We start from the raw sequence: 55,654 nt of genomic DNA on the forward strand, positions 1-55,654 counted from the left end.
CGCATCTCTTGGGCCATCTCGTCAGTGCGCCGTTCCAAAGCCTCGGTGCGCCGTTCAATGGCTCGGGTGCGCTCGTCAAAGCGATCCAGCGCCTCGCGGAAAAACTGCGCCAGCATCGCCTGCCCTTCCCGCAGCTCTTGGATCAAAACCTGCTGGTTTTGCTGGGCAGCTTGCAACTCCTGGACGGCCCGAATCAGCCACTGCTCTTGCTCAGGTGTCATGCTTACTGAAGCACTACGGAATAAGGAAATCCTACCACCCTAAATCTCCTCCTGGGAGAAGGATCCGGGGATGGTTACACTAGCAACGCAGAGCGCTTGAGCCCAAGTTACCGCCGTTCCAAAAAGTCGCGGCGCAGATCCCGAATCTCCTGCCGCATCTCCCGCATCTCTTGGGCCATCTCGTCAGTGCGCCGTTCCAAAGCCTCGGTGCGCCGTTCAATGGCTCGGGTGCGCTCGTCAAAGCGATCCAGCGCCTCCCGGAAAAACTGTGCCAGCATCGCCTGCCCTTCCCGCAGCTCTTGGATCAAAACCTGCTGGTTCTGCTGGGCAGCTTGCAACTCCTGGACGGCCCGAATCAGCCACTGCTCTTGCTCAGGTGTCATGGTTACCAAGGCGCTACAGAACAAGGAAATCCTACCACCCTAAATCTCCTCCTGGGAGAAGGATCCGGGGATGGTTACACTAGCAACGCAGAGCGCTTGGGCCCAAGCTACCGCCGTTCCAAAAAATCGCGGCGCAGATCCCGAATCTCTTGCCGGATCTCTCTCATCTCCTCCGCCATCTGGTCGGTGCGCCGTTCCAGTGCTTCTGTGCGCCGTTCAATAGCCCGAGTACGCTCGTCAAACCGATCCATTGACTCGCGAAAGAACTGCGCCAGCATCGCCTGTCCCTCCCGCAGCTCTTGAATCAAAACCTGCTGGTTTTGCTGGACAAGACGCAGCTCCTGCTGGGCAGCTTGCAATTCTTTTTGGGAGGCTTGCAGCTCTCTTTGGGAGGCTTGCAACTCTTGGATGGCTTGAATCAGCCACTGTTCTTGCTCGGGCGTCATGGTTACTGAAACACTACAGAATAAGGAAATCCTACCACCACTAACTCTTCTCTCCTCCTGAGAGAGGGATCGGGGGCAAGGGATCCAAATCCAAAACCTCAATGGAGAGTAGGGAACTCGAATCCCTGACCTCTGCGGTGCGATCGCAGCGCTCTACCAACTGAGCTAACTCCCCGTAGCTTTACCAGAATAACCCGAATCCGCAGCCAAGATCTCCCCCGCCTGCAACTCCAGCTTGGGAAAGACCTTTGAGGATACCGGATCGGATCCCTTCAGCTCCAGCACATCGTACCAGCCTTCATGAAGCAGCAGCAGGCTCACCTTCTCCTCCAAGGGATCCACAACCCAATACTCGCCGATCCCCAAAACGCAATACTCTGCTTGCTTGGCCCGGTAGTCTGCTGCCCGGCTCAACTCACTCACCACCTCCACCACCAGCAGCAGCGGCGGATCCTCTAGGCGGATCAGCGCCTCCCGGGATCCCATCTCCTGCCACTGCTCCAGAGGCAGCACCACCACATCCGGGATCCGCACCGTATCCCACCGGTGGCTGCCCCGCGGCGACTGGATCCCTGGGCTCCCCTGTATCGCTGTCCAGGGCAACTGCTGCCGTGCAATCTCTGCCTCGAAAACTCGGCTGAGAAAGTTTTGAATCTGCACATGCCGTCCGGTTGGAAGAGCCATGGGCACCAACTCCCCTGCCACCAGCTCATAGCGGGTATCACTGCCATCCGAATAAGCAAGGTATTCCGCCAAACTCAGGCGAGCTCTTGATGGTGCAGAAACGGATCCCATTGCCAAAGCCATAAACCGTCTCGGCCAAAAGTCTCTTTGCTGCCATACTAGCCTTGTCATCTCGCACAACCCCTCTCTTCCTCTGGGAGCAGGGCTGTGAGCGCTCGGTCTGTTGGCAGTCAACGCCGTTCCAGAAAATCGCGGCGCAGATCCCGAATCTCCTGCCGCATCTCCCGCATCTCTCGGGCCATCTCGTCAGTGCGCCGTTCCAGCGCCTCGGTGCGCCGTTCCACAGCTTCCGTGCGCCGTTCAATAGCCCGGGTGCGCTCATCAAACCGATCCATTGACTCGCGAAAAAACTGTGCCAACATCGCCTGCTCTTCCCGCAGCTCTTGAATCAAAACCTGCTGGTTTTGTTGGACAAGGCGCAGCTCCTGCTGAGCGGCCTGCAATTCTCTTTGGGAGGCTTGCAATTCTCTTTGGGAGGCTTGCAATTCTCTCTGGGAGGCTTGTAGCTCCTGGATGGCTTGAATCAGCCACTGCTCTTGCTCAGGGGTCATGGTTGCTGAAGCACTACAGAATAAGGAAATCCTACCACTGCCAATTCTCCTCTCCCTCTGGGTGAGGGCCTCAGCAGCGCGGAGCGCTCGAACACCCCCTTGGGCCACCCAAAACAAAAACCCCTCTCTCTTTGGAAGAGGGGCTGGGGTTGAGGACGGAAATTCAAGCTCGATCAGTAAAGGGCTTCTTCTTGGTGGGTGATGATGGTGCAGTCGGAAGTAGGGTAAGCCACACAGGTCAGCACATAGCCCTGCTCGATCTGATCATCATCCAGGAAGGACTGATCGCTTTGATCCACCGTGCCGCTCACCAGCTTGCCGGCACAGGTCGAACAGGCACCGGCGCGGCAGGAATAGGGCAGCTCGATCCCTTGCTCTTCTGCCACGTCCAAAATGTATTCGTCATCCGGCACATCGATGGTGACGTTTAAGCCTTGCTCCTCGTTGATCAGAGTGACCTTGTAGGTAGCCATCCTGGTTGGGTCTCCAGAAAAAACATCCACTCCTCATCCTGCCACCCTTCTGCCCCGGATCAAGCATCCTTTTGTGAGGAAATAGGCAAATCTTCCGGTTTTTTCCAGGTGGATCCGCAAAAGCCATGCCGGGCAAGGATTGTAAACTACCCGGCTCCGACCGCTAAGCGGTACGGAGCGGGCTTTCAGTAGCCCTGAGCCTGCTCTGCTCTACCAGAGAACAAAACAAGCCCGGACCTCTAGGCTGGTTTACGACAGCCCCCAAGAGCGCAATCACATTCGCACCATTCAAATCCGCATCCCCTTCCCATCCACAGTGCCCACACTTGAACGACTTGCCACTGCGGTAGGATTGCGCAGGATCGGGATGGATATGCAAACACTTGTGGCAGGTCTGCGACGTGTAGGCAGGCGGCACAAGAATCAGAGCAACCCCCGCACGCAGAGCCTTGTACTCCAGAAACTGACGTAGTTGGTAGAACGCCCAACTGTTGGTCCTACGCCGCTCGGCTTTGCTGCGTGGCTGTTGATTGACCCTTTCCCGGATCCCTGTCAGGTCTTCCAGAGCAATAGCGCTGTTGGTAGCTTTTGCCCTAGAGACAATAGCTTTGGAGATGCGATGATTGACCCACGTTTGAAAGCGCCTCTCCTTGCCAGACAGCCGTTGCAACAGTTGACGGCATCTGCGCCGCGAACTGCGGGTGCCCTTACTGGCTTTACGTTGGAGTACCGCCCTCAATCGGGAGTAGTGGTCTCGGACTCTGTTCAACTGCTGTCCATTCCAATTGTCCCCCTCTGACGTATGGGCAATATCCGTCCTGCCCAAGTCCACCCCGATCACCTTGTCGGTATCTTGTTGCTTGGGTGGTTTTTTCTCTACGCAAATCTGGATGTAGTAGGAGCCGTCCTTCCGCTGGACTAGGGTGGCCGATTTGGGGTTAGAACCAGCCAGCATCCCACGCTGGTAGTTGCCAATGGCTAGCTCAAAGCGTTCTCTCCCTTCCACCGTGGTCAGCGACACTGTCCAGTCTTTCTCGCGAAATGAGAAGATACGTGCATCGTAGGTAACGAACCTACGCTTGAACTCTTTAACCGGACGGTTGTGCTGTCTCGCCACTTCGCGAGCGCCTGCCACCCGTCTGCAGACCTGTTGGGCCAAGTTGCTGGACAAGCCGAACCGGGCTCGAATCTCGTAGTAGCAAAGGGATTGCAGTTTGACCGCGTTGACAATCTTCTCCGGCGTGTTCTGGTTGACCCAGTTCAAGGCTTGGCCAAAAGCCTCCAAAGTCGCGTCCAATTTGGCGGCTTGCGACTGGGACACCTTGAGCTTGCAGGAGACGGTCAGGACTTGGGTCATGGTTCTATCATAACTTCCGCATTCCTCCCGGCACTGACCCTACGGGTACAGTGCGGGGCTCCTGCGATTTCTAGCTGACTGCTCTTCCGGTGGCTCCACCTGCTTTGCTCCCAGAAGCCGCCACCCGACTCCTTCCCGGGACCCTGCCCGGTGTCTGTGACCCACGTCACCTTTGATCTTGTACAGAAAAAATCGGCAGTACTTGCCAAAGCGGGCTAATGGGCTTGTATGATAAGCAGAGTAAACAGACGAGCCGCTTATCCAAGCGCGTGTGCGTCTTTCCTCGATTGGCTCTTTCCCACGGCCTGGCTTGCCCTGGGCGAGTTGATCGGGTAAGTTAAGGGAAGTGTTCAGCCGAACCCCACTTTTTTGGTTAAGAGGAGAACAATGAACGGAACAATGCACAAGTGGCTCCTGAAGTCACTCGGGTCTCTGTCTCTGGCTTCCACAGTGGTGCTGCTACCTTTGTTGCTCACCGGCTGCGGCGAAAGCAGCACTGGCACTGTTACACCCGTGCCGCCCCCGCCCCCACCACCCCCACCGGCTCCCCCGACTCCGCCGCCACCACCTCCCACTCCTGCTCCCACTCCCACCACTGCTGGCCCCATCAGCGCTCTGCCCACCCAACTGGCCGCTCTCACTCCGGGGGGACAAGTCTTCTCCAACCCCACTGTCATTCCCGTTGGCTTTGGCATTCGTCGCGCTAACGCAGCCGAGAACATCCCAGTGGGGGTTTACACTGACTACCGCGCTGTGCTTTCCTTCGCCATTCCCGACGACATTCCCAGCAACGCCATTGTGCAGGGGGCGCAGTTGACGCTGGTGCAGTTGCCCTCCAACGACTCGGCCACCATTCCTGGTTTTGGCGACCGGGGGCTGGGCTTCTTCTTCCTGGATCCGACACCGCACAACCTGCCGTCCAACAACGTGGTGTTCCAAGAAGTGACCTTGGGTGCGCCCGACAACGTGGTGTCCAGCGACTTCTTTGCGCCGGCTTCCAGCCCCACCTTTGTTGCCCTGAGCATCAACGGCAACGTGCTGGGTGGAGATGTCTCTGCTGGGCCGCGCACAGCGGATGTGGGGCCTGGGGTGCAGCGGGCGGTGTCAGGCTCCGGCTTCTACCAGGTGCGGCTGCAGTGTGCCAAGGAGGTGTGGAATAACCAGGCCACGGCAGTATTCCCCACCTTAACTGCTTCCTTTATCACCACAACTTCTGCAAGTGCTTCTGGAGCACCTGCATTTAACGCGGTTGCTCCTGTGGCAGTAGGGTTCACTGGGGCCGTTACGCTTACTTTTGACCAGCAGAATACTACTGCTAGTGCAAGCACCTATCAAGTTAACACCAGCTTCCCAGCCACGCTCACGATTACCCTCCTGGCCACCAACCCAGTTACGGTAAGCTTCAGTGCTGCAGGAAGCACCTTTACTGCTTTCCTACCCACTAATCAGACTACCATTACGCAGAGTATCCTAGAGATACGTGGCCTTGGAATTAGTACTTCCTTCACATTTGCCGGTCCGACGGTTAGTGCTACAGGTAACCAAAACCTGACCCAAGTCACCTTTAGTGCCTCTGACAGTCAGCTCACTGGCCCGGTCAACCTGACCCTGGTTATCCCCAACCAGACCTTCTCCTACTCGGCCACCTTCACTGTCAGCTTTACCTCCAGCGACACGGTGGCAGGCACGCCGGCCAATGCGGCGGGTCTGGAGATCAGCCAAGGGGCAGGTGGTACTTGCCGCGCCGAGTTCGACAAAGAGCCGGCCACGGGTACGGGTGCTGGCCCTATCACCACGGCTCGCGGGCCACGGCTGGACATCACCTTCACTGTCCCGCGCTAATTGGCGCTCTGCTGCCTCAGCAGCTGGCGGGCCTGTGCAGGCGGGCCCGCTTTTTTCTCACGCAACCCAGATTAGGTATAGAATCAGGAGTCGTGAAACCCAGGGATCCAGGCCAAGTGACACCCGATGCCCTTGTAGCCACCTTGGAAGCGGCAACCCGCCACCATCAGGCAGGGGAGCTGCAGCAGGCGGAAGGGGCCTATCGGCAGGTGCTGGCTCTCCAGCCGGAGCAGCCTGATGTTCTACACTTTCTGGGCATTCTCTGCTACCAAACGGGCCGGCTGCAGGAAGCGGCAGCTCACCTGGCCAAAGCCACTCAGCTGCGGCCAGAGCAGGCAGCCTTTCACAGCAACTTGGGGGCGGTGTACCAGGCGCTGGGCAAGCTGGAAGCAGCTATCGAATGCTACAGCCAAGCGGTGGCGCTGCAGCCGGATCACCTGCAGGCCCTCTTCAACCTGGGCCTCTGCCACTTCCAGCTGGGCCAGTACGACCAGGCTGAGCTGTATTACCGGCGGGCCCTGGCCCTGCAGCCCCAAGATCCTCAGATTTTGACAGATTTGGCCCACATTGAGCGGCAAAAAGGGCGGCTGGCAACGGCCATTGAGCATCTGGAGCAAGCCCTGGCAGCCGAGCTTACCCCCGAACGGGCGCAGCAGTTGGCGGATCTCTGCCGCGAGGCCGGGCAGTTGGAGCGCTCCGCTGAGCTCTATCGGCAGCTCCTGGAGCAGGATCCGCAGCAAGCGGCCTTGCACAATGGCCTGGGCTTGACCTTGGCAGAGCAAGGGAACTGGGAGGAAGCTATTGCTGCTTTCCGCCAGGCGCTGGAGCTGGATGGGCACTTGGTGGAAGCTCACATCAACCTGGGCACCGCCCTGCTGGAGCAGGGACAGCCGGAGGCGGCCATTGAAGCCTATCGGGCGGCTTTGGCGCTGCAGCCGGATCGCCCGCGGGTTTACTTCAACCTGGCCACAGCCTATCGCAAGCTGAAGCAGCCGCAACGGGCGTTGGACTACTACCATGTGGCCATTGGCCTGCAGCCTGAATATGCCGAAGCTTACCGGGGCTTGGCGGGTTTTTTGTCGGATCGCGGGTTGCGCAAGGTGTTCCCTTGCGGCATGGCCGATAGCATGGCCCACCTCAGCCGCGCTCTGGGTGTGCGGCCCAACCTGGCCGAGGCCTACTTCGAGGCCGGGTGTCTGCTGCTGGATCAACTAAGGTTTAAGGAGGCCATCCCCCTGCTGGAGAAGGCGCTGGAGTACAAGCCTGACTTTGCCCTGGCCTACAACAACCTGGGCCTGGCCTATCGGCACTTGAACGAGCCGGAAAAAGAAGAGATCCAATATCGGCAGGCGCTGGTGCACGACCCGGAGTTGGGGGAGGCCTACTGCAACTTGGGGCTGTTGTTGCAAAGTCAGCATCGCAACGAAGAGGCCCTGCCGGTTTTGCAGGAAGCGGCCCGCCTCAAGCCGGACTTCCTGGATGTTCACCGGGCCCTGGGATCCGTTTACAAAGAGCTGAACCGCCTAACCGAGGCGCTGGAATCTTTTCAGCGCGCCCTGGAGATCAACCCCGAGGATCCTTCCACCTATGCAGGGTTGGCAGGCACCTTCCTCCAGCAATGCCGCCACGAGGAGGCCATCAAAGCCTACCGCAAGTCGGCCAAGCTGGCTCCGGGGGTGATCGCTTTCCACGGCAACATCCTCATGGGCCTGCACTACGCCCCCGATTTCGATCCCGAAGAGACCCTGCGGGAGCACAAGAAGTGGGGGGATGCCACCCAAGCCTCGGTGGCCCATCTGCGGCGGCCCTACCACCGGGATCGGGATCTGAAGCGGCCTCTGCGCATCGGCTACATCTCCGGAGATTTTAAGCTGCACTCCGTGAGCATGTTTTTTGAGCATGTCTATAACCACCACGACCACGAGCGCTTCCAGATCTACTGCTATTCCAACGGGCCGTATTCGGACATCGTGACGGAGCGGATGAAGGAAAAGGCTGACGGCTGGCGAGATATCCACAAGATCCGCTCCGATGTGGAGGTGGCCGACCTCATCCACGAGGACAAGATCGACATTTTGGTGGATCTGGCCGGCCATACGGCCTACAACCGCTTGGGCGTGCTGGCCCTCAAACCTGCCCCCCTCCAGGCCACCTATCTGGGCTACCCCAACACCACTGGCCTGACCTTGGTGGACTACCGCATCACCGATGCCTACGCCGACCCGCCGGGCATGACGGAAAGGTACCACACAGAAAAGTTGATGCGCCTGCCTAAAAGCTTTCTCTGCTACAACCCTATAGATATCTTTCCGCCGGTTTCCGAGCTACCGGCTCTGTCTGCCGGCTACATTACCTTTGGCTGCTGCAACAACCCCACCAAAATTACCCCCAACGTGGTGGCCGTGTGGGCGGAGATCCTCAAGCGGCTGCCCAACGCCCGCATCCTGCTCAAAAACATGCGCTACACCGACCGCAGCGTCTGCGAGATCTTCTGGGGGCACTTCGAGCGGCACGGGGTGGATCGGCAGCGGGTGCACCTGGTGGGAGATCGCCGCAGCATTCCAGAGCACCTCCAGATCTACAGCGAGATTGACATTGGCCTGGATCCTTTCCCCTACAACGGCACCACCACCACCTGTGAAACCCTCTGGGGCGGTGCGCCGGTGGTGGTCTTGGCAGGCAATGCCCATGTCTGCCGCGTGGGAGTCTCCATCCTCACCAACGTGGGGCTGCCGGAGCTGGTGGCCCAAACGCCGGAAGAATACGTGGAAATTGCCGTGAACTTGGCCAGTGATCTGGAGCGGCTGCGCCATTTGCGCCACAGCCTGCGAGGCATGATGGAGAAATCGCCCCTGCGGGATCCACAAAGCCATGCCCGCGCCCTGGAGCGGGCCTATCGGCAGATGTGGAAAAACCTGGTGGTCAGCGGTCAGTAGGTTCCTCGGATTCCGAAGGAGCCACCTGCTCGAAAATGTCCCACAGCTTGGCGGCCACTGTTGCCCAGCTCAGCTCCTTGGCCTGTTCCAACCCCTTGGCAATGAGGGGAGAGCGTACCGGGTAGCTTTGAATGCGCTGCAAGGCGTCAACCAGCTCTTGAAGAGAGCCTTGGCAGAGCAGGGCTGTCGGGTTTTGCAAGGGATCCTTATCTTTTTTCTCTCCAGAGGCAGTTGCCGACTCCGAGCCGGAGGCATTTGGCTGCTCATCCCGGTAATGCACCACAGGACAGCCGCAGGCCATCGCCTCAAGGGGGCTGCTGGGCCGAAAGGTGGAGTGGAAAACCAGCGCCAGAGCCGAGGAATAGGCGCAGGCCAACTCTGGATTGCTCAGGCTGAGGTAGCGAATGCCTTGTTTTTGGGGCAGTTGCGCTTTGACAGGATCCACCTCCAGAGGACTGGGAAAGGCAAAGACCAGCTCGGTGCGGGAGAGCCTTTGGCCCTGCAGGATCTCCCAAGCTTGGCTGACAGCCTGGATGCCACGGTAATCAGCCAGCTGTTCGGGCAAGACGGCCAAGAAAAAAGGGCGAGTCAACTGAAACTTGCGGCGAAACTCGGCCATGGCATCGGGAGCAGCCGGCTTGGCCCAGCCTTCAATGGCCGGGTAGACTAGCGACATCTGCTCGGGAGGGATCCCGGGGTAGTGGGTTCGGAAGCCAGCAAGCACTTCATCGGAGAAGAAGACGTAGTGGGAAGCAGCCAGGATGGCATTTTTCTTCTCGATGTATTCCGAGTGAAATTGGCTGCCGGCCTCTGCTTCTAGGTCGTAGATGAAGGCGATGGAAGGGGTGGAGATGGGGGTGGTGTAGCCGGTGGAGAGAAACAGCCTGGCCTTGAGCTGGTCGCAGGCGCTCTGCAGGCCGGCGCGATCTTCATCCGCTTCCGCAAAGGCAAAGCGAGGGATCTCGGAAAAAAAAGTTCCCGGTGGCAACCAAGTTTGCCCGCGGGTGAGCACCACAAACTTCGTTGCCTTCTTGGCCTTGACCCATTCTTCAATGAGGCTCAGCCACAGGTAGGACTGATCCAAAAGTGGAGAGCGAGAAAACCCTTCCGACTGCCAGATAACCCCGTCGATGACGATCATCCCCCACCTCGTCTGAGCAATTTAAGAGACATTGAGAGCGGCAAACATTTTGGCCAGGTAGAAGTCTTTGTAGCGGGTTTGGGCAATTTGGTCATGGACGCCCAGGATGAAAGCCACCAGATCATAGGACAGGTAAATCTCATGCAAAACTACCGCCATTGCCAGCCGCTGCCGCGGGGAGAGCCGATCCAGGTGCATAAAGTTTTTGACGTAAACATAGTCGCACCACAGCACTTGGGTGTAAGGGCGATAGGTTCTGGCTGAAAAGGGCTTGAGGCAGGCACCGAAGTTGCTGGTCATGCCATGCAGAAGAAAGCCCTCTTCTCTAAGGGCAATATCCACATCGCTAAAAAGAGGCTGGTTTTTGTAGAGGGGTATGTACTCGACTTCTGTTTGGATAACAGTAACACTCTGTAGAGTTTTTCTAGCGCCCCGGATAACATCCAGCTCGGCTCCCTGAACATCCATCTTCAGAAAGTCCACTTCGCCCAGCTCTGGAATATCATCCAGGCGGGTGGTCTGGACTTCCTCAACCCGAGTTACCTGACAAACTTCCGCCAAGTTCTCAAAATGCTGGGCCAGCTCCTGATCGGGCTCGTAAAGAGAGGAGGTGTAGCCGGTATTGGTGAAATAGAACTTGCGGCGGGATCCATCCCCAATGAAATAGGGAAAGTATTGCCGCTTCACTTTGTCGGCGCGAGGAGCCTCGGCTAGGGCTCTGGCGTTGAGCTTTTCACACTCTTCCTTCTGGGGCTCAAATCCTATCACTTGGGCATGCCCTTCCTGAACCAGCTTGTCGAAGTTATCGCCGACGAGAAACATTGCTCCCACGTCCACAATTCGGATAAAAGGCATGTCTTTGTCGAGGATCTCGCTAATCGGGAAAGGCATTACTCTACTCCACAGAAACGGCTAGATTAGACCGGCTTTGCTGACAAGAGAAAAGCGACGGGGATGCACAGCAACCAAGTTTAACGCAGTTGGCAGTTGCACAGAAGCCTGAATGGTACTGAGATCTTGGATCATCGGGTTGTAAACATAAATGAGATAGCCTAATTCGGCGAGAAGCTTCGCCGACTCCAAACCTGAAAACTGGTCGACATTTCGGTTTTCAAACAGGATTACCGGGCTGCAGGTCTCGATAAGTTTTCTCCCCCCCTTCAAAACGGGAACTTCTGCCCCTTCCGCATCGACTTTGAGCAAATCAATGTCGGGGCTGCCCTCTGAGATCCACAGCTCGTCTAAGGTAATTTGCTGCACCGGCTTGGTTTCTTCTACAACCGACATGGGATCCGTGACGATGCGGTTGAAAACGCTGGCCCCTTCGCAAACCAAATAAACTTCCCGAGCCTCTTCGCCAACTGCAGCTTCCACGACCTGTACAGAGGGATCGAGTTGGTTTTGAGCAACAGTTGCCCGCAAGCACTGCAAACACCCCGGCGTGGGCTCGATGGCATAGACTTTTCCAGACTCGCCCACACAGCGGGCAAAGAGAAAGGTGTAAACCCCAACGTTGGCCCCCACGTCAATGGCGTTCATGCCCGGCTTGAGGATTTGCCGACACAGCTCGATTTCACTTTCAAACCAGCGATCTTGAGCCAGGAGGACGAAGGTCACAATGCTTTTAAGATCTGGCTCTAGCCTTAGCTTGTACCCCTCATACTGAGTCCAAATTTCCATACTGGCCACCGCCTCCGAGGCTGGATCTCCGTTAGGAGGCGTTTCTAACTCTTGCTCTGCTGAATCCGACTCCGCCTTGGAGGGATCCTGCCGCGGAATGTAGCGATCTAGAACCAGTTGCAGCACTTGCAGGGCCCTGTCCTTCTGCCCAGGGAAATGGTCGGCTATTTTCTGCAGCAAAAAAGGCCCTTCCGGCTGCGCTTGGGCCGCCGCATTCATGGCAACCACCATCTGGGCCTCTAAGTCCTCTGGGTCAATGGCTGCAGCCAGCCGCCAGTAGGGCAATGGCTCCGGTCGGTAAACGACTCCGCTGTTGTGGGCTAGCCAACGGGCTAGAGTGTGGAGGTAGCGCTCGCGGGGGCCAAGGCGGGAAGCAGAAGCGGCCTTAGAAGAGCGGCGGGCCTTTTTGCTAGCAGAAGCCAGACGAGGGGGATCCCAAGCGAGCTTGGGCTGGGATCCGGTTAGGCCCAAGCTGGGATCTTCTAGGTAACGCTGGGTCAACAGCCGGGAGAGCAGCTCTTTTCCCTCTTGGAGGGCCGTGTAGCCGCTTCCCAAGGCCAAAAGGGCATGGAGGCGATTAAACTGACAGGGGAGATGATTGGGATCGAGATCCAAACCCTGCCGCCAGGCCGCCAGAGCCATGGCCCAAGCCGCACGTCGCTCCCGCGAGGTTTTGGCTTGCTGGGCCTTCAGGCAATGAGAGATTCCCAGCTCGTTACATTCATCGGCAGTGGTGGGGATCCCCATGGCTTCGCTAACTAAGCTGCTGAATTATCCTACCACCTTGCCGGAGCTGCACTGGGTCTTCCCTGAACAGGCAGAAGAGAAGGCGGAAAAAGTTTGGTAACCTAGGAGAGCGATGCCGCTTGTGGTTGAGGGATGTTCATGGTACGCCGTTTCCCCGTCTGGATTGCTGCTGTCGCCTTGGCAGGAGGGATCGCCTGTACGCAGGCAGCTCCTGTGCAAACTCCTGACCAGGTGGTGAAAACGTTTATCGCAGCCACCGAGAAGGGGGACTGGGGCACGGCAGACAGCTACCTGACGGAGCGCTTCAGCAATGCCCTCCGGCCGGGATCCCTGCCTTCGATTTGGGGCATGGTGGGGGAGAACGTGCAGGTGCGCAACCAAGAGGTGACCGGGAAGACGGCCTATGTCTGGGTGGAGGGCACCGACTCGCTGGAGGATGCGGCCCAGCGCCTGGGGCTGGATCCCTTGACGTTGCGCAAGTATTTGACCCAGCCGGATCTGGCGGATCCCACCTATCAGCAGTTGGCCCCGCAGTTGGTGGGGATGCGCCTGGAGGGGGACACGGTGACCTCCCGCGTCAAGATCACCCTCTACCAGCAAGACCGCGGCTGGCGGATCGAGGTGTGGCAGCCGGATAAGCCACCTGCTGCTTCGGGATCCCAGTCGGAAAACCCAGAAGAGACAGAAGCAGCGGATCCCGGTGAAAATTCTGCATCTCCAACCGAGAACCCCTAGGACTGTTACCTGCAGGGAGATTGGGGAGGGTGTGGATGTGAGAGCGTGGTTTTTCCTGGTGCTGGCTTTGCTGCCTCTGGGGGGCTGTTGGCAGGCCAAAACGGCTGAAGAAACGCTGCGGGAGTTTGTCCAGGCGGCCAATGCTCGGGATTTTGCCACGGCAGAAGCCTTGCTCACCCCGCGGCTGCTGAAAGGGATCCCTCCGGGGGCCTTGGATCAATCGTGGCCCTCAGCGGAGGAGTTTACCCTCACCCCCATTCAAGCGGTGGGCAATACGGCCATTTTCCGGGTGGAGGCAATCCTGAAGCCAGAAGCGGTGGTGCCGACTTTGCGTTTCCAGTTCACTGCCGAGGAGCTGCAACGATTTTTAACAGAGCCGGATCGGGAGGATCCCCGGTTTCGCCCTTTTCGCTCTCAGTTGGGCTTCTACGAGCCTTTGCCGGAGGGTCGGCTGCGCGCAGTTATGGAGGTTACCCTCTATCGCCAGGCTCAAGGGTGGCGGGTGGAGTTGGCTCGGCTGCAGCCTTTAAATACAGAGGTTCTCTACGAGCCAATCAAGTTAGCGGAAGAAGCACAGCCTTTCCAACTAACTGGGACGGTGCGGCTGCTCAACCGCAAGGAGGGCTGGATTGGGGTCAACTTGGAAAAAGTCAGCCCCAGCTTGGAGCGCTACGCGGGCACGTGGGTCTCGGTGGTTCCTGCTGAGGATGTTCAAGTGACCCGCCTTGGCCGTTCTGCCAGTTGGCTGGATCTGCGCCCAGGCGATGCGGTGGAAATGGAAGGCACTGTTCGGTTCGCCGTCAACGTCGATGCGGAAGGGCGGATCCCAGCGGCCATTCGGGCCGAGCAAATCAGGGTACTCAAAGCAGACTCAGAGGGATCCGGATCCCAGCCTTAGGTGGGACAGCGTGTGTGGCCATTGCAATTCCAACTGGGACACTGCACCCATACCTCAACCGTTTCTCCCAGAATGAGATAAGGGGGCGTCATAAATTGGGAAGGACAGCTCCTGGGGGAGCAACTCCTGTTAACGCAGAGGAGAGTCCAACAGCACCACCAGCCGCTCTTCAAGGAACTTGAGATTGGCCACCACTTGGTTAAAGGCCTCTTCGGGGGTCCAATCCATGAGATCTAGCGCCTTGGCCGCCAGGGCCTGTACAGGAACAGGCTCTTCTCCAAAAACATCGATCAACCAGCGCACCGAGAAGGGATCGATGGTGATGTTGCCCTCGGAGCCGGGCCAGCCGTTGATGTTGACCGGGCCATTGTCGCGGATGGCATTCTCAAAGGCAGCCTTGGCGTTGAGCCTCAGCAGCAGGGGATGGGCGTGTACCGAGCCATTTCTCCATTCCTCGTTGCTGAAGGGTTGGGGAGAAGTGGCCCCGGTGGGGTGGCCACACCAGAAGTCGATCAGGCGGGTCAGGTTAGGAAAGATTAACTCGATAAAGTGCAGCAGCTCCTCTTGGTTGAGCTTTTTGATTTGGCGCAGAGCGTAGGGAACGGGCTTGGTGAGGACCCGCTCCAGCTTCCACTGCTGCCAATTGACCATGCTGATGAACTCCAGCCCGGCTTGGCGGAGCATCTCAAAGACCTGAGGTACGGTAAAGCCTTTGTCGCTGCGCAGCAGGAAGTTGGCCAGGATCCCATTGGTGGTTTTGATGGCATCCCCCTGCCAGTGGCTTTTGACGAAGCTGCCCTCGTGAAGGGCATCCATCAGCTCCCTGAGGATGGGAACGGCTTTGGCAGCCGGCTCATCCATCACCCCCAGCAGCTCCATGGCATCCTGCATGTTGAAAATAAACTGGCGCTGGTAAAGGCTGTGGACATTGGTGCGGATGATGCCGTCCGGTTTGAGCACCTGGCGCATGCCTTTCAGCCCTGCCACCGGATCGTCCAGTAGGTAGAGCACGTCATTGCAGGCGATGAAATCGAACTGCTCCCCCAAGGCTTGCAGGTCGGTGATGTCCATCACCTCGAAACGCGCCTCTTTGATCTGGTGAAACTCAAAGCGCTGCCGGGCCATTTTCAGGGATTCTGCCGAGATGTCCACCCCGACGAAGGTGGCACCCGGATTGGCCGTGGCCAGCACGAGGGTCTCCCAGCCGGAGCCACAGCCGGCGTTGAGCATCACTTTGCCCTCGGGTTTGACCACCTTGCGGTTGCGGCGATAGTAAGCGGTGGTGAGGCTGTTGGCAAACAGCGCGAAGTTATCCGTAACCGTCTGCTCAATCGGGACATTCGGGTAGGGAAATTCGTCAAACTGCGCCTGAACCAAGCGGGACGTCGATTGCTCCGGCATAGGGATCCCTGCCTCTGTAGGACTGATTAGGATTCTAAAGCGATTCCAGGGTTTAACCCAGGCGCTGCTCGGTTTCGGGATCGAACAGGTGGAAGCGATCCATATCGAAGATCACTTCCGCCCACTGGTTGACGCGCAGCTGGGTACGGGGATCCACGCGGGCAATAAACTCCTGCTCGGCCAGGATCCCTTCTCGGTCGCTGGTGCTGAGATAGAGGATTACTTCATGGCCCACCAGCTCCGTTACCGAGACCTTAGCCCGCACCGGGGCAGGTTGGATCCCTGGGGGTTGGTAGTGGGGATCGTGGATGTTTTCCGGGCGGATGCCGAAGATGACCGACTTGCCGACGTATTGCCAATAGGGCTCTGCCTGGTGGGGCGGGATGGCCACGCGGAAGGCGCCGGTATCCACCCAGAGAGTGCCCTCCTGCTCCCGCAGCTTGGCCTGGAAGAAATTCATGGCGGGGCTGCCGATGAACCCGGCCACAAACAGGTTGGCCGGGCGGGTGTAGAGGGTGTGGGGGGTATCCACCTGCTGCAGGCGGCCATCCTTCATGACGGCGATGCGGTTGCCCATGGTCATGGCCTCCACCTGGTCGTGGGTAACGTAGATAAAGGTGGTGCCCAGTTGCATGTGCAACTTGCTAATCTCGGCCCGCGCCTGTACCCGCAGCTTGGCATCCAAGTTGGAGAGGGGCTCATCCATCAAAAACACCGCCGGATTGCGCACAATGGCCCGCCCGACGGCAACCCGCTGCCGTTGCCCACCCGAAAGTTCCTTGGGCTTGCGGTTGAGCAGGTGTTCGATCCCAAGGCGCTTGGCCACCCCCCTAACCCGGCTTTCGATCTCCGCCCGTGGCAGGCCGCGCAGCTTGAGGCCAAAGGCCATGTTCTCGGCCACGGTCATGTGGGGGTAGAGGGCATAGGATTGGAAGACCATGGCGATATCCCGATCCTTGGGGGGGACATCGTTCACCCGTCGATCGCCAATGTAGATGGAGCCGGCGCTGACCTCTTCCAACCCGGCCAACATGCGCAGGGAGGTGGTTTTGCCGCAGCCGGAGGGGCCGACAAAGACGAGAAATTCCCCGTCTTCGACGGTGATGTTCAGGTCATGGACGGCGGTGGTGTCTCTGTAGCGCTTGGTAACGTGTTCGTAGGTAACGCTGGCCATGCTCTCAACCTTGGCTCCGTTGCGCACTCAAACCCTATCCAAAGCGGCGGGCAAAAGTCAAATCGAGTTGAGTTGAGTTCGGTAGGGAGAGCTGGGGATCCCTGCAGCGAACCCGATTTATTCCTGCTTGAAATGAGCGCAAGCTGAAAAACCAAAACGCAAAAAAGGACTAAAAAAGGGTAGGCGATGAGCCTACCCCTATGGGATCTTTTTTCCTCATGGAAAATTGCCTAACCTCAGAGCAGCTTCAGCTACGCCCATCAGGAGACAACGCTCACTTTGACCACTTGGGCTTTTTCAGAGTCTGCCTTGGGCAAGGTGAGGGTGAGGATCCCATCTTTGTATTCGGCTTTCACCTGATCGTGTTTGATCCGGTTCGGCAGTGGGATCACCCGTTGGAAGCGCCCATAACGGAATTCAGTCCGGGTTACCCCTTTGTCTTCAGAGCGCTTCTCAAATCGCCGTTCCCCGGTGATGGAGACCGCTTCGGCTGTCGCTTGGATATCCAAGTCGTTGGGGTTCAAGCCGGGCAGCTCCAGCTTCAGGGTAATGGTTTCGGGATCATCGTGCATCTCCACTGCCGGCATGAAGGCAAAGCCGTCGGCCTCGGTGGTGCGAGGGATCAACCGGTCGAACATCCGGTTCATTTCCCGTTGAATTTCGTCAATTTCCCGAAATGGATCCCAGCGGACAAGAGCCATAGAGCATCCTCCTCCTCTATTACTTTGCTTTTTTGACTTCCAGTTCGAGTTTGGAGCTTAGCTTTTGGGGCTCAACTTTAGAGGTGCAAGCAAAACCTCTATGCTTCTAGTGTAGTCAAATCCGTTCCGGGAAATGTAGGGTTTTCTGGAATGTTTCTTAGGTGTTTACCCTACAGGTTTATCCATCCAAAACCCTCTGGGACTCCGTATGTTTGGGGCGGCGATGGAGTTTTGTGGGTAACCACATACTGAGACCGGTGGCCACCATCACCAGCAGCCCCAGTCCGTTTAAGAAGGGGTAAACCGCTTGCAGGTCGAGGGGGCCCCACTGCCCTTTGTGGATTTGGATCAGCCAGTAGTAGTCGAAGTTTTCGTTAAGGCGGGCAATTTGATACAGGGATCCCGTCAGCACCGTTACCACCAACGGCAGGGCCAGGATGGGGGCAAGGGTGCGGTGGATGCGGCGGATCCTCTTTGGATTCAGGGCCATTGAGCTTTCTCCAGGGCAATGGGGCGATCCCTGCCATGCTATCAGGGCAGCTAGCCCCTATTCTCGCTCAAGAACGGCTCCTGGACAGCTCCTCCACGTGCTGCCGCGGGATGACCCGTCCTTCGTCCTCAAAGCCAGGGATCTCGTGGAAGTTGAGGTAGCGGTACAGCTCGCCGGCAAAGGGCTGGATCTTGGTGGAGACGATCTCTCGGTACTCCTCAGGGGTGGGGATCCGGCCCAAAAGGGCGCAGGCGGCGGCCAGCTCGGCGGATCCCAGATAAACCCGCGCGTCTTTGCCCATGCGGTTGTTGAAGTTGCGGGTGGAGGTGGACATGACGGTGGCCCCGTCTTCCACGCGGGCTTGGTTGCCCATACACAAGCTGCATCCCGGCATTTCCGTTCTGGCCCCGGCGGCAGCAAAGATGCCGTATACGCCTTCCGAGCGCAGTTGTGCCTCATCCATGCGGGTGGGCGGACAGATCCAGAATTGGCGCACCTTGGCCCGCCCTTGGCCTTCCAGGATTTTGGCGGCGGCGCGGTAGTGGCCGATGTTGGTCATGCAGGAGCCGATGAAAACTTCGTCAATCTTGATCGGCGTATCGGGGTTGCCGGCGGCGTGTTGGGCATGGACTTCGCTCAGGGTCATCACCTTGTCGGGATCGTTGGGGGCACAGACAATTGGCTCGGTGATGGTGCTGAGGTCGATTTCGATGACTTCGGCGTATTCAGCGTCGGCATCCGCCTCCAGGAGGGTGGGGCTGGCCAGCCAGGCTTCCATTTTGGCGATGCGCCGCAGCAAGGTTCTCGCATCCTGGTAGCCGCGGGCAATCATGTTTTTCAGCAGCACCACGTTGGAGCGCAGATATTCTGAGACCGTCTCGAGGCTCAGCTGGATGGTACAGCCGGCACAGTTGCGCTCTGCCGAGGCATCGGTAAACTCGAAGGCCTGCTCCACCTTCAGATGCGGCAGGCCCTCGATCTCCATGATGCGCCCGGCAAAGACGTTTTTCTTGCCTTTTTTCTCAACGGTGAGCAGCCCCCTCTGAATGGCCACGTAGGGGATGGCATGGACAATGTCCCGCAGGGTGATCCCCGGCTGCAGTTCCCCCTTAAAGCGCACCAGCACCGATTCCGGCATGTCCAAGGGCATCACCCCCATGGCGGCGGCAAAGGCCACCAGACCGGATCCCGCCGGGAAGGAGATCCCCAAGGGGAAGCGGGTGTGGGAGTCGCCCCCTGTGCCCACGGTGTCGGGCAGCAACATGCGATTCAGCCAGGAGTGGATAATGCCATCGCCGGGACGCAGGACAACGCCCCCGCGGGAAGCGAAAAAGTCGGGCAGCTCTTTGTGGATCTGGATGTCCACCGGCTTGGGATAGGCGGCGGTGTGGCAGAAGCTCTGCAGCACTAGGTCGGCGTTGAAGCCCAGACAGGCCAGCTCCTTCAGCTCATCGCGGGTCATGGGGCCGGTGGTGTCCTGGGATCCCACGGTGGTGATCAGGGGCTCGCAGCTTGTGCCCGGGCGCACGCCCGGCAGCCCACAGGCTTTGCCCACGATTTTTTGCGCCAGGGTATAGCCCTTGCCGGTGTCTGCCGGGGGAGTGGGGCGGATAAACAAGGTCGAGGGAGGCAAACCCAAGGCTTGGCGGGTTTTGTCGGTGAGGGCACGGCCAATCAACAGGGGAATACGTCCCCCCGCCCGCACTTCGTCGGGGAGGGTCACGGGCCGCAGGGAAAAGGTGGAGAGAACCTGGCCGGCCTCAGAGCGGATCACGCCTTCGTAGGGGCAAATGGTAACCACCATGCCGGTTTCCAGGCGGGAGACATCGCACTGGATGGGCAAGGCCCCGGCATCTTCGGCGGTGTTGAAGAAGATGGGCGCAATGGTGCCCCCCAGGATCACTCCCCCAGCCCGCTTGTTGGGCACATGGGGAATGTCGTGGCCGATGTGCCAGAGGAGTGAGTTGAGGGCGGATTTGCGGGAGGAGCCGGTGCCCACCACATCCCCCACAAAGGCAACGGGATGGCCGCGGCGCTTCAGCTCGGCAATGGTAACCAGGGATCCTGGAGCGCGGGACTCCAGCATGGCTTGGGCGTGGAGGGGGATATCCGGGCGGGTGGTGGCGTGGGCGGCGGGGGAAAGGTCATCGGTGTTGATCTCGCCGGCAACCTTGAACACTGTTACAGTGATTGCTGCGGCCAGGGGAGCTTTGGCGGTAAACCATTCGCCCTTGGCCCAGGACTCGATCACCTGTTGGGCATAGGCATTGCCGGACTGGCTCAGCTCCAGCACGTCGTGAAAGGCATCGAAAACCAGCAGGGTGTGGCTGAGGGCGCGGGCTGCTGCCGCTGCAATCTCACTCCGGGGATCCCGCAACAGATCCAGCAAAACCTGGACGTTGTAGCCCCCCAGCATGGTGCCCAAGAGCTCCACCGCCCGCAGGGGAGTGATCAACGGGGATTCAACCTCCTCCTTGGCCACAGCGGCCAAAAAGCCCGCTTTCACATAGGCGGCTTCATCGACCCCCGGCGGGACGCGCTCTGTTAAGAGGTGCAACAAAAAGGCTTCTTCGCCGGCAGGCGGGGCCTTCAGGAGCTCGCACACCTGGCTGGTCTGGGCAGCGTTTAAGGGCAGCGGCGGGATCCCTTGGGCCTCGCGGGCAGCGGCGTGTTGGCGGTATTCGGCCAGCATGGGGGTTTAGGCACTCGACGTGGGTATTTATTCTACCGCTAGCTCGGCAGAGGAAAGGTCCTCGAGAAGGGATCCCATTCGCTGGCGGTAACTCAGTTTGGCCTAGGATAGCTCCGCCAACAGCTCTTTTTGGTAAAGGCCAATACAAGCCTGGATCAAGTCGTCCAGCTCCCCATCCAAGATGGGCTGCAGAGGGAAATTCTGGTTGAGGCGGTGGTCGGTAACGCGGTTGTCCTTGTAGTTGTAGGTGCGAATTTTTTCCGAGCGGGATCCCGTTCCCACCTGCATGCGCCGAGCAGAGCTAATGGAGGCCTGTTGCTCCTGCAGCTTCATCTCGTAGAGTTTGGCCCGCAAAATCTGCATGGCCCGCTGGCGGTTCTGCAGCTGGGAACGCTCCTCGGTACAAAACACCCGGATCCCGGTGGGCTTGTGGAGAAGATCCACCGCCGTCTCCACCTTGTTCACGTTTTGGCCGCCTGCCCCCCCAGAACGTGCCGTTTTGATTTCGATGTCTTTCGGGTCGATGACCACCTCCACCTCGTCCACCTCTGGCATCACCGCCACCGTGGCCGTCGAGGTGTGGACACGGCCTTGCGCTTCGGTAACGGGCACCCGCTGCACCCGATGCACGCCGGCTTCAAACTTGAGCTTGCTGTACACCTGATCCCCTTGAATCTCCAGGATCGCCTCTTTGTAGCCCCCCAGCTCTCCTTCCGAGAGGCTCGCCAGACGCACCGACCAGCCCAGCTTTTCGGCGTAGCGGGTGTACATGCGGGCCAGATCCGCCGCCCACAGCGCCGCCTCCTCCCCACCGGTGCCGGCGCGAATCTCCAACATAATGTTCTTGTCGTCGTTGGGATCCCGGGGCAGCAGCAGCAGGGTGAGCTTTTCCTCCAGTTGTTCTTGGCGGGCCCGCAGTTGCTCAAGTTCCGCTCTTGCCATCGCCTCCAGCTCCGGGTCGGAGGCCGATTCCCGCAAAAGTTCTTCCGTCTGTTGCAGATCGCGATTCAGCTTTTGCCAGTCGTGAAAAGCCTGGACGGTGGCCTCCAAGGAGGAGCGGGCCTTGGCAATCCGCTGCAGCTCAGCGGGATCCGTGGCCACGTCCGGATCGGCCAAGCGCACCGTCAGCTCCTGAAAGGTGGCTTCGACATTCTTAAGCTGGTCGATCAGTTGAGCAGAAGCCATAGACTTGCGATACCCAGGAATCCAAGTATTGCCCACACCCAGATGGGGGAACCTCTACTTGGCCTTTTTGCCACCGCTCATGCCGTATTTGCGCATGAACTTCTCCACCCGGCCTTCGCTGTCGATGATCTTCTGGCTGCCGGTGAAAAAGGGATGGTTGCCCGACCAAACATCCACCTTGAGCTCCGGCTTGGTGGATCCCACCGTCATCACCACTTCGCCGTTGCAGATGACTTTGGCTTCTGGATACCACTGCGGGTGCAATCCTTTCTTGGGCATAACCCTTTCCTCCTCTGGGCCTGTTTCTATACCCTTGTCTATCAACATCTTCCTCTAAAAACAACGGCAGGGATCCCTAGCGCTTCGAGTACTGGGGAGCCTTGCGGGCCTTGCGCAGGCCGTATTTCTTCCGCTCCACGGCGCGCGGATCCCGTTTCAGATAACCCTCGACTTTCAAAGGGCCGCGATTGGCCGGATCCACCTCGCAGAGGGCGCGCGCCACCCCCAGCTTGATCGCATCCGCCTGGCCGTGAACGCCGCCGCCATGGGCTCGCACTAGGATATCGTAGGAGTTTTCCAGACCAAGGATCTCCAGCGGCCCCTTCACACTGGCCAGCAGGGCTTCTTGATACTGCAGATACTGGTCTCCCGGCCTGTCGTTGATGATGATTTTGCCCGTGCCGGGCACCAAACGCACGCGGGCAACGGCGGTTTTGCGGCGTCCCGTTCCCCAATAAACGGCTCGTTGGCTGCTCGCTTGAGTCATGCTTTGGCTCCTGGGATCGTGTTGAGGGGATAAACCTGGGGTTGCTGGGCCTCATGAGGGTGGTTTGGCCCGACATAAACTTTCAACTTGGTGAATTGCCGCCGGCCCAAACGGGTGTGGGGCAACATTCCCTTGACCGCTTTTTCCACCACCCGCTCCGGCAGGCGCGCCTGCAGTTGGGCAAAGGTTTCCACTTTCATGCCGCCAGGACGGCCGGAGTGGCGGCGGTAGAGCTTTTGGGTGCGCTTTTTGCCGGTGACCACCACTTTCTCAGCGTTGATCACAATTACATAGTCCCCCGTATCCAGGTGAGGGGTGAAGTCCGGTTTGTGCTTACCCCGCAAGAGGGTGGCCACAGCGGCGGCCAAGCGGCCCAGGCGCTGATTGGCAGCATCCACCAGATACCAGCGGGGCGCCAGAGTCTCGGGGTTGGGAAGGGGAGTTTTGTTCATGGCAGTCAAGGAAACATATCAGGACAAGCTTGGAGATCGCCCAGATCAACCGCAGGAATGGGCCAACGCAGCCGGCGACCGGAGGGCGGAGGGAGGCTCTGTGGGCAAGGCCCAAAAGGGCGGCGAGTGGGCGAACTGTTGACCGAAGGGATCCGCAGCATAGCCCACATCCGTCAGGCACAGCCCTTGCGGAGGAGCGCTGTAGCGGGTGCGCATCTGGCTCCAGTCGTTGTGTTGCCACAGGTGGACAAACTGTGCCGGGCTGAGCTGGCCCCGGCCCACCACCTCTAGGGATCCCACCAAGAGCCGCATCATCCGGTAGAGGAAGCCGCTGGCCTGCACCTCAATGCTGATCAAGTCCCCCAGCCGCTGGCAGAGCACCTCCTGCACCTGTACCCGCGAGTGGGGCCGATCCGATCCCCGCCGCCGGAAGGCTTCCAAGCTGTGCTCCCCCAGCAGGGAATTCAGGGCTTCCGCCATCGGCTCCACCTGCAGAGGCCAACGCACTTGCCAGCTAAAGAGGCGCCAGAACACATCCGGTCGCTCCCGGTTCAGGATCAGGTAGCGGTAGCGGCGCCAGCGAGCCGAAAAGCGGGCGTGCCAGGAGTCAGGCACTTGAGCAGAAGCCAGCACTACCACATCTTCCGGCAGACAGTCGTTCAGCACCCTCGACCACTCCGCCGCAGGGATGCCGGAGGTGGTGTCGAAGTGGGCCACCTGGCCTGCAGCATGAACCCCCGTATCGGTGCGACCGGCCCCATAGAGGGTTACCGGATGCCCCGCCCGCGACGCAATCGCCTCCTCCAGCACCCCTTGCACGGTACGGCGGGCTGCCTGGCGCTGCCAGCCATAGAACCTGCTGCCGAGGTACTGAATTCTCAGGGCAATGCGACGGTACGGCATGGATCCCTTCCTGCTACACCAGCTCGATAACCGCCATTTCTGCTCCATCGCCCCGCCGATGCACGGTGCGCAGGATGCGGGTGTAGCCACCGGCCCGATCCCGGTAGCGCTCAGGAGCCTGCTCGAACAGGGAGCGCACCAAATCCTTGTCGTAGATATAGGCCAGCGCCTGTCGCCGCGCCGCCAGGGATCCCTCTTTGGCCAGGGTAATCATCTTCTCAGTGGTGGCCCGAATGGCTTTGGCGCGGGCTTTGGTGGTGGTGATCCGCCCTTCCCGCAGGAGAGCCGTGGTCAGCGCCCGCATCAGGGCCTTGCGCTGGTCGGCGGGCTTGTTGAGGTGGGGGGTACGACGGCGGTGGCGCATGGTAACCTCTGCCTTTTGTCCTACAGTCTTCGGGGATCCTTGGGTTTTGACGCGGTCGTGCCGGCGGTGCCGATACTTTGGACGGAACCTGAACCCTACGCCTTGCCCTTTTCGCGGGTGCGGGGCAGCGTCAGACCAAAGCGGTTTTTCAAGGCCTGCACCACCTCTTCGGCAGATTTCTGGCCAAAGTTTTTGATCTCCAGCAGATCTTCCTCGGTGTAGACCAGCAGATCGGCCACCGTGTTGATCTGAGCTCGCTTCAGGCAGTTGTAGGCCCGCACCGATAGCTGCAGCTCCTCGATGGGGATCTGGTTTTTCTGGTTGTCCTCGGCTGGCTGGGGCGGCACAGGGGTATCGAAGCTGACCTCCTGCAGCGGCGAGAACAAGCCCACCAAAATGCGGGCGGCTTGGCTGAGGGCCTCTTGCGGGGTGAGGCTGCCGTTGGTCCAGACTTCCAATATTAGCCGATCTTTTTCCAAAGATTGGCCGACCCGGGCTGCTTCCACGGCGTAGTTCACCTTGCGCACCGGCATGAAGACAGAGTCGATCTGCAGAAAATCAATCGCCATCGCTTTGCTGTCGGAGTAATCGACGGCGCGGTAGCCATGTCCTCGGCCAATCATGAACTCCATTTCCAAAATTGCCCCTTCCGCCAGGGTGGCAATGTGGTGACGGGGGTTGATCACCTCCACGTCGCTGGGCAATTGCAGCTTCTCGGCGGTGACTTCCCCTGGCCCCTGAGCCACCAAACGGCCCACCTGAGTATCGGGAGCGGTGGAGCGCAGCACCAACTCCTTCATGTTCAGAAGGATCTCCATCACGTCTTCCCGCACCCCCGGCACCGTGGAAAACTCGTGGCTCACCCCGGCAATGCGTACAGCGGTCACCGCCGTCCCTTCTAGATTGGAGAGCAACACCCGCCGCAAAGCGTTGCCCACCGTGATCCCTTGGCCGCGCTCCAGTGGCCCCAGAGCAAATTTGCCGTAGTGAACGCCGTTATCATCCCGATGAGATTCAACACACTCGGTCTGGTAAGCAACAGCGCTTGAGCTCGCTTTGCTGCCGAGAGAGTGGAGGAGGGTTCGGCTGGTTTGAATCATCATAGTGGCCCCGTCCGTCTGGCTCGATATCCGTTTGGAGAACTGATGAAACTTCGAGGTCATCTCACGCTTGGGCAGACCTTCGCTGGGGCATGGCGTAGCTCTGGAGAAAACCCCCTACAGACGCTCGACCAGCCCTCAACGCGGGATCCTTCAGACACGCCGCCGCTTGGGAGGACGGCAACCGTTGTGGGGAATGGGGGTAATATCTCGAATCAGAGTAATTTCCAGGCCCGTTGCCTGTAGAGCGCGAATGGCGGTTTCCCGACCGGCTCCCGGCCCGCTCACCATCACTTCGATCTGGCGCATGCCGTTCTCCATGGCTTGACGCGCCGCACTTTCTGCTGCCATTTGGGCGGCGAAGGGAGTGCCCTTTTTGGCCCCTTTGAAGCCCGTAGAACCTGCCGAGGCCCAAGACACCACATCGCCGTTGGGATCCGTGATGGTGACGATGGTGTTGTTGAAGGTGGACTGAATGTAGGCCACCCCATTGGGGATGTTCTTTTTGACTTTACGTCCGCGCCGTTGCTGCCGAGCCATGATCCAGGTGTCCTTGCAATCGACTGTTTGGGGTTGGGATTCGGGATGGTGGAAGAGTTTTGCCTTCCGCGCAAAGCCGAGCGACTACTTCTTGGCAGGAGCTTTCTTCTTGCCGGCCACCGTTTTCCTGACCCCCTTGCGGGTGCGGGCGTTGGTGCGGGTGCGCTGACCACGCACGGGCAGACCCAGGCGATGGCGACGACCTCGATAGGTGCCGATGTCGATCAGCCGCTTGATGTTCATCGCCTCCTGGCGGCGCAGATCCCCTTCTACCTGGTATTCGCCCTCCACCACCGTCCGTAGGGCGGCCACCTCAGCGTCGGTGAGGTCGCGGGTACGAGTATCCGGATTGATACCGGTCTTCGCCAAAATCTGGCGGGAGCGGGTTAGCCCAATGCCGTAAATGTAGGTGAGGGCAATCTCCACTCGCTTTTCTCGGGGGATGTCAACTCCCGCAATCCGTGCCATAGTCAGGGGTACCTTTCAAATCAAACCAACTCGAACACACTTGCCCAGTAAGGATTGAGTTGCCTGCCTGAGATGGGATCCTCATTCAGAGAAATGTTGCTGTAGAGATGCCGGTCTTGGGATCCATGCTCACCGAGAGGTCTAGCCAACGTTTTGCTCGGTTGTGTCGGAAGCCTTTGCCTCTGTCTCCCGTTGCAGGCTGAACCCACCCACCATCGACCCTCTAGCCCTGCCGCTGCTTGTGCTTGGGGTTGGAAGAACAAATGACCATCACCCGACCGTGGCGGCGGATGACCCGGCATTTTTCGCAGATCCGACGGACGGAAGGCCGTACCTTCATGGTTGATCCTGACAAAACCAGCGAATATCCATTCTATGTTCGTCTGGGCAGCCTGTCAAAAAATGGGTTTGGGCTTTCCGGCACCGAGGGGACGGTCGGGTTGGCTATGCTGGTTGGGCAAGGATCTCCTGAGTCAAAGCAGGCGCGGCTGTGGAGTGAGGAAGGCCATGCGGTGGCAATGGCTGGTTGTGCTGAGTGGTGTGCTGGGGCTGGGATCCCCTGTGTTGGGGCAAGGGATCCCTTCGCCGGCAGCAGGCTCCTCCTCTGCGGTGGAGAACTTTTCGACGGACGGGAACGGCCTGAGGACAGAGGGGGATTGGCTTTTGCCGTTGCGCAGCTCTGCCGATCGCATCGATGGGGTACCGGATCGGGGCTGGGTCGCGGTTGGGCTGTTGGAGGAGCAGGCGGTGACTCTGCTGGATGGGGCCAGCGGGGATCCCTTGTGGCAGGCGGCGGTGGGGTTTGCCCCCAGTGTGGTGCGGGTGGATGAGGCGCGGCAGGTGGTCTATGCCTCTGGCCCCAATGCCCCTGGGCTGGTGGCCCTCGATCTGCTGACGGGGGAGCTGATTCAGGCTTATGGGTTGCCGGCAGGGGTTTTGGATATTGCCGTGGATGGGGTCACAGGGCGGGTTTTCGCCTCCATGCCTTCTGCCCAAAGTCTGGCGGTGATGGCTGCTCCCCTGCGCGTCAGCGGTGCGGAGCACAAACGCCAAAGCGATCCCTCAGAGCAGCCGCAAGCCCGCAATTTGCCGATGCCCGGCCCCCCCTTGGCGCTGGCCTATGATGCGCAGCGGGGATCCCTGTTTGTGGGCCTAGCCGGGGAGGATCCCCTCAGTTTGCTGGTGGTCAACCCAGACAATGGGGAGTTGTTGGCCCGTTGGCGCGGCGGCAATACTCCGGAAGCGATGGCTTTGGATGCCGAACGGCAACGCTTGGTGGTGCTCAACTCGGGCAGCCAAGACCTGACGGTGCTGGATCTGAGCCGCAGCGGCGAGGCCCTGCAGCGGGTTGGCCTGGATTGGCGACCGACGCGGCTGGCCCTTTCCCCTGATGGACGTTGGGCTTACGTGACCTCCCGCGATAGCGACCGCCTGCAGCTGGTGGATTTACAGACGGGGCGATTGGTGGCCTCGCTGCGGCTGCAGGGACAGCCGACGGGTCTGGTGATGCTGGGGGAGCGGGATCTGTGGGTGGTGGCAGCAGGGATCCCAGCTTTGCGCCGTTTGCAGGATATTCAGGCTCAAGTTGGCGACGGCGGGACAGAGGTCCTGAACGGGGGAGTCCCCTCTCCAGGCAACCGCGGTGTGGTGACCGGGCGGGTGCTGGATATTGCCGGCCAACCCGTTCAGACCGGGGTTTTGCACCTGGCCGCCACGCCAACCCAACCCAGGCAAACCGTCCGCATTGCTGCCGACGGCACTTATGTGCTGCCGGAACTGCCGGCTGGCCTGTATTTGGTAGATGTGGAGGTGCCGGGTTTTCCGCTGACCAGCACCCAGGTGGAAGTCCGGGCCGGCTTTGTCTCCACTCAGGATATTCGCCTGCCGCCAGGGGAACCGACCCGCCAGCCGGAGGGCATTGGCCTTTTGCCGGATGAACCCGTTTACTCGGATGAGCTGGCCCGCCACCTCAGCATGGCCCTGAAGGAGTTGCAGCCCCAGCGACCGGTACTGCTCTTGAAGGGGCCTCTGGGGCCGGATCCCCGGTTTGAGCCGCTTCTGCCCCTCACCCAGGGCCTAACGTTGTTGGATCGGGATGAGCGCTACACCTCCGATTTGGCCAAGCTGAAGGCCATCGGGGATGCCCTGGGATTGCGCTACATCCTTTTGACCCAGATGCAGATCTCGCGGGACTACAACCGCCAGGGCAACTCTCTGCTGAATACGGCCTTACGCTTTGTGGCCCCGACGGTGCCGGTGGAAATTCCCAATTTCACCCCCAACCAGTTGCGCAGCCGCGGGGTGGTGGTGGTGGTGGACTTGCAGAGGGATCGGCCTGGGGATCGGGCCCGCTACTACGAAGCCTATGGGCGGGATGATGTGGGCGGGGATCCGATGTTTGAAGATGCGGCAGCGGGCCTGTTTCGGCTGCAGGTGCGCAACATGGTGCCGGTGTTTGTCCAACAATGGCAAGCCAACAACCCCTTTTCTGGGTGAGGATCCCTGCAGCAGGATCTTGCCCTGTTCGCGTCAGGGGTGCGGAGCAGAATAGAACCGACTGCTACTACCGGATGCAACCTTCGCCATGCCTTTTTTCTTCTTTCATCCTCTCCGGCACAGGATTAGCTATCGCTACGCAACGCTCTCGCGAACAGGCAGTCTGGCCCTCTGCGGCTGGCTGGCACTGGCTTCAGGAGCGCTGGCTCAGGCTCCGGCCACCCCCATTCCGCGGTTGACACCGTTGTTTCCCTCCCAAAACAGAGGGCAGCCCCAGGGAACAGCACGGCTGGTGGGGCAGGTGAGCAACAGCGTGGGGCAACCTGTGGCGGGGGCACAGGTGCAGTTGGAGGGCATGGAGAACCCCAATCAGCCGATTCAAACCGATGAGCGGGGCGCTTTTGAGCTAGACCAAGCCCCAGCCGGGCGTTGGCTGTTGACGGTGTGGCACCCCGACTATGAAAAGGCAGAGCAGGAGATCCTGCTGCAAGGGGGCCTGACGACCCCTGTGGATGTGGTTTTGCAGGTGCCGATTCGGCCTCAACCCCGCCGTCGCCTTGGCATTTTGGGGGTGGGAGGGTTGGAGCATACCCAACTGTTGGGCCAACGCCTGGCCATAGAGGCGGTGCGTCTGGGCTTGATCCCCAACGGCGAGAAGGTGGTGCCCCTGGACAACCGTCGCATTCAGCCCATTTTGCAGAAGGTGGGCTGGCCCATCTACGAGCTGTTTGAGTGGGATCGCCGCAAGCCGGAGGCGGTGGGCCAATTTTTCGATTACCTAGGCCTGGAAGCCATCGTCATCGCCCGCGTCGATGTCCTCACTCGACCAGCTTCGCCAACGGAGCTGAGCCTGCGTTCCCGCAGCCGCCTGGAACTGTGGCGGTTTGATGAGCAAGGCAACCTTGTGGTAGATATCCTGGCCGAGGCCAGTCGCGATCAGGTGGAGCGGAGCAACCTCAATGCTGCCGAGCTGGCCCAGCTTTATCAAATCCAAGTCACCCAGATGGCTGCTGAGGTGGGATCCCGCTGGAAGGAAAATCACCCGCTGGCCCAATACCTAGAACTGGCTCAGGGAGAAGCCCCACCCCCACGCTCCCGCCTGGACACGGCTGTGGAGCTGCGCATTCCCCCTGCCACGCCTACCCCTTAGGTTGGGAACTGCCCAAACCCATTCCCCTAGCTAACCGATTCGCGTTAGCGGTGTGGAGTACTGAAGTTGGCCTCAACAGCGGAGCAGCGATGGGATCTACAAGGGCGGGGCCAACCAAGACCAAGATATCTTCTTTATCTTCTTTTGCTTCACCTGTTCAAATCAAAGTTGTGCTCGCCGAGGCTGTTCCGGCGCTGGTTGCCTTGGCGGTGGGGAGCACATCGTTTGGGATCCCTTCCTGGCTTACCCAGTAGTGTTGCACACCATTTCCTCGCCTCTGACCGACTTAGATAGGGCAGGGGGTTTTTGGCCTGTTTCCCCAAGGGCTTTATCGAGAGAGGACTGGACGATGAGGTATCTGCAGTTTGGGGTGTTTATCCCCATCGCCAACAACGGCTGGATCATCTCGGTGAATTCGCCGCAATATATGCCAACTTTCGAGCTGAACAAGCAGATCACCCTCTTGGCGGAACGGTATGGCTTTGAATTTGTCCTGTCCATGGTGAAGTGGCGGGGGTTTAAGGGGAAAACCCAGTTTTGGGATCACGCCTTGGAGTCTTTTACCCTAATGGCGGGCTTGGCGGCGGTGACGGAAAGGATCCATCTCTACGCTTCGGTGGCTCTGCCTACGCTCCACCCTGCTGTGGCCGCTCGCATGTGTGTCACTCTGGACAGCATCAGCAAAGGACGGTTTGGCCTCAACATCGTGACCGGCTGGAACAAGCTGGAATATTCGCAAATGGGCCTGTGGCCGGGGGATGAATACTACAGCTATCGCTACGACTACGCCACCGAGTATGTGCAGGTGATGAAGCTGCTCTGGGAGCAAGGGCGTGTTTCTTATCAGGGCAAGTATTTTCAGTTGGAAGACTGCGTTTGTCAGCCTCGCCCTTCGCGGGAGATCCCGATTGTTTGCGCAGGGCACTCAGAGCGGGGTATGCGCTTTACGGCGGAAATGGGCAACCACAACTTCATCTTGGCTCCCGTTGAAGAGGCTGGTCGCATGAGCGATCGGCTGAAGGAGCTTGGCCAACGGGTGGGACGCACTGTGGGTACCTACGCTTTGTTTACTGTGGTGATGGGAGAAACCGACGCGGAAGCCGAAGCTGTTGCAGAGCACTACATGGAAGGGGGGGATATCGAGGCCCTGCTGGGCTGGAAAGGGGCAGCCAACACAGATCCGGTGGGGGTGAACGTGAAAAGCTACCAGGCAGAGGCATTTATGGGGATCCCAACCCTCATCGGTTCCTATGAAACTGTGGCAAGAGAACTGGATTGCATCGCCGGCCAAACCAGCATCGATGGGATCCTGTTCACATTCCCGGATTTTGTTGCCGATGTGCAGCGATTTGGGGAACGGGTCATGCCTCTGTTGAATTGCCGCCCGGCGCTGCAGCCGGTCTGACCACGTCAGCGGTGCGGTTCCCCCACAGCACTTTTCTCCTGAGGCCAGCTTTCCCATTGGCTATTTCTGCCGGGGATCCCCCCTGGTTGCCCGCAGGACTCTGTCCCACCGGCGCGAAAGGGCGAGCCATCCCAGTTTTAAGGCCGGCCCCAGCACCTGCCAGCCGCGAAACCGAACCACCAGGGATCCCTGTCCGCACCAGCCGATGCGGGTGAAGGTCAAGCGCAGGTGTTGAGCCAACGGAAGAGGTAGAGCGGCGATCAGCCCCAAGCATTGCCCCGTCAAAGCTGGATCGGCAAAGCCAATTTCTACGCCGCCTTGCCAGGATTGAATGCGAAGTTGCTTGCCCAGCTTCCACAGGTAGGGCCAATAACGCGGCCAATCTCCGAGGGAGCGAGGTTCTCCCCGCTGTACCGGCCAACGGCCGCGAAGGCGCAGGGATCCCCAACGCCATTCCCAGCCACGGCGGCTGCCCCGCACGGCCCAGCCTCCCCAGCCGTGCCATTTCCAGATCCAGGCAAGGGGGCCCTGCCAGGGTTTGCGGTAGCGCAGAATGAGCTGTTGAGGCCAGAACAAGAGAGTTCCCACAAAGACGGCCAGCAGCAATCCCAAAGGACTCCGTCCCGCTAACGCGAACAGCTTGAGCACCGACTGGGATCCTCCGCGGTCAATCCATAGCGGGCCAGAAAACGGGGCAAATCGACCACCAGGCAGGTGTAGGATCCCTGCATCACCAGCCGCTCCTGCTGGGTGATCTCCACCTGAAACCGAATGCGTCTTCCCTCCACGGCCACGACTTCGACCCGAACCTGCAAGGGATCCCCCGCCACCGCTGCCGACCGATGCTCCAAGGCAAAGCGGATCCCGACCGCCGCTTCCTCCGGCTCGTAGAAGGGCTGCAAGGTGGTGTGGCTGCACCGCTCGATCAACGTCAACAGAGCTGGGGATCCGATCACCTTCACACCGGGGTTGCCCAGAGCCTCAGCGGTTTGTTCTGGGCCGAGGATCCCTTGCCAGGTGCCGAGGGTGCCCAAGGGAACGGGTTTCATCTCCGCACAACCAGAGTGCTCCGCACCGCTAACGCGAACAGCGGGCAGGGGCGCGCATTCTCCTGGATTGCCACAGGCTCCAGCCTTGCCAGAGCAGGAGAATCAACGCCAGGATCCCGACCACCCCGGCCAGCACCAGCGCCCGTTCCAGGCGGGTGGCATGGAAGCCGGTTACCGTCCAATCGCGGCTGAGGTTGGATCCCAGAATGGCAAGCGTGGCCAGAGCCAAACCAAGGACTCCGTCCCGCTGCCGCGAATGGATCCCTGGAGATTCCGCCCCTCTTCCCTCCTGCTGCAGGAGGATGGGCTGCAGCGCCGCCAGGATCAAAGCAGTCATCAAAGCTCCCAACAGGAAGGCCGCTTGCGGCTGGGCGTGAATGAAGTAGCCCACCCCCACCGGCAGAGCCAGGCTAGCCAGCGTCAGGGCGATCCCCGTCTGCAGGGGTTTGTCTGGCCCGTATAGCCAGTGAATGAGCGCCGCCAGCGCCATGGCCGCCATTCCCAGGTACAGCGCCGCCGACACATAGGGTTGGGTGAGGTCGATCCCGGCAACCTGCAGGTTGAACTGGTGCAACAGGTTTTGCAGCAGAGGGCGGGCCGACAAGAAGAGGGCTGCCATCGCCCCCCAACGGCTGGGAAAAGCCAGACATCCCAGCCCCAAGAGGGCCGCCCCGTAGGATCCCCCCAATCGCAGCGCCAGCAGCGCTCCTCCGCCCACCAGCGTTAGGCCCACACAGGCCCGCCAGAGCAGCCGTCCTTGTTGCTCGGCAACGCTGACGCGACCGGCTAAAGCCTCCGGCCCGCTGACATGAGCAGGTTCCCCTGGCGCAGGGATCCCCCGTCCCGTCTGGTTCTCCAAGGCAAGCAAGGCCCACGAGAGCAGCACCCCTGCCCCGTAGAGCAAGGCCCAGAAGGGATCCTGATATAGACTGTTGCGGGTCAAGGCCAAGGCCAGCGCCAGCGCCACCAGCCACCCCACCCCATGCCCCACTGCCGACAGCAGCCCGGGGGAGTCTTCTGCGGCGGTCAAGAGCGGCACAGTGCCTGCCACCAAGCTGAGGGCGGCCAGCCCCACCGGCAACAGCACCTGCCAAGGGAGATCCGGCTGGGATCCCATCTCCAGCAGGCGAGATCCCCAGGTTATGGCGGCAATGCCGCTCCACCCCTGGCCCAGCGCCATCAGCAACGACAGGGCTTCCGCTGCGGCCAAGACCCCCAGCAAAGGGATCCCCACCAAGCCCATCCCCAGGCCGCAGCCCCACAGAAAGAGCATTCCATGCTGCTCCGCAATGCCGATGCGACTGGGGGAGCCGATAGCCAGACTTTGCCAGGCCGCCAAACTGAGCAACAGCACCACCAGCCCTTGCCCGGCCCGACCGCAGCCACTCAACCCCAGTAAACCCACCCCCACCAGGCCCCCCAACAACAAAGCCAGGGGGATCAGATCCGGCAACTGACCCAGCCAGCACCCCAGCGCCGCCAAGGCCACCAAGCCCAGCCCCACTGCCGGTTGCCAGCGGCGAACGGATCCCCAGCAGCGATATCGAATCGCTTCCAACAGCAAGACCACCAAGCCAATCGCGGCCGCAATCGCCAAAACTCCACCCAGCATGTGCTCCCTCCTTTCAAGCCCTGCACCAACTATCGCCTATCGCTGTCCGGTCATCATCGCCATTCAGAACCAATCGAGCGGAAGCGTTGCCTAGCATCAGGTTTGCTCCTTGCCCCAGACCCGATGGGGAGCAAATGCGTTTGCGTTTGTGAAAGCATCGCGCAGCGATAACGCAAAGATAAGCTGGAGAAGATCAGCGAGCGGGCGTTCATGTCTTCAGAGCATTACAAGTTCGACCTTTTCTTGCGCTACCACCGAGAGCAAGCCCGGTGGGCGCGTCAACTGGCGGAGCGGCTGGATCGCGAGGGTTTCAAAGTCTGGTTTGACCGCTGGATGCTGCAGCCGGGGGATAACCGCAAGCTGGAGCTGCAACTGGCCATCGAACAATGCCGCTGGGTGGGAGTGGTGGCCTCTCCAGAGTTTGTTGCCGATCCCTGGCCAAGGGATGAGCTGTACAGCGGGTTTCCCCATGCCCCGGCACGACAAAACCAGCGCCTGCTGACGCTGCTGCACACCCCCACTGAGCTACCCCGCCCCCTGGAAGAGGCGCCCCTGCTGGATTTTACTGGCTCAGAAGAGGATCCGGTGCTGTTTGAGTACCGCGCCTTGGAGCTGATGCACTTTTTGGATCCCAGCTTCCCTGCCCCCGGGGATCTGCAGCGGTTCCGGCTGCAATACCGCCGCCGTGAGGGGAAAGAGTCCCTGGAAGATGAAGAGGTGCGGGGATTTCAGGCCTTTTTGCGGGCCATCCAGATGGCCATCCTGCGCATTGCCACAGGCGAAACCCCCTCCGCCACGCCAGAAGAAGGAGCGCGTCAGATCGCCATTTTGCAGTTCATTCAGCGGCTGTTTCAGTGGAACAGTGCCGACATCCAATTCGAGCGGGGGGAAGACTGGCGTCGCCGCGGCAACCTGACGGAAGCCCTGGCCGCCTACGACCGGGCTCTGAACATGGATCCCAACTTCGCCCTGGCTTGGAGCCGCCGTGGGGATGTGCTGGTGCAGTTGGCCCGCTACCGCGAGGCGGTGGACAGCTACAATGGATCTCTAAGCATCAACCCCTACGACGAAGAAACCCGGCTGCGCCTGGCCCTGATTCTAGGGCGCCTGGGGCAGTACAAGTCGGCGGTGGTCAACTACGACAAGGTGCTGGAGAGCAACCCGGAAGATGCTCTGGCCTGGCACAATCGCGGCATCCGCCTGCTGCAACTGAAGCGGTCTAAGCTGGCCCTGAACAGCCTGAACAAGGCGCTGCGCTACAACCCCAAACAGCCCCGCACCTGGCTGGCCCGTGGGATCGTGCTGCGGCGGCTGCGTCGGCCCAGCTCGGCAGCGGCTAGTTTTGCGCGGGTTTTGAAGCTCAACCCCAGAAGTGCGCGGGTTTGGCGCTACCAAGGCAATGCCCTCTTCCACTGCCACCGGCTGCGCTCGGCTGTTGAATGTTACAAGCGCTCGCTGCGGCTGCGCCGCCGGGATCCCATCACCCTGCACAACTTGGGGGTGGCCCTGCTGCGCTTGGGGCAGTATCGGCTGGCCAGCAAGGCTCTAGAACGCGCCCTGCGCTACGATGCCGACAACTTCAAAAGCTGGTACGCCCGCGGCGTGGCCTTCCAAAAATTGGGCTACCTGAAAGAAGCCTGCATCCACTTCGAGGAAGCCCTCAAGATCAAGCCGGAGCACTTTCCGGCCCGCTATGCCCTGGCAATGGCCCAGCAGGAGTTGGGGCAATATGAGGCCAGCCTGCAGCATTTCCAGCGCTTGGTGCAGCAGCGTCCCGGCAGTTCTGCCTGCTGGTTTGGCCAGATCACCAGCCTGCGGCGTCTGGGCCGGCTGGAAGAAGCCCGTGCCGCCTGCCAGCAGATGCTCCGCCTCAACGAACGGGATCCCTGGGGCTGGTTTGCCCTGGGCTTGCTCTACGGCGAGCTAAAGGATCCCGAACAAGCTGTGCAAGCCTACTCGCGGGTTTTGCAGCTCACCCCAGAAGATGCTGTGGCCCTCAACAACCGCGCCTGGGAAGCCTTGAAACTGGGGAAGCTGGAACCTGCTCTGGCAGACGCCCAACAGGCCACGCACCTGGATCCGCAGCGGCCCGCCTTTTGGCACACCCTGGGGCTGATTCAACTGCGGGCCGGCCAGCGAGAAGCCGCCCAGGCCAGCTTGCGGCGCTGTCTGGAGCTGGATCCGCAATTTCAGCCGGCCCAAGCCGCCCTGCAGGACTTGGCCCAGGAAGACTCGGCCTCGCCGGCGGGAACAGCTCTGCCGGATTTGGAAACCCTCACTCCCCAGTCGGAGCCGCAGCCAGTTGACCCCAACCCCTAGCAGGATCCCCTGGGCTTTCAGACCCCAAGGACAATGCCTGCAGCAGGCAGACGGGAGCAGAACATGCCACACTGGATCCCGCCCCTCAGGACCGACACGCATGGATCCCTGTCTGATTCCTGTCAAGCTCTCCAGCAGATCCTTTCACGATAGCGGGACAGAGTCCTACGACATCCTCATCCAGTCTGCGGAAGGCCCCAGCGGCCACAGCCTGATCCAGTTGGGATCCCAAATGCGAGCTAGAGGGCTTTCCGGCAAGGCTCTGGTGGTGAGCCATCCCGGCATTGCCAAACACTTTGCCGAGAAGTTGCTGCAGGGGCTGCAACAAGCGGGGTTTGCCGCCCACCTCTGCCTATTGCCTGCCGGCGAACGCTACAAAACCCTGCGCTCGGTGGCCAAGATCTACGACGCCGCCCTAGCCTTTGGCCTGGAGCGCTCCTCCACCTTGGTGGCTCTAGGAGGGGGGGTCATTGGCGACATGGTGGGGTTTGCCGCCGCCACTTGGCTGCGCGGGATCCCTTTTGTGCAGGTGCCCACCTCACTTTTGGCCATGGTGGATGCGGCCATTGGTGGCAAGACCGGTGTCAACCATCCTGGCGGGAAAAACCTCATTGGGGCGTTTTATCAGCCGCGCCTGGTGTGGATTGATCCAACGCTATTGCAGACTCTGCCCCAGCGGGAGTTTACTTCGGCTTTGGCAGAGGTGATCAAATACGGCGTGATTCAGGCTGCCGACCTATTTGAGTTTTTGGAAGATCGACCCCAACTGAGCCGCTACACCGACTTTACTCCCGCAGACTTGCACTACCTGCTGCGCCGCTGTGCCGAGTGCAAAGCCTGGGTGGTGCAGCAGGACGAGAAAGAAGCGGGCCTGCGGGCCATACTCAACTACGGCCACACCCTCGGCCATGCCCTAGAAGCTGCCACCGGCTACCGCCGCTATCTGCACGGAGAAGCTGTCGCCATCGGCATGGTAGCTGCCGGGGAGATCGCCCGCCGCCTGGGGTGGTGGAGCGCTGCTGAAGCCGAACGGCAACGACGCCTGATCGAGAAAGCAGGACTGCCCAGCCGGTGGCCGGCCGGGATCCCTTGGGAGGCAGTGCTGCAGGCAATGCAGGCCGACAAGAAAGTCAAACAGGGGCGGATTCGCTTCGTTTTGCCCCGCCGGATTGGCCAAGCGGAGCTGACCGATCAAGTCGAGCTGGCAGAGGTGCAGGCTGCTTTGGCCTCGATTACAGCAACCTCTGGAACCCTAGAATTAGGAAAATCTAAGGACAAGAAAGCATGGCACGGCAACAACGGGTAGCCATTTTGGGAGCAACAGGGGCAGTAGGGGCAGAGCTGCTGACGCTATTGGAAGAGCGCCACTTTCCTGTAGCCGACCTCAAGCTTTTGGCCTCGCCCCGTTCAGCGGGCACTTATTTGACCTTCAAGGGGGAACGGATCCCGGTTGAGCCGGTTTCAGAAGCGGCCTTCCGGGGCCTGGATCTGGTGCTGGCCTCTGCCGGAGCAAGTGTTTCCAAAGCCTGGGCCAAGCCCATCGTCGAGGCGGGGGCGGTGCTGATTGACAACTCCAGCGCCTTTCGCCTGGATCCCGATGTCCCGCTGGTGGTGCCGGAGGTCAACCCCCAGGAAGCCTTCCGTCACCAAGGGATCATTGCCAATCCCAACTGCACCACCATCCTAATGTGCGTGGCCATCTACCCCCTGCATCGCCACATCCCCCTGCGCCGCGTGGTGGCCGCCACCTATCAATCGGCCAGTGGGGCCGGGGCCCGCGCCATGGTGGAGCTGCAAGAGCAAACCCGCGCCTACCTGCAGGGGCAGCCGTTGCAGCCCCAGGTGTTCCCTTACCCCATTGCCTTCAACCTCTTCCTCCACAACAGCCCCCTGCAAGAGAACGGCTACTGCCAGGAAGAGATGAAAATGGTCAACGAATCCCGCAAGATTATCGGATCCCCCAACCTGCGGCTGACAGCTACCTGTGTGCGGGTGCCGGTGCTACGTACCCACGCCGAGGCCCTCAACCTGGAGTTTGAACAGCCCTTCCCGGTGGAGCAAGCTCGGCAAATCTTGGCTCAAGCCCCTGGGGTGGTGCTCATTGAAGATTGGCAGCAGAACCGCTTTCCCATGCCCATCGACGTGGCCGGCAGGGATGAAGTGGCGGTGGGCCGCATCCGCCAGGACATCTCCGAGCCCAAGGCCCTGGAGCTGTGGCTATGCGGGGATCAAATCCGCAAAGGTGCGGCCCTCAACGCCATTCAAATTGCCGAGCTGCTTTTGAAGGACTAATTATTAACCTGAACCGTCAAGGATCAATAAGCCTGAACCGTCCAGGTTACCGGCCCCGCTGTAACAGGGGCAGCCTCAGTGCTGTTCAACGTCACCGGGGAGTTGGGGTAGTTGTAGGTGCCGGGTGGGTCCGTAACTGCGAATATGACTTGGACAAAGATGGTCACTGTGCAAGTTTGTCCTGGGGCTACTTGTCCTCCGGTGAATTGAATGGTGTCCACACCCATCACTGTGAGGGTAGCTCCAGCACCACAGGAAGGAGGTAAGGGAGGAGGTGGAGGAAATACGGTTAAAGGAGGCGGCCCTCCCGGCAAGGTGTGGTCAAAGGCCAAGCCCGTCAATGGAATGGCTGCGTTGTTGGTTATTGTAAACGTCAGAGTTCCATTCCCGGTAACGGCAGGTGAGCCGATTGGGCCAAGCGGGTTGGGAGAAAAGGCCATGGTAAAGGCGGGAGGTGGCACCGTTACCGTTAAGTTGATAGCAGCAGCGGTGGCATTGAGCCCTTGGTTGCTGCTCAGGGTTACCGCGAGGCTGGTCAGGGATCCCGCTGTCGTGGCTGTAACCTGAAGATCCAGGCTGATGGTGCAGCTAGCGTTGGCTGCCAATGAGCCGTTGACCAACGAGATGGAAGTGGTTGCTGGTGGAGCTATCACCGTCCCCCCACAGCCATTGTTCAGGTTATTGGGATTGGCAATGACCAAACCGTTAGGCAAGTCGTCGGAAAAAGCTAGACCAGTCAGGGGCAGGGCAGCGGTGTTGGTGATCGTGTAGGTCAGAGTTGTTTTGGCAGTGGGGCCGGCAGCTACCGAGGTGGGGCTAAATGCCTTGCTAAAAGTCGGGGCACCCGTTGTGGGCGTAGGTGTCGGGGTTGGGGTGGATGTTGGAGTTGGGGTCGGTGTGAGTGTCGGTGTAGGTGTCGGAGTTGGAGTCGGTGTAGGTGTAGGCACTGTCGTCCCACCGCTTCCGCCTCCACCGCAGCCGGTCAGTCCTAGACAGGCCGCTCCTAGACTCAAGGCCACAAGAGTTGTAACTGCTTTTTTCTTCATCGCTCTCTCACTCCTCATCACTATCGGACTTGACTTTAGTTTTTATCGACCTGTCTTGCTGCAGTGTACTCCAGTCCAATTGCTGTTCAGGACGCTTCTGCGCCGAGGCAATTCACAATTATTGTAATAAACCTTGGCTTAGCCGGCAAACTCCAACTAGGGAATAGCTCCTTCAGACTTGCTCTTAGGTACCTTGCTTGTAAGCACAAAATCTGGCGCTCCAAGCCAACTTTCAGAACCTCGCCTATGCCGCTCGAGCCAGCAATGTTCACACAACGTTGGAAAGGGAGAAGAATTGAAAAGCATTCGGCCTTTGTGGAGATTGGCTTGTGCATCCAATTGGGATGGGATCCCTGGCCAGCTTGATCGCCGGGTTGGCAACCGGGTTAGGGGCCTTGCCCGCTCTGTTTCTCCCCTCGCTCTCGGAAAGGGTACAAGGGATCCTGCTGGGATTTGGGGGTGGGGTGATGCTGGCGGCCACCTCGTTTTCGCTGGTGGTGCCGGGCACCGAGGCAGCCATGGCGCTGGGGTATTCCCCATTTGGAGCGGCGGTGGCGATGGCGGCGGGCCTGCTGCTAGGGGCAATCTTCCTGGAGAGTGCCCACCGCTTTTTTCCCCACGAGCACTTTTTCAAAGGGGTTGAAGGGGAGAACCGCGCCCATTTGAAGCGGATTTGGCTGTTCATCATTGCCATCGCCCTGCACAATTTCCCGGAAGGACTGGCGGTGGGAGTGGGTTTCGCTACCGGCCAAGTCGGCGATGGGTTGGCGCTGGCGCTGGGGATCGGCTTGCAGAACATGCCAGAAGGGCTGGTGGTGGCTTTGTCACTGGTGGGCCAGGGGTACTCGCGGCTGTTCGCTTTTGGCATCGCCCTGCTGACCGGACTGGTGGAGCCCATCGGCGGGATCCTGGGAGCAACGGTGGTCTCTCTGGCGCAGCCCCTACTACCCTGGGGCATGGCTTTTGCGGCGGGGGCGATGTTGTTTGTCATTTCCGATGAGATCATCCCTGAGTCGCACCGGCAGGGGTTGGAGCGGGAGGGCACCTTTGGGGTCATCAGTGGGTTTGTGGTGATGATGTTGCTGGATATCACCTTGGGCTAGCAAAGGATCCCGTCGCGAAGTGGAACGGAGTTTTATTTTTTTATGTTGAGTAACGAACCCTTTTTGTGGCGAGGAGCAGGGGAACACGCCTGTCTGCTGCTACATGGATTGGGGGGCGGTGTTTACGAGTTGCAATGGCTGGCAGAGCGGCTGTTGGCGGCTGGCCTGACGGTGCAGGGATTTAACTATCCCGGCCATGACAGTGCTCCGCATCGCTTACACGACCGCCGGTCTGCCCACATGCCCCCTTCCCGCTGGACGGAGTGGTACGGGCGGGCTTTGGAGCATTATCTGGCTTTGCAGCAGGAGTATCCCCGCGTTTCCTTGGTGGGCTTTTCCACCGGCTGTCTGCTGGCTTTGCACCTGGCTTTTGCCCATCCCATCCACAAATTGGTGCTGCTGGCGCCGTTTTTCGCCATTCGCCACCACTGGTACTATCTTTTTCGCCCAGAGCAGTACCTGAACAGCCTGGGTTGGCTATTGAAGGAGGTGCCCCGCCTCAGCTTGCCGATTCGGGATGGGGACGCTCGAGCCTTGGCAGAAAGAACGGCCTATTTCCGCAGCTTTAATCTGTCGGCGGTGCGCAGCGCTCTGGAGCTGATCGAGCGGGTCAAGGGAGAGGTGGCCGGCATCCGGGTTCCCACTCTGATCCTGCAATCTCGCCAAGATACAGTAGTGGATCCTGAACAGGCAGCGTGGCTCTATCAAGAGCTGGGATCCGAGGAGAAGATCTTGCATTGGCTGGAGCACTCCGACCACATCCTCACTTTGGACTGCGAGCGGGAAACGGTGTTTGCCCAGGTTTGCGCCTTTCTCAAACGGGATCCCTCTGCGCCCGGATCAGCGTAACCCCTTGCCAAGCACCGCGGGCATCGTAGTCCCGGATCAAACGCAAGAGACAATGGCAGTCTTCCGACTGCGGAAACCAGCTCAGGCTCACCGAAAAGCTGCGATCCCGGTGGGCGGTAGGGATGGGCAAGGGATCCGGCCCGCCAATCCACAGCCCCCCAGGCAAGGGATCCCAGTTGCTCAACCACTCTGCCCCCGAGCAGTCCACCTCGGTTTCGGCAAACCGGCCCTCGGCAACCGCAAAGCTCTGGGCGATCCCCCGCCATCTCCCCTGGAGGCAGGCTCTCAGTCGCTCTCTGCTCAGGGGTGCACAGTCTGCAACGGGATCCAAAGCTTGGCCGCGCCGCTCCAGGATCGCGGTTACCTCTACCAGACGACCTTGGGCATCCCACTGTTGCACCAGCCGCGCCTTGCGATCCCCCCAGAGAAAGCCCTGCTCGACGGCAAAATCACTAAACGGCGCCAGCTGCAGCCGCCCATTGGAAAAAGATCCATCGGGGAAAAAGCGCAATCCCGGCGAGAAATCCTGGTAGACCCAGCTCTGGGAGCTTTCGGGAGTGGGGGATCCCTGTAGGGGGTAGTAGGCGTTGGTTTGGCGGATCGGGATCCCTGCCGCTTTACAAACGCAACAAACGCATGACTCTGAGAGCAGATTGATAGCTCCTCGACCTTGGCTATCTGGAGGCTCCTAACATATCACCTCTGCCCCTGTACTCGCTTCGCACACTGTACTGACATCAGTATCTCTCCAAAGCCCTCTGTACTTTGCAAAAGCTGCATCGTGGAGGTAGCAGTAAAGTCGTTGCCAACGAGACAATAGCTTCTTGCTTACAGCCACGCACCTACACGCACCTATAACTAACATGGCGCTATATTCCCCCATGGCAAGAACAAGATTAGATGAGACACGATTACCCCACAATCTCCTAGGGAAATGTGCCCTAAGCTACAGATCGTTCATCATTGTTGGAGATACGGTACAGGGGAACCTTGACTTGCATGGCTTGGTCATGAGCATTTTTAGAAGGTCGGTAGTTAAGAGCATTGCTGCAGGTGTAGGTGTTGCAATTAGCGGTGGCTTTTTGAGGCAGTACCAAGAGGCTTTTGCCGCGCGAGAGAAAGAGATGAATATTCTGTGCTGGGAGGGTTACAACTCTGCGCAGGTTCTTGATCCCTTCCGCCAACGGTACAGTGCAACAGTGAAAGCTGAAACCTTAACCAATGATCCCACAATGATCAATCGCTTGCGAGCAGGCGAGACTAGAGTTTGGGATCTAATCAATGTGAACAACCCTTGGGCACGAGAGGTCATGTATCCGGAAAACCTGATTAAACCTCTTCCCCGTAAGGAGTTTGAGTATTATTTTGAGTCCATGCTTCCTCAATTTCGTCCCCCCTACAAGTGGGCGATGGATGCTACTGGAACAGAGTTGTTGGGTATGGCTCAGCGCTTTGGTCCCTATTCCTTTGTGGTCAATACCAACAAGATTAGTCGCAAAACAGCTGAGGAAGAGGGCTGGGAGCTGTTCAACGACTCGGCATTAGCTGGTCGTTACGGTATTCTGGAGTCAGATGACTGGAATGTCTTTAACATCTTCTTGGTAGCAGGGATTGATCCCTTCAAGCAGCATTCTGAAGAGGAGATGTCCAGGTTTTTTGAGACTGCCAAAACCTTGTTTCGTAATGCAAAGCTGATTGGGGATATCGCTGCGATGAACCAAGCTTTAGTCTCAGAGGAGATTGACTTGCAATTCACTGGTGGGACATACTCTGTTTCACCTGCTAGGGCGGAGGGCTTCCTAGAACTACGCGGCATCACTCCACTCAAAGGGCCAATGCCTGGAAATAAAGGGGGAATCGCCTGGATTGAGATTACATCTGTAGTTAATAACCCACAGCTCTCACCGCTTGCATTCGAGTTTCTCAAGTATATTCAGGAACCAGAAATCGCTCACCGCGTTGCCTTTGCGGAGGGAACATTTAACCCGGTTACCCAGATGGGAAATCCAGATTGCTTCAAATTATTCACCAAAGAACAGCTAGAGGCAATCCAGTGGGATAGTCTTGAAGAAGAAATGGCTCGCTCTACAGAGTATAGCATCGTTCCTGACTACAGCAAAGCCTTAGATTTGATGAATGCAGCCAAACGCTTGCGGACATAGCGCAGAGGGGTGGCAGCACATGGATGCCGTCAAGCTACAGAGCCAAGAGTTTTCCACTCAGAGAAGCTATTCCTCAACACCAGTTCTACAGTTAATAGGGGTATCTAAAGCATTTGGTTCATTTGTGGCTGTTCACAAAGCAGACCTAGATGTCTATGAGGGGGAATTCTTAACTTTGGTGGGTCCTTCGGGATCTGGAAAGACAACTTTACTTCGCATGCTTGCGGGCATGGAAGTGCCTTCCCAAGGAAATATCATCCTGCGAGGCAATCGTATCAATGACTTGCCTCCAAACTTGCGTCCTACCTGTCTAGTGTTTCAATCTCTAGCTCTCTTTCCCCATAAAACTGTAGGAGAAAACATTGAGTTTCCTCTAAAGGTTCGAGGAGTCGGTGCTCCTGAACGCCGTCGCCGAGCCTTAGAGCTTATGGCTACTGTACACCTGCCTGAAAACTATTACCGCAGGAATGTCATGCACTGCTCGGGAGGAGAAAAACAGAGAGTTGCCCTAGCCCGCGCGTTGGCTTTTGATCCCGAAGTCTTACTTTTTGATGAGCCGCTTTCTGCTATTGACTATAGATTGAAAAAGGTTTTGCAAAAAGAGCTTAAGGAGCTTCATCAAGCAACAAGGAAGACTTTTGTCTATGTCACTCACTCCCTAGAGGAAGCAATGGTGATGTCTGATCGGATTGCTGTCATGCACCAAGGAAGATTAATTCAGGTCGGCTCACCAGAGGAGATTTACGAGCGTCCAGCAGATCGGTTTGTTGCAGAGTTCATGGGAGATGTAAATATTATCAGGGTAAAACGTAGAGAGAAGGATTTGATTTGGTCAGGAGAGGATGTTGATGGATCTTTTTGTGTTCTCCCACCTCCTGGTGAACCAGATATTTGCTCTGCTTATATAGTAATCCGACCTGAACGCCTGCGAGTTTTACGTCCTCATGAAACTGCAGATAATATTCTTATCGGAGAGATTCATAACAGATATGACTTGGGCTCGAGGATTCAATATCAAGTAAGGGTTGGAGATAAAATGATGCTAGTTGAGGTTTCACGTTCTCAGGCTTCTAGTCTATCATTACAGATGGAGGTTACCTTAGGGTGGAATGCTAGTGATGCGTTTACAGTAGTGAGTTAGGTGAAATGGTAAGCAATTTAGGGTAATTATGACAACAGCTCTGCCGTCTTTATTGGAGAATCGCGGGAAAGCATCTTTGTCGCCCGCTTTTCTGTCGATACCTAGCCTTGTTCTTCTGGGAGTGGGCTTTTTCTTGCCACTGTGCGTGATTTTACTCTACTCATTTGCAACTCCTCGTAGCTTTGAATTGCTGAGATCCTTCACGCTAGTAAATTATAGCGAGCTGATTAGGGCCGAAAATAGCATTTGGAGATCTTTCATTTGGTCTAACGGTCTCGCACTTGCTACCTGTTGTCTGTTATTCCTTTTTACCTACCCTATAGCTCATGGTTTATGCCGTGTTTTCAGTCACTGGGCTGGTCTGGTTACCAATCTCTTCATCTTTCCTCTTTTCATTTCCGAGAATGTTCGCCTTCATGGATGGGTGCTATTCTTCATTAAAGGTGGGGTTCTCAACGGAACAATCGAAGCTTTGGGATGGCAAGGTGGACTAGAAGTTCTGTACCAGCCCGGAATGATATTGGCAGGAATGATCTATACCCATTTTCCATTTATGCTCTTTCCTGTTACCTTAGGGTTAGCAATGGTTCCTCGCGACCTCTGCGATGCTGCTGCAGATTTAGGGGCTAATCGATGGCAGATTTGGCGAGAAGTAGAATTGCCTATTGCATTACCCGGAATCTTGGTTGGGATGTTGCTTACATTTGTTTTAGCTTTCGGTGCTTTAACGGAGGCCCGAATTTTGGGAGGTCAATCTGTAATTGTGATTGCCCATGATGTAGAGCATGCCTTTACCTATGCTCAGAATTGGCCTTTGGGGTCTGCACTTTCTGTTCTGTTGACACTATGGATTGGTGGTCTTGTTGTGGCTATCTTCTCTAAAGTTGATTTAGATCGAATTTTAGGTAAGAAAGAGATATAGCTGAGATAGAAGCTAGAGATCTAGAGCACTTCGAGACTTTTATGAAACTTCCTGGTCGGCGGAAATCTGAAATCCTCACATGGGTATGGACAGGATTTGCTCTCCTGACCATTTACTTGCCATTATTCTGTACTGTTCTAGCTAGCTTTTCCAGAGCCCGCTATTTTACTTTTCCTATTCGCTCATTTTCTACTCGGTGGTGGGAACAAACGCTTGAATCGCTGGAAATTCACACAATAATTACTAACTCTCTTCTAATTGCTTTTTCTGTTACACTTCTTTCCGTAGGGATTGCTTTCTGCGGGTCTCTGGCCTTTGCTAGGTTCAATTGGCGAGGGCGTAAGCTTTTTCAGAAAGTACTTGTTCTGCCTATTTTTTTTCCACAACCTGTGCTTGGACTTGCATTACTACTGTTCTTTAACACTTTTGGAATTGAAACCTCTTGGCGTACAGCAATCTTTGCTCACTTGGTCTGGATAGCTCCAGTTGCAACACTAGTTATGGCCATTCAGGTCTACGGGTTTGATGCTAGTCTAGAGGAAGCAGCTTATGATCTAGGTTGTTCCAACTTGCAGGTTTTTAGAGAGATTACACTACCTCTACTCTGGCCAGGTATTCAATCAGGAGCTCTCTTTTCTTTTCTACTTTCTTGGGGCAACTTCCCGCTGTCACTGTATACATCTGGAGCCGACTCTACGATTCCAGAGTGGCTCTACAGTAAAATGGTGGCAGGATATACACCAATGGTGCCAGTTCTGGGAACTATATCGACTCTGGGTGCAGCAACTATCTTCCTTATGAGCGGCTTACTCTTTGTCTTGATTCGTCGCCTTCAACTTCATCAGCTTTCCCGGCAGGATGCTACAAAGTGAGGTAATCAATGTATACCGACGAATTTATTCGACAAATCAAAGAAGGGCTCTATCAATTGTTACCATCTTGGGGTGTGAATCTCGCAGCGGAGATAGATCTGCTCAATATATCAGAGAACGCTACTTTTCTAGCGAGGAACACAGGACTTGATCAGGATTTGGTATTCCGTGTATATCGCCCTGGTTATCATGACCTTCAGGAAATAGAGTCAGAGTTGCTTTGGATTGAGGCAATCAGGAAAGATACAAGAGTAAAAACTCCAAGTATTATTCCCTTGAGGGATGGGAAGTTAGTTGGAGAGATTAAACGAGAAAATGTGATCCTTTACGTGGTTGCTTTTGAATTTGTCGATGGAGATTCACCCTCCGAAGGCGCAGATTTGGTTACACACTTTTACAACCTAGGTGTGATTACTGCCAGACTTCACAAGCACGCTCGGGTCTGGTGTTTACCCCCCTCATTCAAACGTAAAACCTGGGATTTTGAGATGACACTTGGGTCAGTAAAGATTTGGGGTGATTACCGAGCAGCACCAGGTCTCACGCATGAGGGAACGAATCTGTTAGAACGAACTGTTGAAGTCTTACGCAAGTTGCTGGAGCCTCTGAGTCAGCCAGAAAACTTTGGACTCATCCATGCTGACCTTCGACTTACTAATCTACTGGTAAATGATGATGGAATTTATGTCATAGATTTTGACGATTGTGGATTTAGCTGGTTTCTCTATGACTTTGCTGCAGCAGCTTCGTTTATCGAACATAAGCCTTATCTTCCAGATTTACAAGCGGCCTGGGTAGAGGGATATAGAACCGAACTCCCTCTGACAGACGTTCAAGTTGCTCAAATACCCGTCTTTGTCATGCTGCGTCGAATTCTTCTAACTGCCTGGATTGCTTCCCATTCTGAAACCCCGACGGCTCGGGAGCTAGGGGAGTCCTATACTTCTGGAACGCTAGAATTAGCAGAAAGGTTTCTTCAGTGCTATGCTTGAATAGATGTAATGGCAATGACTATGAAAGACAAAAAGGAAATACTCGCTCTGAATGCGTTTGCTTTAGAATCCGCAGATCTTTCCACTTTTGAAGATAATTTAGCCGAGCTCCTGCGAAGACGAGAGCAGATACTTGGATCCCTCTCAGTCCTCTTCTACCAGCGTCCTCTGCATATTGTCAGTGCCAGAGGTTGCTCAATTCTTGCTGCTGACGGTACTCGCTATCTGGATTTCTACAATAACGTACCTTCGGTTGGTCACTGTCATCCTCGAGTTACTAAGGCAGTATGCGATCAGATCCAAAGGCTAAACATTAACACTCGTTACCTTTATAGAATTCTCAATGACTACGCGGAGAAGCTGCTATCTTTATTTCCTCCTGAACTATCAAATCTGGTTTTAACATGTACGGGCAGTGAGAGTAATGATTTGGCGTTGCGAATTGTTCGTTACTTCACAAAGGGAGAAGGTTTTATTGTATCCAGCAATGCTTACCATGGGAATACAGCGGCAGTTACAGAAGTTTCGCCAGCTTCTTACCGCCAGGGCTCACTGCCACGTTACGTTCGTACGGTGCCTCCTCCAGATCCTCTCTACTATGGCTCGGATGTTGGGAAAGGCTTCGCGGAAGCAGTGGCTGCTGAGATCCAGGATCTCCAGCAAGCAGGAATTCCCTTTGCGGGGCTTTTAGTGGACACAATCTTTTCGAGCGATGGTGTTTATGTAGATCCGCCAGGATTTCTGCAGGCGGCTGTGGATGTCGTCCATGAAGCAGGTGGATTGTGGATTGCTGATGAAGTGCAACCTGGGTTTGGCCGCACAGGGACGATGTGGGGCTTTGAACGCCATGGTGTAGTTCCCGATCTGGTGACTCTGGGCAAGCCCATGGGAAACGGCTTTCCTATGGCAGGGATTGTTACTCGCCCTGAGTATCTCCGGGCTTTCAGCGAACATTTTGGCTACTTCAATACTTTTGCAGGCAATCCTGTTGCGGCAGCAGCAGGTCTAGCTGTCTTGGAAGTGATTGAGGAAGAGGGCCTTGTAGAAAATGCTTCTTGGCTAGGGACTAAACTGCGTTCATGGATACAAGACCTATCAACTCATTACCCAGTCATAGGAGGAGTGAGGGGTGCAGGCCTTTATCTGGGAATAGATATAGTTGATCCCAAAGACGGTAGGCCAGATGTAAGACGAGCAACGCGTATCATTAATGCCCTATGCGAGGAGAAGCAGATTTTGATAGGAGCTACTGGAAGTCTTGGGCACATCCTGAAGATCCGTCCGCCTCTCTGTCTTCAATCTCCAGAAGCAGAGCTATTTGCAGAAGCTTTGGAGGATGTGTGTAGGGCTTTGCTCTAAAACCTGTTGACACGACAGACAGGCCAAGTTTGACTTATGCCAACCTAGCTAGAAGTAGTAGTTGCTATTACTTTGTCTGTTCCTAACTTCGACTTGAGGAGAAAAAATGTTTAGGTCTCTAGCTGGACGCACAGTAATTGTCACAGGGGGAAGTCGCGGCATTGGACGTGGTTTGGTCAAGCGTTTTGCCGAAGTAGGAGCTAATGTGTTAGTTGTTTCTCGACATCTGGAGCAAGCGGAAACCTTGGCCTCAGTATTGGGTTCAAACGTATCGGCCTTTGCGGCAGATGTTGCAAATCCTGAGTCCTGCCATGCTCTTGCATCTACAGCACTTAAGCGGTATGGACACATTGACATACTGTGTGCTAATGCAGGAATCTTCCCAGTAGCTAAACTGGATGTCATGACCTCAGAAGACTTTGATCTTGTTCTCAGCACTAACCTCAAGGGAATGTTTCTGAGTATTTCTGCAGTCTTGCCAGCGATGAAGCAGCAGCAGTGGGGACGAATCATCGTAACTTCTTCAATCACTGGGCCCATCACTGGGTATCCGGGGTGGAGTCATTATGGAGCCTCTAAAGCCGGACAGTTAGGGTTTATTCGCACCGCCGCCATTGAGCTTGCTCCCTGGAACATCACTATCAATGCTGTGATGCCAGGCAACATCCACACAGAAGGATTGGACAGCTTAGGGGCTGACTATTTGGCTAAGATGGCAGCCTCGATTCCTATGAAACGTCTAGGTAGTGTTGAGGATGTTGCTAACGCAGCACTCTTTTTTGCTTCTGAAGAGGCTGCTTACATTACAGGCCAAACTCTCGTCGTTGATGGAGGGCAAGTTCTCCCGGAGTCACTCATGGCTTTAGAAGAGATGAAAGAAATGTTTTAGACACGTTCTGGGTAACGATAATCACCGCGACTGATTTAGTCGTTGTGTCGGTCTAGGGAGGGATCCCAGTCCAGATCTTCGTGGCGGTGCTCCCGTTCCCAGCGATGCACCCAGTCCCAAATGCGATAGTGCTGCTCGGCGGTGAGTTGCTTGGGATCCTGGGCCAAAGCGGCAGCCTCTTCTGGGGTGAGCAAAGCAGCCAGGCTGCCGATCTCCAACAAATAGCGGCGTTCTTCCGCAGTGGTGTGGGACTGATTGAGCCGTCGAATTAAACGACGTAAAGTGGCTACATCTTGACTCATAAGCCGATAGGAAAGAATCGACGAGCATCTAAGCTGGTAAGAACAGTTTAAGAGCAGAATCATCGAAATTATCAAAGTCATCAAAAGAAAGCAGGCCAAATTGCCCAGCCGATGCTCTTCTAATCCTCAAAGGATCCCAGAATGCGCACTTCCGGCTCCAAAAGCACCGACCATTGTTGATAGACCTTTTCCTGGGCCAAGCGAATCAAGCGGTAAATGTCCTTGGCACTCGCCTGATGGCAATTGAGGATGAAGTTGGCATGGCGCTCTGAAATTTGGGCCCCACCGATGCGGTACCCCTTCAACCCCACCTGCTCGATGAGCCAGCCGGCAGGGTGAGATTCGGGGTTGCGAAAGACGCTGCCACAACTGGGCAAATGATAGGGCTGAGAGCTTAGGCGTTGGTTGAGGTAGCGCTGGGTTTCCCACTGCACCTGGGACGGATCCCTGCTTGGGATCAACTGCAGCGTCGCTCCTGTCACCGTCCAGGGGGAGTCCTGTAGGCGAGAGCGGCGATAGCCAAATTGCAGATCGGCAGGTTCTAGGCGGCAGGGCTCCTGCTCCTCATCCAAAATCTGCACTTCCACCAGCACATCCGCCATGGCGCGTCCGTGGGCACCCGCATTCATCACCACGGCTCCCCCCAGGGTGCCAGGGATCCCAATCGCCCACTCCAACCCACTCCAGCCTTGCCTGGCGGCGGCCCGCGACAGATTGACCAAAGGCTCTCCGGCAGCGGCCCAAATTCTCCCCCCTTCCAGCAGTTGGATCCCGCGCAAACGGCGAGTGCCGATCACCAGCCCCTTCAACCCCGCATCGCTGATGAGCAGATTGCTACCTGCCCCCAGCAGCGTCGTGGGGATCCCTTCTGCTCGCGCCCAAGCCAAACACTGCTGCAGCTCCAGGTGGCTACGGGGCTCACAATACCACTCCGCTTTGCCGCCCACACGAAAGGTGGTCAAAGGAGCCAACGGGATCCCCGATTGAATTCGTCCAGAGAGTCGGGCAAAACTTGAGGTATCGGGGCCACAGGGATCGCCTTGCGGAAGCACCACCGGAGCTGTAGTCATGATGCCAACACCTCAGCAGACACCATCTCCCCGACCGAGTTCTCGGCTTCTCCCGGCAGCTCCCCTTCAGAGTCCACTAAGGGTTGCTCCCCAGCCTGAGCCGCATATGCCCGCATCGTAGCGGCTATCTGCCGATTCAGATCGCCTGCGCCCAAAAAAACGGCGAGATCTCCAGGCTGCAGGACGGACGGCAACACCTCCGGCAATTGCGGCAAAGACGACACATAGCGCACATGGGGATGGTGCTCCGCCACCGCCACGGCCAAACGCAAGCTGTCGGAACCCTCAGGCGCCGGCTCTCCCGCTCCATACGTAGGCACGATCACCACCACGTCCGCCTCCCCAAAGCAGCGGGCAAAATCTTGGAACAGGGCAGCCAAACGGCTGTGGCGATGAGGCTGAAACACGGCCACCACCCGCCGCTGCTGTAGCCGTGCTGCCTGCAGGGTGGCCCGAATCTCGCTGGGATGGTGGGCATAGTCGTCGATAAAGGTGACTCCACCCACTTCCCCCTTGTGCTCAAAGCGGCGATGCGCCCCCCGAAATTGCGCCAAAGCTGAGGCAATCACCGCAAACTCCAAGCCCAACTGCCGCCCCACGGCGACCGCCGCCAGGGCATTGCTGAGGTTATGGGATCCCAGCACCTGTAGGCGAAGCTGTCCGAGGAGGGATCCCCTTTCCCAAATCTCGGCGCAGGTGAAACTGGCAGTGTAGAGGATTTGGCGAGCTTGGTACTGGGCTTGGGGATGACCGGTCAGGCTGTAGCCCACATCCACCCTCAGGTGAGCCGCCACGTTGGGACAGTCCAGACAGGCCACCAGGGTTTGGCTTTGCTGCCCATACTGTTGAAAAGCCCGGATCACCTGCCCCAAATCGGCGTAGTGATCGGGGTGATCCAGCTCAATGTTGGTGATCACCCCAATCTTGGGATAGAGCCGCACCAGGGATCCATCCGACTCATCCACCTCGGCCACCCAATACTCCCCCTTACCCAGACGGGCATTGCCATCCCAGGCATCCACTTCCCCGCCGATAATCAAGGTGGGATCCCAGCCCGCCGAGAGCAACACATAGCCGATCATGCTGCTGGTGGTGGTTTTGCCGTGGGTGCCGGCCACCCCAATGCCAGAGCGACGGTTAAACAGAGCCGCCAACAAGTCTGCCCGGTGCCAAACCGTCAATCCTTTGCCCAGGGCAGCAGCCAATTCCGGATTGGTGGGGCGAATGGCGCTGGAATAGACCACCTGGGGATCCCCGACCAACCCCTCCAAGCTGTGGCCCTGAAAGAAGCGCACCCCCAAAGCTTCCAGGCGGCGGGTACGGCCATTGGCGACAATGTCGGATCCGGAAACGCGAAACCCTTGTTTAGCCAGGATATAGGCCAGGGCCGACATCCCCACTCCACCAATGCCCACAAAGTGATAGGTGGAAAGCAAGGGATCTAGGGGATCCAAATGCAGGGGCAGAGGCTGAGACGGAACCGGCAACGGCGGGATGGGATCCCTTCCTCCAAGTGTCTCCACCATCGCAACTCCACCCCACTCCTAAAACCGCCACACTCCAAAAAAAGGACTGCGTTCTGCTGACTACAAACAGGTTCGAACAGGCCACATCATATCAGGAATCCCCAGAGCTAGGTAGGCTGCGCCTCACCGGCTGCCAATGATCTTCCGGCACCTTGGGGAACCCAAAGGGAGTGAAAATACGGTGAAGACAAGCAACATAGAATACGGCTGGACATTTTCATCCTAAAAACTTTACACTTATTTAAGAAAAAGAGGCGGCGTTTGTCGTCTGCAAAGCCACAGCGGGTAAAAGGCCATGAACCCACGAGCGCTTTGGTCGCTGGCAGGAGTCGGGCTGCTTGGTTGTGCCGGTCTGGCATGGCTGGGATTGAGCCAACAGGGAGCCACACAGTCGGTATCGGGAAGTGCAGAGGCAACGGTGGAAATGCGGCTGCCTCCGCAAGTTGGTGCTTTGGGTCGCCTGGAGCCGGAGGGGGAAGTGCTGCGCATTGCCGGTTTCCCCGGAGAACGGCTGGGAGAGCTGCTGGTGGCCGAGGGGGATCGCGTGGTGGCAGGCCAAGTGCTGGCCCGCTTGGAAAGCTACGCCGAGCGGTTGGCGGAGCGAGAGTACGCTGCCGCCCAACTTCAAGAGGCCCGCGCCCGGTTGCAGGCCGAGACCCGTTTCAGTCAGGCCCAAATCCAAGAGGCACGCACCCGCCTCAGCCGTCTGGACGAGCCGCAACAGATGCAAATCCGCTCCCAGGAAGCGGTGGTGGAACGTATCCGGGCAGAACTGGCCGATGCCGAGGCCAATCTGGCCCGCTTTCAGGAGCTCTGGCAGGAAGGAGCAATCTCGCAACAAGAGCTGGATCAACGCCGGCTGCTGGTGCGGCAACGACAGGAGGACTTGCGGGCTGCCGAAGCCACCCTGAGCCAACTGCGCCTGGCCCGTGAGCGGGATCTGGTCAATGCCCAAGCCCAAGTCCAAGCTGCCGAGGCGGGACTGAGTCTGGCCCAAGCCCAAGTCCAACTGGGATCCCTGGCCCGCAATCTGGAACTGGCAGAAGCTCGCCTAGAGCGCACCCTCATCCGCGCTCCCCGTGCTGGACAGGTGCTCAAGATCCACACCCGCCCTGGAGAGGTCATCCCCGCCGGCGAGGGCATTCTCGAGCTGGGCAACACCGACCAGATGATGGTGGTGGCGGAAGTCTACGAGACGGACATCCTGCGGGTTCGGCCAGGGCAACGAGCAACCATCAGCAACCGCGCTCTGCCAGAAACCCTGCAGGGCCGAGTGGAGCGGGTGGGCCTGCAGATTGGCAAGAAAGATGTGCTCAACACCGACCCAGCTGCCGATGTGGATGCCCGCGTGGTGGAAGTGTATATCCGCCTGGATCCGGAGAGCAGCGCCCGCGTGGCTGGCTTGACGAACCTGCAGGTGAATGTGGCCATCGATGTCGAGGGGTAGGCTCAGCCCATGTACAGCCTGTTCAGTGTGGCTTTTATCGCGCGCCGGCTCCCGTTGGCCTGGCTGCAACTGACGCGGGAGAAGATCCGCCTGCTGGTGGCCCTGGCGGGCATTGCCTTTGCTTGCATCTTGATGTTCATGCAGTTGGGCTTCCAAGACAGCCTGCTGGAAAGTGCCATCCGCTTCCACGTGGCCCTGAAGGGAGAGATCTTCCTGGTCAGCCCTCAGTCCAACGCCCTGATTGCCATGAACACCTTCTCCCAGCGGCGACTCTATCAGGCTTTGGGCTTTGAGGGGGTGCGGGCCATCTCGCCTGTCTATGTGGGCTTTGCCCTCTGGAAAAACCCAGAGACCCGCCGTACCCGCAGCATTTTTGTGGTAGGAGTGGATCCCTCGGCTGATCTGTTGGACTTGCCGGAACTGACGCCGGACGAGCTGGAAGAGATCAAAAAGGCGGACGTGGTGCTTTTTGACCGCCGCTCCCGCAGCGAGTTTGGCCCCATCCCAGAGTGGTTTGAGTCCGGGCGAGAGGTGGTTACTGAGGTGGGAAACCGCCGCGTCCAGGTGGGGGGCCTGTTCGAGATGGGGGCCACCTTCGGAGCCGACGGCACCATCCTCACCAGCGACCTCAATTTCCTGCGCATTTTTCCGCAGCGGGGGCGTGGCCTGGTGGATATCGGCGTGGTGCAGCTTCAGCCGGGTGTGGATCCGGATCCCTTGGTGCGGCAGATGCGAGCTTTGCTGCCGGAAGATGTGCGGGTGCTCTCACGGGCGGAGTTTATCGATATGGAGCAAACCTACTGGGAAGAGGGCACAGCCATCGGCTTTATTTTCGGCCTGGGGGTGGGCATGGGCTTTATTGTCGGCATTGTGATTGTCTATCAAATTCTCTACACCGATGTGTCGGATCACCTGGCGGAATATGCCACTCTCAAAGCCATGGGCTATACCGATACCTACCTGCTGGGAGTGGTATTTCAGGAGGCGCTCCTGCTGGCCGGATTGGGGTACATTCCTGCCTTTGCCCTGTCGGTTTTGCTCTACGATTTGACGGCCAATGCCACGTTGCTGCCTATTGCCATGACCTTCAACCGGGCGATGCTGGTGCTGGGGCTGGCGGTGAGCATGTGCTTCATCTCAGGAGCGATTGCCGTGCGACGGCTGCGGGCAGCGGATCCTGCCGACATTTTCTAGAGTTTTGGCTGTGGGCAGGGCGCCGGGGCGTTGGTAAGTCAATAGTCTGCCAAAGGGGATCGGATGG

At 58.0% G+C, this 55,654-nt stretch carries 54 protein-coding genes and 1 tRNA gene; 21 read left to right on the plus strand and 34 right to left on the minus strand.

Features of this window, described 5'->3' with window-relative positions; all coding sequences use genetic code 11:
* The 8 genes from ACVWVQ_RS03095 to ACVWVQ_RS03130 form a co-directional block, all read right to left on the minus strand.
* Positions 1-221 (minus strand): hypothetical protein (locus tag ACVWVQ_RS03095; RefSeq protein WP_457506821.1); only part of this gene is annotated, 221 nt, incomplete at its 3' end.
* A gap of 107 nt (positions 222-328) precedes the next feature.
* Entirely contained in the window at positions 329-604 is a 276-nt protein-coding gene (locus ACVWVQ_RS03100) for a hypothetical protein (protein WP_011433211.1), read from the minus strand.
* Positions 605-711: 107 nt separating this feature from the next.
* Entirely contained in the window at positions 712-1,050 is a 339-nt protein-coding gene (locus ACVWVQ_RS03105; RefSeq protein WP_414342512.1) for a hypothetical protein, read from the minus strand.
* 102 nt (positions 1,051-1,152) lie between these two features.
* Positions 1,153-1,225: transfer RNA gene (locus ACVWVQ_RS03110), tRNA-Ala, on the minus strand.
* Entirely contained in the window at positions 1,216-1,905 is a 690-nt protein-coding gene (locus ACVWVQ_RS03115) for a Uma2 family endonuclease (RefSeq protein ID WP_457506823.1), read from the minus strand. Before ACVWVQ_RS03115 ends, ACVWVQ_RS03110 begins: the two co-directional genes overlap by 10 nt.
* 59 nt (positions 1,906-1,964) lie before the next feature.
* Positions 1,965-2,345, minus strand: a complete 381-nt coding sequence (locus tag ACVWVQ_RS03120) for a hypothetical protein (RefSeq protein WP_457506825.1) — start codon at positions 2,343-2,345, stop codon at positions 1,965-1,967.
* Positions 2,346-2,518: 173 nt separating this feature from the next.
* Positions 2,519-2,818 carry a ferredoxin gene (locus ACVWVQ_RS03125; protein WP_011433206.1) on the minus strand — a complete coding sequence of 100 codons (300 nt, stop codon included), beginning with the start codon at positions 2,816-2,818 and terminating at the stop codon, positions 2,519-2,521.
* A 163-nt stretch (positions 2,819-2,981) separates the two neighbouring features.
* Entirely contained in the window at positions 2,982-4,175 is a 1,194-nt protein-coding gene (locus ACVWVQ_RS03130; RefSeq protein ID WP_457506827.1) for an RNA-guided endonuclease InsQ/TnpB family protein, read from the minus strand.
* Positions 4,176-4,562: 387 nt separating this feature from the next.
* Between ACVWVQ_RS03130 and ACVWVQ_RS03135 the strand changes: the two genes are divergently transcribed.
* Complete coding sequence (locus ACVWVQ_RS03135; RefSeq protein ID WP_457506829.1) at positions 4,563-6,017, plus strand: hypothetical protein; 1,455 nt, start codon at positions 4,563-4,565, stop codon at positions 6,015-6,017.
* 92 nt (positions 6,018-6,109) lie between these two features.
* The gene (locus ACVWVQ_RS03140; protein ID WP_457506830.1) at positions 6,110-8,953 is read left to right on the plus strand and encodes a tetratricopeptide repeat protein; all 2,844 of its coding nucleotides are present in this window, start codon (positions 6,110-6,112) and stop codon (positions 8,951-8,953) included.
* Here ACVWVQ_RS03140 and ACVWVQ_RS03145 read toward each other — a convergent pair.
* Genes ACVWVQ_RS03145 through ACVWVQ_RS03155 form a run of 3 tightly spaced genes read right to left on the minus strand, consistent with a single transcriptional unit; the run spans position 8,940 to position 12,521 of the window.
* Positions 8,940-10,094, minus strand: a complete 1,155-nt coding sequence (locus tag ACVWVQ_RS03145; protein ID WP_457506832.1) for a hypothetical protein — start codon at positions 10,092-10,094, stop codon at positions 8,940-8,942. The genes ACVWVQ_RS03140 and ACVWVQ_RS03145 overlap by 14 nt on opposite strands.
* A 21-nt stretch (positions 10,095-10,115) precedes the next feature.
* Complete coding sequence (locus tag ACVWVQ_RS03150) at positions 10,116-10,985, minus strand: FkbM family methyltransferase (protein WP_457506834.1); 870 nt, start codon at positions 10,983-10,985, stop codon at positions 10,116-10,118.
* Positions 10,986-11,006: 21 nt separating this feature from the next.
* Positions 11,007-12,521 (minus strand): FkbM family methyltransferase, encoded by a 1,515-nt coding sequence (locus ACVWVQ_RS03155; protein ID WP_457506835.1) that lies wholly within the window; start codon positions 12,519-12,521, stop codon positions 11,007-11,009.
* A gap of 138 nt (positions 12,522-12,659) precedes the next feature.
* Between ACVWVQ_RS03155 and ACVWVQ_RS03160 the strand changes: the two genes are divergently transcribed.
* The gene (locus ACVWVQ_RS03160; RefSeq protein ID WP_457466811.1) at positions 12,660-13,256 is read left to right on the plus strand and encodes a hypothetical protein; all 597 of its coding nucleotides are present in this window, start codon (positions 12,660-12,662) and stop codon (positions 13,254-13,256) included.
* A 31-nt stretch (positions 13,257-13,287) separates the two neighbouring features.
* Positions 13,288-14,154, plus strand: a complete 867-nt coding sequence (locus ACVWVQ_RS03165) for a hypothetical protein (RefSeq protein WP_457466812.1) — start codon at positions 13,288-13,290, stop codon at positions 14,152-14,154.
* Between the two features lie 129 nt (positions 14,155-14,283).
* On the opposite strand, the gene ACVWVQ_RS03170 is transcribed toward ACVWVQ_RS03165, so the two are convergent.
* The 15 genes from ACVWVQ_RS03170 to rpmJ form a co-directional block, all read right to left on the minus strand.
* Complete coding sequence (locus tag ACVWVQ_RS03170; protein WP_457466813.1) at positions 14,284-15,555, minus strand: class I SAM-dependent methyltransferase; 1,272 nt, start codon at positions 15,553-15,555, stop codon at positions 14,284-14,286.
* Positions 15,556-15,607: 52 nt separating this feature from the next.
* Positions 15,608-16,729, minus strand: a complete 1,122-nt coding sequence (locus ACVWVQ_RS03175; protein WP_457466814.1) for an ABC transporter ATP-binding protein — start codon at positions 16,727-16,729, stop codon at positions 15,608-15,610.
* Positions 16,730-16,989: 260 nt separating this feature from the next.
* Positions 16,990-17,430: an Hsp20/alpha crystallin family protein gene (locus ACVWVQ_RS03180; RefSeq protein WP_011433199.1), complete on the minus strand. Its 441-nt coding sequence runs from the start codon at positions 17,428-17,430 to the stop codon at positions 16,990-16,992.
* Between the two features lie 178 nt (positions 17,431-17,608).
* A complete protein-coding gene (locus tag ACVWVQ_RS03185; protein ID WP_414383494.1) occupies positions 17,609-17,920 on the minus strand; it encodes a PepSY domain-containing protein in 312 nt (103 codons plus the stop codon).
* A 67-nt stretch (positions 17,921-17,987) separates the two neighbouring features.
* Positions 17,988-20,612: a bifunctional aconitate hydratase 2/2-methylisocitrate dehydratase gene (acnB, locus tag ACVWVQ_RS03190; RefSeq protein WP_457489640.1), complete on the minus strand. Its 2,625-nt coding sequence runs from the start codon at positions 20,610-20,612 to the stop codon at positions 17,988-17,990.
* Positions 20,613-20,714: 102 nt separating this feature from the next.
* Positions 20,715-21,797, minus strand: coding sequence for a peptide chain release factor 1 (gene prfA / locus ACVWVQ_RS03195; RefSeq protein WP_011433196.1), 1,083 nt, complete (start codon positions 21,795-21,797; stop codon positions 20,715-20,717).
* A 54-nt stretch (positions 21,798-21,851) separates the two neighbouring features.
* Positions 21,852-22,076 carry a 50S ribosomal protein L31 gene (gene rpmE, locus ACVWVQ_RS03200; RefSeq protein ID WP_011433195.1) on the minus strand — a complete coding sequence of 75 codons (225 nt, stop codon included), beginning with the start codon at positions 22,074-22,076 and terminating at the stop codon, positions 21,852-21,854.
* 76 nt (positions 22,077-22,152) lie between these two features.
* Positions 22,153-22,563 (minus strand): 30S ribosomal protein S9, encoded by a 411-nt coding sequence (gene rpsI / locus ACVWVQ_RS03205; protein WP_011433194.1) that lies wholly within the window; start codon positions 22,561-22,563, stop codon positions 22,153-22,155.
* The gene (rplM, locus tag ACVWVQ_RS03210; RefSeq protein ID WP_011433193.1) at positions 22,560-23,015 is read right to left on the minus strand and encodes a 50S ribosomal protein L13; all 456 of its coding nucleotides are present in this window, start codon (positions 23,013-23,015) and stop codon (positions 22,560-22,562) included. The genes rpsI and rplM overlap by 4 nt, the downstream gene beginning before the upstream one ends.
* Positions 23,016-23,060: 45 nt before the next feature.
* Positions 23,061-23,918, minus strand: a complete 858-nt coding sequence (gene truA / locus ACVWVQ_RS03215; protein ID WP_414331177.1) for a tRNA pseudouridine(38-40) synthase TruA — start codon at positions 23,916-23,918, stop codon at positions 23,061-23,063.
* 13 nt (positions 23,919-23,931) lie between these two features.
* Entirely contained in the window at positions 23,932-24,282 is a 351-nt protein-coding gene (rplQ, locus tag ACVWVQ_RS03220; RefSeq protein WP_414355790.1) for a 50S ribosomal protein L17, read from the minus strand.
* A 95-nt stretch (positions 24,283-24,377) separates the two neighbouring features.
* The gene (locus tag ACVWVQ_RS03225; protein WP_414355789.1) at positions 24,378-25,385 is read right to left on the minus strand and encodes a DNA-directed RNA polymerase subunit alpha; all 1,008 of its coding nucleotides are present in this window, start codon (positions 25,383-25,385) and stop codon (positions 24,378-24,380) included.
* A gap of 150 nt (positions 25,386-25,535) precedes the next feature.
* The gene (gene rpsK, locus ACVWVQ_RS03230) at positions 25,536-25,922 is read right to left on the minus strand and encodes a 30S ribosomal protein S11 (RefSeq protein ID WP_011433189.1); all 387 of its coding nucleotides are present in this window, start codon (positions 25,920-25,922) and stop codon (positions 25,536-25,538) included.
* Positions 25,923-26,006: 84 nt separating this feature from the next.
* Positions 26,007-26,390 carry a 30S ribosomal protein S13 gene (rpsM, locus tag ACVWVQ_RS03235; protein ID WP_011433188.1) on the minus strand — a complete coding sequence of 128 codons (384 nt, stop codon included), beginning with the start codon at positions 26,388-26,390 and terminating at the stop codon, positions 26,007-26,009.
* A gap of 223 nt (positions 26,391-26,613) precedes the next feature.
* The gene (rpmJ, locus tag ACVWVQ_RS03240; protein WP_011433187.1) at positions 26,614-26,730 is read right to left on the minus strand and encodes a 50S ribosomal protein L36; all 117 of its coding nucleotides are present in this window, start codon (positions 26,728-26,730) and stop codon (positions 26,614-26,616) included.
* 167 nt (positions 26,731-26,897) lie between these two features.
* On the opposite strand from rpmJ, the gene ACVWVQ_RS03245 reads away from it, so the two are divergent.
* The 3 genes from ACVWVQ_RS03245 (at position 26,898) to ACVWVQ_RS03255 (ending at position 31,441) form a co-directional block, all read left to right on the plus strand.
* On the plus strand, positions 26,898-28,886 hold the full coding sequence (locus tag ACVWVQ_RS03245) for a carboxypeptidase regulatory-like domain-containing protein (RefSeq protein WP_457506838.1): 1,989 nt from the start codon (positions 26,898-26,900) through the stop codon (positions 28,884-28,886).
* Positions 28,887-28,974: 88 nt separating this feature from the next.
* Entirely contained in the window at positions 28,975-30,036 is a 1,062-nt protein-coding gene (locus tag ACVWVQ_RS03250) for a carboxypeptidase-like regulatory domain-containing protein (RefSeq protein WP_457506839.1), read from the plus strand.
* Positions 30,037-30,394: 358 nt separating this feature from the next.
* On the plus strand, positions 30,395-31,441 hold the full coding sequence (locus tag ACVWVQ_RS03255; RefSeq protein WP_457506934.1) for an LLM class flavin-dependent oxidoreductase: 1,047 nt from the start codon (positions 30,395-30,397) through the stop codon (positions 31,439-31,441).
* A gap of 60 nt (positions 31,442-31,501) precedes the next feature.
* Here the strand turns inward: ACVWVQ_RS03255 and ACVWVQ_RS03260 are convergent, their stop codons facing one another.
* The 3 genes from ACVWVQ_RS03260 to ACVWVQ_RS03270 are packed head-to-tail and all read right to left on the minus strand — an operon-like array spanning position 31,502 to position 34,102.
* On the minus strand, positions 31,502-32,089 hold the full coding sequence (locus ACVWVQ_RS03260; protein WP_414355785.1) for a hypothetical protein: 588 nt from the start codon (positions 32,087-32,089) through the stop codon (positions 31,502-31,504).
* On the minus strand, positions 32,068-32,490 hold the full coding sequence (locus ACVWVQ_RS03265; protein WP_414344002.1) for a thioesterase family protein: 423 nt from the start codon (positions 32,488-32,490) through the stop codon (positions 32,068-32,070). Before ACVWVQ_RS03265 ends, ACVWVQ_RS03260 begins: the two co-directional genes overlap by 22 nt.
* 28 nt (positions 32,491-32,518) lie before the next feature.
* Positions 32,519-34,102: a hypothetical protein gene (locus tag ACVWVQ_RS03270; RefSeq protein ID WP_457506842.1), complete on the minus strand. Its 1,584-nt coding sequence runs from the start codon at positions 34,100-34,102 to the stop codon at positions 32,519-32,521.
* Between the two features lie 210 nt (positions 34,103-34,312).
* On the opposite strand from ACVWVQ_RS03270, the gene ACVWVQ_RS03275 reads away from it, so the two are divergent.
* From ACVWVQ_RS03275 to ACVWVQ_RS03285, 3 genes are all read left to right on the plus strand, one after another.
* Positions 34,313-36,421, plus strand: a complete 2,109-nt coding sequence (locus ACVWVQ_RS03275; RefSeq protein ID WP_457506844.1) for a tetratricopeptide repeat protein — start codon at positions 34,313-34,315, stop codon at positions 36,419-36,421.
* Between the two features lie 100 nt (positions 36,422-36,521).
* Positions 36,522-37,727 carry a 3-dehydroquinate synthase gene (gene aroB / locus ACVWVQ_RS03280; protein ID WP_457506846.1) on the plus strand — a complete coding sequence of 402 codons (1,206 nt, stop codon included), beginning with the start codon at positions 36,522-36,524 and terminating at the stop codon, positions 37,725-37,727.
* Positions 37,706-38,713 carry an aspartate-semialdehyde dehydrogenase gene (locus ACVWVQ_RS03285; protein ID WP_457506848.1) on the plus strand — a complete coding sequence of 336 codons (1,008 nt, stop codon included), beginning with the start codon at positions 37,706-37,708 and terminating at the stop codon, positions 38,711-38,713. Before aroB ends, ACVWVQ_RS03285 begins: the two co-directional genes overlap by 22 nt.
* A gap of 23 nt (positions 38,714-38,736) precedes the next feature.
* Here ACVWVQ_RS03285 and ACVWVQ_RS03290 read toward each other — a convergent pair whose 3' ends face one another.
* Entirely contained in the window at positions 38,737-39,759 is a 1,023-nt protein-coding gene (locus ACVWVQ_RS03290; RefSeq protein ID WP_457506850.1) for a DUF7933 domain-containing protein, read from the minus strand.
* 329 nt (positions 39,760-40,088) lie between these two features.
* Here ACVWVQ_RS03290 and ACVWVQ_RS03295 point away from each other — a divergent pair, with 329 nt between their 5' ends.
* Both ACVWVQ_RS03295 and ACVWVQ_RS03300 read left to right on the plus strand, forming a co-directional pair.
* Positions 40,089-40,862: a ZIP family metal transporter gene (locus tag ACVWVQ_RS03295; RefSeq protein ID WP_457506852.1), complete on the plus strand. Its 774-nt coding sequence runs from the start codon at positions 40,089-40,091 to the stop codon at positions 40,860-40,862.
* A 42-nt stretch (positions 40,863-40,904) separates the two neighbouring features.
* Positions 40,905-41,711 (plus strand): alpha/beta hydrolase, encoded by an 807-nt coding sequence (locus tag ACVWVQ_RS03300; RefSeq protein ID WP_457503449.1) that lies wholly within the window; start codon positions 40,905-40,907, stop codon positions 41,709-41,711.
* On the opposite strand, the gene ACVWVQ_RS03305 is transcribed toward ACVWVQ_RS03300, so the two are convergent.
* Positions 41,677-42,369: a DUF3598 family protein gene (locus ACVWVQ_RS03305; protein WP_457506936.1), complete on the minus strand. Its 693-nt coding sequence runs from the start codon at positions 42,367-42,369 to the stop codon at positions 41,677-41,679. The two genes, ACVWVQ_RS03300 and ACVWVQ_RS03305, sit on opposite strands and share 35 nt — an antisense overlap.
* A gap of 352 nt (positions 42,370-42,721) precedes the next feature.
* Here ACVWVQ_RS03305 and ACVWVQ_RS03310 point away from each other — a divergent pair, with 352 nt between their 5' ends.
* From ACVWVQ_RS03310 to fabG, 7 genes are all read left to right on the plus strand, one after another.
* Positions 42,722-43,873, plus strand: a complete 1,152-nt coding sequence (locus tag ACVWVQ_RS03310; protein ID WP_457506854.1) for an ABC transporter substrate-binding protein — start codon at positions 42,722-42,724, stop codon at positions 43,871-43,873.
* A gap of 19 nt (positions 43,874-43,892) precedes the next feature.
* Positions 43,893-45,014: an ABC transporter ATP-binding protein gene (locus tag ACVWVQ_RS03315; RefSeq protein WP_457506856.1), complete on the plus strand. Its 1,122-nt coding sequence runs from the start codon at positions 43,893-43,895 to the stop codon at positions 45,012-45,014.
* Positions 45,015-45,042: 28 nt separating this feature from the next.
* Positions 45,043-45,936, plus strand: a complete 894-nt coding sequence (locus ACVWVQ_RS03320; protein ID WP_457506858.1) for an ABC transporter permease — start codon at positions 45,043-45,045, stop codon at positions 45,934-45,936.
* A 41-nt stretch (positions 45,937-45,977) separates the two neighbouring features.
* On the plus strand, positions 45,978-46,808 hold the full coding sequence (locus ACVWVQ_RS03325) for an ABC transporter permease (RefSeq protein ID WP_457473642.1): 831 nt from the start codon (positions 45,978-45,980) through the stop codon (positions 46,806-46,808).
* A gap of 8 nt (positions 46,809-46,816) precedes the next feature.
* Entirely contained in the window at positions 46,817-47,800 is a 984-nt protein-coding gene (locus ACVWVQ_RS03330) for a phosphotransferase enzyme family protein (RefSeq protein WP_457506860.1), read from the plus strand.
* Positions 47,801-47,821: 21 nt separating this feature from the next.
* Entirely contained in the window at positions 47,822-49,159 is a 1,338-nt protein-coding gene (locus tag ACVWVQ_RS03335) for an aspartate aminotransferase family protein (protein WP_457506862.1), read from the plus strand.
* A gap of 106 nt (positions 49,160-49,265) precedes the next feature.
* The gene (fabG, locus tag ACVWVQ_RS03340) at positions 49,266-50,048 is read left to right on the plus strand and encodes a 3-oxoacyl-ACP reductase FabG (protein WP_457506864.1); all 783 of its coding nucleotides are present in this window, start codon (positions 49,266-49,268) and stop codon (positions 50,046-50,048) included.
* Between the two features lie 35 nt (positions 50,049-50,083).
* On the opposite strand, the gene ACVWVQ_RS03345 is transcribed toward fabG, so the two are convergent.
* The 3 genes from ACVWVQ_RS03345 to murC all read right to left on the minus strand — a co-directional run bounded on the left by ACVWVQ_RS03345 (position 50,084) and on the right by murC (position 52,946).
* On the minus strand, positions 50,084-50,350 hold the full coding sequence (locus tag ACVWVQ_RS03345; RefSeq protein WP_457506866.1) for a hypothetical protein: 267 nt from the start codon (positions 50,348-50,350) through the stop codon (positions 50,084-50,086).
* A 119-nt stretch (positions 50,351-50,469) separates the two neighbouring features.
* Positions 50,470-51,420 (minus strand): UDP-N-acetylmuramate dehydrogenase, encoded by a 951-nt coding sequence (gene murB / locus ACVWVQ_RS03350; RefSeq protein ID WP_457503453.1) that lies wholly within the window; start codon positions 51,418-51,420, stop codon positions 50,470-50,472.
* Positions 51,417-52,946: a UDP-N-acetylmuramate--L-alanine ligase gene (gene murC / locus ACVWVQ_RS03355; protein ID WP_457506868.1), complete on the minus strand. Its 1,530-nt coding sequence runs from the start codon at positions 52,944-52,946 to the stop codon at positions 51,417-51,419. Before murC ends, murB begins: the two co-directional genes overlap by 4 nt.
* Before the next feature lie 295 nt (positions 52,947-53,241).
* Between murC and ACVWVQ_RS03360 the strand changes: the two genes are divergently transcribed.
* Together ACVWVQ_RS03360 and devC are read left to right on the plus strand one after the other, a co-directional pair.
* Positions 53,242-54,393 carry an ABC exporter membrane fusion protein gene (locus ACVWVQ_RS03360; RefSeq protein WP_457506870.1) on the plus strand — a complete coding sequence of 384 codons (1,152 nt, stop codon included), beginning with the start codon at positions 53,242-53,244 and terminating at the stop codon, positions 54,391-54,393.
* A 9-nt stretch (positions 54,394-54,402) separates the two neighbouring features.
* On the plus strand, positions 54,403-55,587 hold the full coding sequence (devC, locus tag ACVWVQ_RS03365) for an ABC transporter permease DevC (RefSeq protein WP_457506872.1): 1,185 nt from the start codon (positions 54,403-54,405) through the stop codon (positions 55,585-55,587).
* Positions 55,588-55,654 lie beyond the last annotated feature (67 nt).

Source organism: Thermostichus sp. MS-CIW-36, from assembly GCF_054059035.1.

Bases quoted from the DNA above. Each gene is read 5' to 3' on its own strand.
- ACVWVQ_RS03100 (WP_011433211.1), bottom strand. From the start codon at position 604: ATGACACCTGAGCAAGAGCAGTGGCTGATTCGGGCCGTCCAGGAGTTG.
- ACVWVQ_RS03105 (WP_414342512.1), bottom strand. From the start codon at position 1,050: ATGACGCCCGAGCAAGAACAGTGGCTGATTCAAGCCATCCAAGAGTTG.
- ACVWVQ_RS03115 (WP_457506823.1), bottom strand. From the start codon at position 1,905: ATGACAAGGCTAGTATGGCAGCAAAGAGACTTTTGGCCGAGACGGTTT.
- ACVWVQ_RS03120 (WP_457506825.1), bottom strand. From the start codon at position 2,345: ATGACCCCTGAGCAAGAGCAGTGGCTGATTCAAGCCATCCAGGAGCTA.
- ACVWVQ_RS03125 (WP_011433206.1), bottom strand. From the start codon at position 2,818: ATGGCTACCTACAAGGTCACTCTGATCAACGAGGAGCAAGGCTTAAAC.
- ACVWVQ_RS03130 (WP_457506827.1), bottom strand. From the start codon at position 4,175: ATGACCCAAGTCCTGACCGTCTCCTGCAAGCTCAAGGTGTCCCAGTCG.
- ACVWVQ_RS03135 (WP_457506829.1), top strand. From the start codon at position 4,563: ATGAACGGAACAATGCACAAGTGGCTCCTGAAGTCACTCGGGTCTCTG.
- ACVWVQ_RS03145 (WP_457506832.1), bottom strand. From the start codon at position 10,094: ATGATCGTCATCGACGGGGTTATCTGGCAGTCGGAAGGGTTTTCTCGC.
- ACVWVQ_RS03150 (WP_457506834.1), bottom strand. From the start codon at position 10,985: ATGCCTTTCCCGATTAGCGAGATCCTCGACAAAGACATGCCTTTTATC.
- ACVWVQ_RS03155 (WP_457506835.1), bottom strand. From the start codon at position 12,521: ATGGGGATCCCCACCACTGCCGATGAATGTAACGAGCTGGGAATCTCT.
- ACVWVQ_RS03160 (WP_457466811.1), top strand. From the start codon at position 12,660: ATGGTACGCCGTTTCCCCGTCTGGATTGCTGCTGTCGCCTTGGCAGGA.
- ACVWVQ_RS03170 (WP_457466813.1), bottom strand. From the start codon at position 15,555: ATGCCGGAGCAATCGACGTCCCGCTTGGTTCAGGCGCAGTTTGACGAA.
- ACVWVQ_RS03175 (WP_457466814.1), bottom strand. From the start codon at position 16,729: ATGGCCAGCGTTACCTACGAACACGTTACCAAGCGCTACAGAGACACC.
- ACVWVQ_RS03180 (WP_011433199.1), bottom strand. From the start codon at position 17,430: ATGGCTCTTGTCCGCTGGGATCCATTTCGGGAAATTGACGAAATTCAA.
- ACVWVQ_RS03185 (WP_414383494.1), bottom strand. From the start codon at position 17,920: ATGGCCCTGAATCCAAAGAGGATCCGCCGCATCCACCGCACCCTTGCC.
- acnB (WP_457489640.1), bottom strand. From the start codon at position 20,612: ATGCTGGCCGAATACCGCCAACACGCCGCTGCCCGCGAGGCCCAAGGG.
- prfA (WP_011433196.1), bottom strand. From the start codon at position 21,797: ATGGCTTCTGCTCAACTGATCGACCAGCTTAAGAATGTCGAAGCCACC.
- rpmE (WP_011433195.1), bottom strand. From the start codon at position 22,076: ATGCCCAAGAAAGGATTGCACCCGCAGTGGTATCCAGAAGCCAAAGTC.
- rpsI (WP_011433194.1), bottom strand. From the start codon at position 22,563: ATGACTCAAGCGAGCAGCCAACGAGCCGTTTATTGGGGAACGGGACGC.
- rplM (WP_011433193.1), bottom strand. From the start codon at position 23,015: ATGAACAAAACTCCCCTTCCCAACCCCGAGACTCTGGCGCCCCGCTGG.
- truA (WP_414331177.1), bottom strand. From the start codon at position 23,918: ATGCCGTACCGTCGCATTGCCCTGAGAATTCAGTACCTCGGCAGCAGG.
- rplQ (WP_414355790.1), bottom strand. From the start codon at position 24,282: ATGCGCCACCGCCGTCGTACCCCCCACCTCAACAAGCCCGCCGACCAG.
- ACVWVQ_RS03225 (WP_414355789.1), bottom strand. From the start codon at position 25,385: ATGATGATTCAAACCAGCCGAACCCTCCTCCACTCTCTCGGCAGCAAA.
- rpsK (WP_011433189.1), bottom strand. From the start codon at position 25,922: ATGGCTCGGCAGCAACGGCGCGGACGTAAAGTCAAAAAGAACATCCCC.
- rpsM (WP_011433188.1), bottom strand. From the start codon at position 26,390: ATGGCACGGATTGCGGGAGTTGACATCCCCCGAGAAAAGCGAGTGGAG.
- rpmJ (WP_011433187.1), bottom strand. From the start codon at position 26,730: ATGAAGGTACGGCCTTCCGTCCGTCGGATCTGCGAAAAATGCCGGGTC.
- ACVWVQ_RS03245 (WP_457506838.1), top strand. From the start codon at position 26,898: ATGCGGTGGCAATGGCTGGTTGTGCTGAGTGGTGTGCTGGGGCTGGGA.
- ACVWVQ_RS03250 (WP_457506839.1), top strand. From the start codon at position 28,975: ATGCCTTTTTTCTTCTTTCATCCTCTCCGGCACAGGATTAGCTATCGC.
- ACVWVQ_RS03265 (WP_414344002.1), bottom strand. From the start codon at position 32,490: ATGAAACCCGTTCCCTTGGGCACCCTCGGCACCTGGCAAGGGATCCTC.
- ACVWVQ_RS03270 (WP_457506842.1), bottom strand. From the start codon at position 34,102: ATGCTGGGTGGAGTTTTGGCGATTGCGGCCGCGATTGGCTTGGTGGTC.
- ACVWVQ_RS03275 (WP_457506844.1), top strand. From the start codon at position 34,313: ATGTCTTCAGAGCATTACAAGTTCGACCTTTTCTTGCGCTACCACCGA.
- aroB (WP_457506846.1), top strand. From the start codon at position 36,522: ATGGATCCCTGTCTGATTCCTGTCAAGCTCTCCAGCAGATCCTTTCAC.
- ACVWVQ_RS03285 (WP_457506848.1), top strand. From the start codon at position 37,706: ATGGCACGGCAACAACGGGTAGCCATTTTGGGAGCAACAGGGGCAGTA.
- ACVWVQ_RS03290 (WP_457506850.1), bottom strand. From the start codon at position 39,759: ATGAAGAAAAAAGCAGTTACAACTCTTGTGGCCTTGAGTCTAGGAGCG.
- ACVWVQ_RS03300 (WP_457503449.1), top strand. From the start codon at position 40,905: ATGTTGAGTAACGAACCCTTTTTGTGGCGAGGAGCAGGGGAACACGCC.
- ACVWVQ_RS03310 (WP_457506854.1), top strand. From the start codon at position 42,722: ATGAGCATTTTTAGAAGGTCGGTAGTTAAGAGCATTGCTGCAGGTGTA.
- ACVWVQ_RS03315 (WP_457506856.1), top strand. From the start codon at position 43,893: ATGGATGCCGTCAAGCTACAGAGCCAAGAGTTTTCCACTCAGAGAAGC.
- ACVWVQ_RS03320 (WP_457506858.1), top strand. From the start codon at position 45,043: ATGACAACAGCTCTGCCGTCTTTATTGGAGAATCGCGGGAAAGCATCT.
- ACVWVQ_RS03325 (WP_457473642.1), top strand. From the start codon at position 45,978: ATGAAACTTCCTGGTCGGCGGAAATCTGAAATCCTCACATGGGTATGG.
- ACVWVQ_RS03330 (WP_457506860.1), top strand. From the start codon at position 46,817: ATGTATACCGACGAATTTATTCGACAAATCAAAGAAGGGCTCTATCAA.
- ACVWVQ_RS03335 (WP_457506862.1), top strand. From the start codon at position 47,822: ATGAAAGACAAAAAGGAAATACTCGCTCTGAATGCGTTTGCTTTAGAA.
- fabG (WP_457506864.1), top strand. From the start codon at position 49,266: ATGTTTAGGTCTCTAGCTGGACGCACAGTAATTGTCACAGGGGGAAGT.
- ACVWVQ_RS03345 (WP_457506866.1), bottom strand. From the start codon at position 50,350: ATGAGTCAAGATGTAGCCACTTTACGTCGTTTAATTCGACGGCTCAAT.
- murB (WP_457503453.1), bottom strand. From the start codon at position 51,420: ATGACTACAGCTCCGGTGGTGCTTCCGCAAGGCGATCCCTGTGGCCCC.
- murC (WP_457506868.1), bottom strand. From the start codon at position 52,946: ATGGTGGAGACACTTGGAGGAAGGGATCCCATCCCGCCGTTGCCGGTT.
- ACVWVQ_RS03360 (WP_457506870.1), top strand. From the start codon at position 53,242: ATGAACCCACGAGCGCTTTGGTCGCTGGCAGGAGTCGGGCTGCTTGGT.
- devC (WP_457506872.1), top strand. From the start codon at position 54,403: ATGTACAGCCTGTTCAGTGTGGCTTTTATCGCGCGCCGGCTCCCGTTG.